This window comes from Amycolatopsis sp. NPDC043889 (assembly GCF_056435645.1).
Genome location: NZ_JBWKEC010000042.1, coordinates 1 through 54,670 on the forward strand (window position 1 = coordinate 1; position 54,670 = coordinate 54,670).

General features: G+C 69.1%; 52 protein-coding genes, 1 pseudogene and 1 riboswitch. Of the genes and pseudogenes, 24 read left to right on the forward strand and 29 right to left on the reverse strand.

Annotation, left to right across the window (positions count from 1 at the left end; genetic code table 11):
- Positions 1-170 precede the first annotated feature (170 nt).
- The 4 genes from AC0685_RS39840 to AC0685_RS39855 all read left to right on the forward strand — a co-directional run bounded on the left by AC0685_RS39840 (position 171) and on the right by AC0685_RS39855 (position 5,181).
- Entirely contained in the window at positions 171-452 is a 282-nt protein-coding gene (locus tag AC0685_RS39840) for a GlsB/YeaQ/YmgE family stress response membrane protein (RefSeq protein ID WP_478230236.1), read from the forward strand.
- A 477-nt stretch (positions 453-929) separates the two neighbouring features.
- Complete coding sequence (locus AC0685_RS39845; RefSeq protein WP_007033423.1) at positions 930-1,658, forward strand: phosphatidylserine decarboxylase; 729 nt, start codon at positions 930-932, stop codon at positions 1,656-1,658.
- Positions 1,659-1,661: 3 nt separating this feature from the next.
- Positions 1,662-2,633, forward strand: a complete 972-nt coding sequence (gene pssA / locus AC0685_RS39850) for a CDP-diacylglycerol--serine O-phosphatidyltransferase (RefSeq protein ID WP_378443732.1) — start codon at positions 1,662-1,664, stop codon at positions 2,631-2,633.
- A gap of 268 nt (positions 2,634-2,901) precedes the next feature.
- Positions 2,902-5,181 (forward strand): AAA family ATPase, encoded by a 2,280-nt coding sequence (locus AC0685_RS39855; protein WP_478230238.1) that lies wholly within the window; start codon positions 2,902-2,904, stop codon positions 5,179-5,181.
- A 54-nt stretch (positions 5,182-5,235) separates the two neighbouring features.
- On the opposite strand, the gene AC0685_RS39860 is transcribed toward AC0685_RS39855, so the two are convergent.
- Together AC0685_RS39860 and AC0685_RS39865 are read right to left on the reverse strand one after the other, a co-directional pair.
- On the reverse strand, positions 5,236-5,880 hold the full coding sequence (locus AC0685_RS39860) for a LytR C-terminal domain-containing protein (protein WP_478230239.1): 645 nt from the start codon (positions 5,878-5,880) through the stop codon (positions 5,236-5,238).
- A complete protein-coding gene (locus AC0685_RS39865) occupies positions 5,877-6,188 on the reverse strand; it encodes a DUF3263 domain-containing protein (protein WP_005160574.1) in 312 nt (103 codons plus the stop codon). The genes AC0685_RS39860 and AC0685_RS39865 overlap by 4 nt, the downstream gene beginning before the upstream one ends.
- 158 nt (positions 6,189-6,346) lie before the next feature.
- On the opposite strand from AC0685_RS39865, the gene AC0685_RS39870 reads away from it, so the two are divergent.
- The gene (locus AC0685_RS39870; RefSeq protein WP_478230240.1) at positions 6,347-6,919 is read left to right on the forward strand and encodes a peptide deformylase; all 573 of its coding nucleotides are present in this window, start codon (positions 6,347-6,349) and stop codon (positions 6,917-6,919) included.
- Between the two features lie 88 nt (positions 6,920-7,007).
- On the opposite strand, the gene AC0685_RS39875 is transcribed toward AC0685_RS39870, so the two are convergent.
- Positions 7,008-9,176 (reverse strand): glycoside hydrolase family 15 protein, encoded by a 2,169-nt coding sequence (locus AC0685_RS39875; RefSeq protein WP_478230241.1) that lies wholly within the window; start codon positions 9,174-9,176, stop codon positions 7,008-7,010.
- 168 nt (positions 9,177-9,344) lie between these two features.
- Here AC0685_RS39875 and AC0685_RS39880 point away from each other — a divergent pair.
- From AC0685_RS39880 to thiD (AC0685_RS39890), 3 genes and pseudogenes are all read left to right on the forward strand, one after another.
- A pseudogene (locus AC0685_RS39880) lies at positions 9,345-9,790 on the forward strand (LysE family translocator).
- 160 nt (positions 9,791-9,950) lie between these two features.
- The gene (thiC, locus tag AC0685_RS39885) at positions 9,951-11,594 is read left to right on the forward strand and encodes a phosphomethylpyrimidine synthase ThiC (protein ID WP_478230242.1); all 1,644 of its coding nucleotides are present in this window, start codon (positions 9,951-9,953) and stop codon (positions 11,592-11,594) included.
- Positions 11,591-12,406, forward strand: a complete 816-nt coding sequence (gene thiD / locus AC0685_RS39890) for a bifunctional hydroxymethylpyrimidine kinase/phosphomethylpyrimidine kinase (protein WP_478230243.1) — start codon at positions 11,591-11,593, stop codon at positions 12,404-12,406. The genes thiC and thiD (AC0685_RS39890) overlap by 4 nt, the downstream gene beginning before the upstream one ends.
- A 55-nt stretch (positions 12,407-12,461) precedes the next feature.
- On the opposite strand, the gene AC0685_RS39895 is transcribed toward thiD (AC0685_RS39890), so the two are convergent.
- A complete protein-coding gene (locus AC0685_RS39895; RefSeq protein WP_478230244.1) occupies positions 12,462-12,842 on the reverse strand; it encodes a winged helix-turn-helix transcriptional regulator in 381 nt (126 codons plus the stop codon).
- A 76-nt stretch (positions 12,843-12,918) separates the two neighbouring features.
- Between AC0685_RS39895 and AC0685_RS39900 the strand changes: the two genes are divergently transcribed.
- Genes AC0685_RS39900 through AC0685_RS39910 form a run of 3 tightly spaced genes read left to right on the forward strand, consistent with a single transcriptional unit; the run spans position 12,919 to position 15,529 of the window.
- Positions 12,919-13,842, forward strand: a complete 924-nt coding sequence (locus tag AC0685_RS39900; protein ID WP_478230245.1) for an NADP-dependent oxidoreductase — start codon at positions 12,919-12,921, stop codon at positions 13,840-13,842.
- Between the two features lie 23 nt (positions 13,843-13,865).
- Complete coding sequence (gene thiD / locus AC0685_RS39905; RefSeq protein ID WP_478230246.1) at positions 13,866-14,696, forward strand: bifunctional hydroxymethylpyrimidine kinase/phosphomethylpyrimidine kinase; 831 nt, start codon at positions 13,866-13,868, stop codon at positions 14,694-14,696.
- A 26-nt stretch (positions 14,697-14,722) separates the two neighbouring features.
- The gene (locus AC0685_RS39910; RefSeq protein WP_340686441.1) at positions 14,723-15,529 is read left to right on the forward strand and encodes an ion transporter; all 807 of its coding nucleotides are present in this window, start codon (positions 14,723-14,725) and stop codon (positions 15,527-15,529) included.
- Here the strand turns inward: AC0685_RS39910 and AC0685_RS39915 are convergent.
- The 4 genes from AC0685_RS39915 to thiO all read right to left on the reverse strand — a co-directional run bounded on the left by AC0685_RS39915 (position 15,507) and on the right by thiO (position 18,084).
- Positions 15,507-15,941 (reverse strand): MarR family winged helix-turn-helix transcriptional regulator, encoded by a 435-nt coding sequence (locus AC0685_RS39915; protein WP_340686440.1) that lies wholly within the window; start codon positions 15,939-15,941, stop codon positions 15,507-15,509. The genes AC0685_RS39910 and AC0685_RS39915 overlap by 23 nt on opposite strands.
- A 109-nt stretch (positions 15,942-16,050) precedes the next feature.
- Positions 16,051-16,809, reverse strand: a complete 759-nt coding sequence (thiG, locus tag AC0685_RS39920; RefSeq protein WP_340686439.1) for a thiazole synthase — start codon at positions 16,807-16,809, stop codon at positions 16,051-16,053.
- 1 nt (position 16,810) lies between these two features.
- Positions 16,811-17,011, reverse strand: coding sequence for a sulfur carrier protein ThiS (gene thiS, locus AC0685_RS39925; RefSeq protein ID WP_007033436.1), 201 nt, complete (start codon positions 17,009-17,011; stop codon positions 16,811-16,813).
- Positions 17,011-18,084 (reverse strand): glycine oxidase ThiO, encoded by a 1,074-nt coding sequence (gene thiO, locus AC0685_RS39930; protein ID WP_478230247.1) that lies wholly within the window; start codon positions 18,082-18,084, stop codon positions 17,011-17,013. The genes thiS and thiO overlap by 1 nt, the downstream gene beginning before the upstream one ends.
- Positions 18,078-18,185: riboswitch (TPP riboswitch) on the reverse strand. (Overlaps the previous gene by 7 nt.)
- Before the next feature lie 30 nt (positions 18,186-18,215).
- Here thiO and thiE point away from each other — a divergent pair.
- Entirely contained in the window at positions 18,216-18,881 is a 666-nt protein-coding gene (gene thiE, locus AC0685_RS39935) for a thiamine phosphate synthase (protein ID WP_478230248.1), read from the forward strand.
- 87 nt (positions 18,882-18,968) lie between these two features.
- On the opposite strand, the gene AC0685_RS39940 is transcribed toward thiE, so the two are convergent.
- Complete coding sequence (locus AC0685_RS39940) at positions 18,969-19,676, reverse strand: hypothetical protein (RefSeq protein WP_478230249.1); 708 nt, start codon at positions 19,674-19,676, stop codon at positions 18,969-18,971.
- Between the two features lie 149 nt (positions 19,677-19,825).
- Here AC0685_RS39940 and AC0685_RS39945 point away from each other — a divergent pair, with 149 nt between their 5' ends.
- A complete protein-coding gene (locus tag AC0685_RS39945) occupies positions 19,826-20,764 on the forward strand; it encodes a threonine ammonia-lyase (RefSeq protein WP_478230250.1) in 939 nt (312 codons plus the stop codon).
- 104 nt (positions 20,765-20,868) lie between these two features.
- Here the strand turns inward: AC0685_RS39945 and AC0685_RS39950 are convergent, their stop codons facing one another.
- Together AC0685_RS39950 and AC0685_RS39955 are read right to left on the reverse strand one after the other, a co-directional pair.
- The gene (locus tag AC0685_RS39950) at positions 20,869-22,371 is read right to left on the reverse strand and encodes an MFS transporter (protein WP_478230251.1); all 1,503 of its coding nucleotides are present in this window, start codon (positions 22,369-22,371) and stop codon (positions 20,869-20,871) included.
- Between the two features lie 91 nt (positions 22,372-22,462).
- Complete coding sequence (locus tag AC0685_RS39955; RefSeq protein ID WP_005160527.1) at positions 22,463-23,218, reverse strand: GntR family transcriptional regulator; 756 nt, start codon at positions 23,216-23,218, stop codon at positions 22,463-22,465.
- Between the two features lie 140 nt (positions 23,219-23,358).
- On the opposite strand from AC0685_RS39955, the gene AC0685_RS39960 reads away from it, so the two are divergent.
- Positions 23,359-24,402 carry an SIS domain-containing protein gene (locus AC0685_RS39960; RefSeq protein WP_126730325.1) on the forward strand — a complete coding sequence of 348 codons (1,044 nt, stop codon included), beginning with the start codon at positions 23,359-23,361 and terminating at the stop codon, positions 24,400-24,402.
- Positions 24,399-25,373 (forward strand): N-acetylglucosamine kinase, encoded by a 975-nt coding sequence (locus AC0685_RS39965; protein ID WP_478230252.1) that lies wholly within the window; start codon positions 24,399-24,401, stop codon positions 25,371-25,373. The genes AC0685_RS39960 and AC0685_RS39965 overlap by 4 nt, the downstream gene beginning before the upstream one ends.
- A gap of 84 nt (positions 25,374-25,457) precedes the next feature.
- Here AC0685_RS39965 and AC0685_RS39970 read toward each other — a convergent pair whose 3' ends face one another.
- A complete protein-coding gene (locus tag AC0685_RS39970) occupies positions 25,458-26,141 on the reverse strand; it encodes a DUF3159 domain-containing protein (protein ID WP_478230253.1) in 684 nt (227 codons plus the stop codon).
- 273 nt (positions 26,142-26,414) lie between these two features.
- Here AC0685_RS39970 and AC0685_RS39975 point away from each other — a divergent pair, with 273 nt between their 5' ends.
- The 6 genes from AC0685_RS39975 (at position 26,415) to AC0685_RS40000 (ending at position 30,939) form a co-directional block, all read left to right on the forward strand.
- On the forward strand, positions 26,415-27,254 hold the full coding sequence (locus AC0685_RS39975; protein WP_478230254.1) for an SGNH/GDSL hydrolase family protein: 840 nt from the start codon (positions 26,415-26,417) through the stop codon (positions 27,252-27,254).
- A gap of 259 nt (positions 27,255-27,513) precedes the next feature.
- Positions 27,514-28,230 carry an OmpA family protein gene (locus AC0685_RS39980; protein WP_478230255.1) on the forward strand — a complete coding sequence of 239 codons (717 nt, stop codon included), beginning with the start codon at positions 27,514-27,516 and terminating at the stop codon, positions 28,228-28,230.
- A gap of 7 nt (positions 28,231-28,237) precedes the next feature.
- Positions 28,238-28,678, forward strand: a complete 441-nt coding sequence (locus AC0685_RS39985) for a hypothetical protein (RefSeq protein WP_478230256.1) — start codon at positions 28,238-28,240, stop codon at positions 28,676-28,678.
- Between the two features lie 91 nt (positions 28,679-28,769).
- A complete protein-coding gene (locus AC0685_RS39990; protein WP_037335500.1) occupies positions 28,770-29,246 on the forward strand; it encodes a DUF6932 family protein in 477 nt (158 codons plus the stop codon).
- Positions 29,243-30,127, forward strand: a complete 885-nt coding sequence (locus tag AC0685_RS39995; protein WP_007033450.1) for a hypothetical protein — start codon at positions 29,243-29,245, stop codon at positions 30,125-30,127. The genes AC0685_RS39990 and AC0685_RS39995 overlap by 4 nt, the downstream gene beginning before the upstream one ends.
- A 161-nt stretch (positions 30,128-30,288) precedes the next feature.
- Entirely contained in the window at positions 30,289-30,939 is a 651-nt protein-coding gene (locus AC0685_RS40000; protein ID WP_478230257.1) for a DUF4190 domain-containing protein, read from the forward strand.
- A gap of 278 nt (positions 30,940-31,217) precedes the next feature.
- Here the strand turns inward: AC0685_RS40000 and AC0685_RS40005 are convergent, their stop codons facing one another.
- The 8 genes from AC0685_RS40005 to AC0685_RS40040 form a co-directional block, all read right to left on the reverse strand.
- Positions 31,218-34,007, reverse strand: coding sequence for an AfsR/SARP family transcriptional regulator (locus tag AC0685_RS40005; protein ID WP_478230258.1), 2,790 nt, complete (start codon positions 34,005-34,007; stop codon positions 31,218-31,220).
- 633 nt (positions 34,008-34,640) lie between these two features.
- A complete protein-coding gene (gene thpD, locus AC0685_RS40010) occupies positions 34,641-35,540 on the reverse strand; it encodes an ectoine hydroxylase (protein ID WP_478230259.1) in 900 nt (299 codons plus the stop codon).
- A gap of 24 nt (positions 35,541-35,564) precedes the next feature.
- The gene (locus AC0685_RS40015; protein ID WP_007033454.1) at positions 35,565-35,954 is read right to left on the reverse strand and encodes an ectoine synthase; all 390 of its coding nucleotides are present in this window, start codon (positions 35,952-35,954) and stop codon (positions 35,565-35,567) included.
- A gap of 44 nt (positions 35,955-35,998) precedes the next feature.
- The gene (ectB, locus tag AC0685_RS40020; protein WP_478230260.1) at positions 35,999-37,249 is read right to left on the reverse strand and encodes a diaminobutyrate--2-oxoglutarate transaminase; all 1,251 of its coding nucleotides are present in this window, start codon (positions 37,247-37,249) and stop codon (positions 35,999-36,001) included.
- Positions 37,250-37,287: 38 nt separating this feature from the next.
- The gene (ectA, locus tag AC0685_RS40025) at positions 37,288-37,779 is read right to left on the reverse strand and encodes a diaminobutyrate acetyltransferase (RefSeq protein ID WP_478230261.1); all 492 of its coding nucleotides are present in this window, start codon (positions 37,777-37,779) and stop codon (positions 37,288-37,290) included.
- Between the two features lie 223 nt (positions 37,780-38,002).
- Entirely contained in the window at positions 38,003-40,975 is a 2,973-nt protein-coding gene (locus tag AC0685_RS40030; protein WP_478230262.1) for a patatin-like protein, read from the reverse strand.
- A 153-nt stretch (positions 40,976-41,128) separates the two neighbouring features.
- A complete protein-coding gene (locus AC0685_RS40035) occupies positions 41,129-42,373 on the reverse strand; it encodes a DUF445 domain-containing protein (protein ID WP_478230263.1) in 1,245 nt (414 codons plus the stop codon).
- Positions 42,374-42,380: 7 nt separating this feature from the next.
- Positions 42,381-43,163 carry an Abi-alpha family protein gene (locus tag AC0685_RS40040; RefSeq protein WP_478230264.1) on the reverse strand — a complete coding sequence of 261 codons (783 nt, stop codon included), beginning with the start codon at positions 43,161-43,163 and terminating at the stop codon, positions 42,381-42,383.
- A gap of 80 nt (positions 43,164-43,243) precedes the next feature.
- Between AC0685_RS40040 and AC0685_RS40045 the strand changes: the two genes are divergently transcribed.
- The gene (locus AC0685_RS40045) at positions 43,244-44,113 is read left to right on the forward strand and encodes a maleylpyruvate isomerase family mycothiol-dependent enzyme (RefSeq protein WP_478230265.1); all 870 of its coding nucleotides are present in this window, start codon (positions 43,244-43,246) and stop codon (positions 44,111-44,113) included.
- On the opposite strand, the gene AC0685_RS40050 is transcribed toward AC0685_RS40045, so the two are convergent.
- The gene (locus tag AC0685_RS40050) at positions 44,076-44,474 is read right to left on the reverse strand and encodes a pyridoxamine 5'-phosphate oxidase family protein (protein ID WP_478230266.1); all 399 of its coding nucleotides are present in this window, start codon (positions 44,472-44,474) and stop codon (positions 44,076-44,078) included. The two genes, AC0685_RS40045 and AC0685_RS40050, sit on opposite strands and share 38 nt — an antisense overlap.
- Positions 44,475-44,556: 82 nt before the next feature.
- On the opposite strand from AC0685_RS40050, the gene AC0685_RS40055 reads away from it, so the two are divergent.
- Positions 44,557-45,486: an AraC family transcriptional regulator gene (locus AC0685_RS40055; RefSeq protein ID WP_478230267.1), complete on the forward strand. Its 930-nt coding sequence runs from the start codon at positions 44,557-44,559 to the stop codon at positions 45,484-45,486.
- On the opposite strand, the gene AC0685_RS40060 is transcribed toward AC0685_RS40055, so the two are convergent.
- Genes AC0685_RS40060 through AC0685_RS40075 form a run of 4 tightly spaced genes read right to left on the reverse strand, consistent with a single transcriptional unit; the run spans position 45,474 to position 48,615 of the window.
- Positions 45,474-45,830 carry a LapA family protein gene (locus AC0685_RS40060; RefSeq protein WP_478230268.1) on the reverse strand — a complete coding sequence of 119 codons (357 nt, stop codon included), beginning with the start codon at positions 45,828-45,830 and terminating at the stop codon, positions 45,474-45,476. The genes AC0685_RS40055 and AC0685_RS40060 overlap by 13 nt on opposite strands.
- Positions 45,831-45,868: 38 nt before the next feature.
- A complete protein-coding gene (locus tag AC0685_RS40065) occupies positions 45,869-47,017 on the reverse strand; it encodes a dipeptidase (RefSeq protein WP_478230269.1) in 1,149 nt (382 codons plus the stop codon).
- A 9-nt stretch (positions 47,018-47,026) separates the two neighbouring features.
- Positions 47,027-47,659, reverse strand: coding sequence for an alpha/beta hydrolase (locus AC0685_RS40070; protein ID WP_478230270.1), 633 nt, complete (start codon positions 47,657-47,659; stop codon positions 47,027-47,029).
- On the reverse strand, positions 47,656-48,615 hold the full coding sequence (locus AC0685_RS40075) for a ring-cleaving dioxygenase (protein WP_478230271.1): 960 nt from the start codon (positions 48,613-48,615) through the stop codon (positions 47,656-47,658). Before AC0685_RS40075 ends, AC0685_RS40070 begins: the two co-directional genes overlap by 4 nt.
- Positions 48,616-48,712: 97 nt before the next feature.
- On the opposite strand from AC0685_RS40075, the gene AC0685_RS40080 reads away from it, so the two are divergent.
- Positions 48,713-49,174, forward strand: a complete 462-nt coding sequence (locus AC0685_RS40080) for a MarR family winged helix-turn-helix transcriptional regulator (RefSeq protein ID WP_478230272.1) — start codon at positions 48,713-48,715, stop codon at positions 49,172-49,174.
- Between the two features lie 64 nt (positions 49,175-49,238).
- Here AC0685_RS40080 and AC0685_RS40085 read toward each other — a convergent pair whose 3' ends face one another.
- The 4 genes from AC0685_RS40085 to AC0685_RS40100 are packed head-to-tail and all read right to left on the reverse strand — an operon-like array spanning position 49,239 to position 54,348.
- Positions 49,239-50,837 carry a benzoate-CoA ligase family protein gene (locus tag AC0685_RS40085; RefSeq protein WP_478230273.1) on the reverse strand — a complete coding sequence of 533 codons (1,599 nt, stop codon included), beginning with the start codon at positions 50,835-50,837 and terminating at the stop codon, positions 49,239-49,241.
- A gap of 19 nt (positions 50,838-50,856) precedes the next feature.
- Positions 50,857-52,278: a benzoyl-CoA 2,3-epoxidase subunit BoxB gene (gene boxB, locus AC0685_RS40090; RefSeq protein ID WP_478230274.1), complete on the reverse strand. Its 1,422-nt coding sequence runs from the start codon at positions 52,276-52,278 to the stop codon at positions 50,857-50,859.
- Positions 52,279-52,285: 7 nt separating this feature from the next.
- A complete protein-coding gene (gene boxC, locus AC0685_RS40095; RefSeq protein WP_478230275.1) occupies positions 52,286-53,878 on the reverse strand; it encodes a 2,3-epoxybenzoyl-CoA dihydrolase in 1,593 nt (530 codons plus the stop codon).
- A 32-nt stretch (positions 53,879-53,910) separates the two neighbouring features.
- Positions 53,911-54,348 carry a hypothetical protein gene (locus AC0685_RS40100; protein ID WP_478230276.1) on the reverse strand — a complete coding sequence of 146 codons (438 nt, stop codon included), beginning with the start codon at positions 54,346-54,348 and terminating at the stop codon, positions 53,911-53,913.
- Positions 54,349-54,670 lie beyond the last annotated feature (322 nt).

The following is a 54,670-nucleotide window of genomic DNA, read 5'->3' on the forward strand; positions in this document are numbered from 1 at the left end:
CAGGGTTTCCACGACCCTTTTTGCAAAAAATGAGTTGAGGTTCCGGGGGGCCTGGCGCAGGGTTGTTGGGGGGGGGGGTTTGGGGGGAAAACACGACCCCCCCCCCACGACCACCGCGGGCGGGCGGCGCCACCGGGGCCACCTCGGGCAGTCCACGTAACCTCGATGGCATGGGTTTCTTCTCGTGGATCGTGTTCGGCGCCATCGCCGGATGGCTGGCCAATGTCGTGGTCGGCGGCCCGGACCGGCGGGGCGGCTGCCTGTTCAGCATCCTGATCGGCGTACTGGGCGCGGCGCTCGGCGGCTTCGTCTACCGCATCGCCACCGGCACCGAGCGGACCTTCGAGTTCGACTTCCCCAGCTTCGGCGTCGCCATCCTCGGTTCGATCGTGCTGCTCGCCCTGCTGCGGCTGGTGCGCGGTTCCGGGCGGAGCGATTCCTCTCGCCGATGACCGATGGAGTGACCGTTGGTAACGGTTTTCTCGCGACCGGCGATCACGGGCGTCCGGCGAACTAAAGTGGGAGTTTCGCTCAGTTCCAGTGGCCGCGTCCGGTCGCATGTGCCGTCGGGGGGCATATGCGACCGGACGCGCGTGCCTCGGCGATGACCGAGGCGGCGCGGACGGGATCGATGAGCGGAGGCATCGGCGCCGCCGAAATGTCCCTCTTCCAGGCGCGGAACAGCTCGGCGAGTCGCTCGCCTGCGGGGTCCGGACTGGCGGGCATTCGCGGGTCCTCAAGGTCGGCTATCGGCATCAACTACCTAGAGTTATCGCGTATTTCCACCTTCCGTTACCGGGATGTGGCCCCTCCCACCCGGCCCGGGGAAACCCTTCCGGGGGAGGCCACGGCTCGTCTCCGGACAGGGCGGTAGCGTGGTGGCTCTTCCTGTCCCGACCCCCCGACACGAACTGCGGTGAACCCGACCAATGAGCGGCAACCGGCCGGAAGCCACTGGTAATCCCCTCGCGCACGCCGTGAAGCTCGCCCGCGAGACCGTCCCGCCGATGCACCCGGCCGGCAGGCCGTTCGTGTTCGGCGGCCTCGCCGCGACGCTGGTGCTGCGGAGGTTCTCCAAGCGCCTGGGCGTCGTCGGCGCGCTCGCGACGGCCGCCACGGCCGCGTTCTTCCGTGAGCCGAAGCGCGTCCCGCCCGCCCAGTCCGGCCTCGCGGTCGCGTCGGCGGACGGTCTGGTCTCGTTGATCGAGGAGGCCGTGCCGCCGCCCGAGCTGGGCCTGCCCGCCGAACCGCGGATGCGGGTGAGCGTGTTCCTGTCGGTGTTCGACGTGCACGTCCAGCGGGTCCCGGCGTCGGGCGTGATCGAGCGGGTCGCGTACCGGCCAGGGAAGTTCCTGTCCGCGGACCTGGACAAGGCGAGCGAGGACAACGAGCGCAACTCCGTGCTCATGCGCACCGAAGACGGCCACGAGCTCGTCGTGGTGCAGATCGCCGGGCTGGTGGCCCGGCGCATCCTCTGTGAGATCCGCGAGGGTGACAAGGTCGGCGTCGGCGCGACGTACGGCATCATCCGCTTCGGCTCGCGAGTCGACCTGTACCTGCCGCCGGGCAGCAAGGTTCTCGTCTCGAAGGGCCAGCGCACGATCGGCGGCGAGACGCCGATCGCCGAGCTGCCCACGGCGCCGCACCCGGAAGGCTGATCCATGGTCCGCGTGACCACTCCCGGCGTGCGGCTGCTGCCGAACGCCATCACGGTGCTCGCCCTGTGCGCCGGCCTGTCGTCGGTGCAGTTCGCGCTGATCGGCAACTATCCGATGGCGATCGCGTCGATCGGGATCGCCGCGGTGCTCGACAGTCTCGACGGCCGGATCGCGCGGCTGCTGGACGCGACGTCGAAGATGGGGCAGGAGCTCGACTCGCTGTCCGACGGGATCTCGTTCGGTGTCGCGCCCGCGCTGGTGCTGTACGTCTGGCATGCGGAGGGCGAGCGGATCGGCTGGGTCGCTTCGCTGATCTTCGCGGTCTGCATGATCCTGCGGCTGGCGCGGTTCAACACGCTGATCGAGGACACCGAGCAGCCGCCGTACGCGGGCGAGTTCTTCGTCGGGGTGCCCGCGCCCGCCGGTGGTCTGCTGGCGATGCTGCCGCTGATCCTGGAACTGCAGTTCGGGCAGGGCTGGTGGTCGCACCAGTACGTGGTGTGGGTGTGGACGATCGCCGTCGCCGCGTTGCTGATCAGCCGGATCCCGACGCTGTCGCTGAAGACGGTGAAGGCGCCGCCCAAGGCGATCGCGCCGCTGCTGGTCGGGGTGGGCCTGCTGGCCGCCGCGATCATCCAGTTCCCGCTGGTGGCGCTGGCGATCGCGCTGGTGCTGTACCTGGCGCACATCCCGTACTCGGTGTACCGGCAACGGTGGCTGGCGAACCATCCCGAGGCGTGGATGGCGCCGCCGCGGGAACGGCGCGCGATCCGGCGGCGCTCGAGCCGCCGCCGTCTTGGCCTGCGCCCGCCGCTGCGCCGGGTGGTGGCAGGCGCCGCTCAGCGGGTCCGGCTCCAGCGGGGCGAACAGCACGTCGCGCGTACTCCGCGCACCATCAGCACCGACAAGGACCGCGACAACGGCCGAGGCCCGCGTCGCCGCTCGTGGCGCCGGATCGGCCTCCGGAAACGCTGACCCGCGCCACCCCAGCCCCCCACCCGTCCCTGGGGGACGGCCCCGCGCCCAGCGTATCGGGGCTGTCCGACGGGAACTGGGGAAACGGGGTCAGGGACCGGAGTTGTCCACAAGTGGGTGACGCTGTGGACAACTTGGGGACAGACGGCTCAAGTACATGAAGGCCCCCTTCCTCTTGCGTCTAGCGCAAGGAAGGGGGCCTTCATGTACTCGGGCGGCTCACCGCGCGGCGACGTCTGGGCGGCGCGAGGCTGGATAGGGTGGCGGGGTGAGCGCACCCCAGATCACGCTGACCGTCCGGCACACCCCGTCCGCCCTGGACTCCCGCCGCGGCGTCGTCCGGCTGCACCCCGAAGTCCTCGACGCACTCGGCCTGATGGCCTGGGACGCCGTCCGTGTCACCGGCGCGCGGGTCAGCTCGGCGCTGGCCGCCCCGTCGGACGCGGAGGGGATCCCGGGGGTGATCCTCCTCGACGACGTCACGATGTCGAACCTCGGCGTGACCGAGGGCTCGGAGGTCGTCGTCGCGCCGGCGGAGGTGTCGGCCGCGAAGACGGTCACCGTGGCGGGTTCGCGTATCGCGAGCGTGTCGCTCTCCCCGCACACCCTGCGGCTCGCCCTGATCGGCAAGGTCCTGACCGTCGGCGACGCCGTTTCCCTGCTCCCCCAGGATCTCGCGCCCGCGCCGGGTTCCGACGTCTCCGCGGTCCGCGGCCAGCTGTCCCGCGCCATCGGCATGACGTGGACGAACGAGCTGCTCACCGTCACCGCCACCGAGCCGTCGGGGCCGGTCGCCGTCGGACCGTCCACTGTGGTCAGCTGGCGTGACGGCGCCCGCACCGGTGAGCCCGCGCCCGCCGCCGCTCCGGCCCGCGCCGGGACGACGCTGGTGCGCAGCACTCCTGCCACGCCATACGAGGATTTCATCGACGCCGAGATCGTCGAAGACGAGCGGATCGACGAGGCGGCCGAGGAATCCGTGCCGCCGTTGTCGGATCTCGCCGGCTCCGAAGCGGCCGCGCGCAAGCTCGCCGAATGGTTCGACCTGGCCTTCCACCGCCCGGAGCTGCTGGCGAAACTCGGGACGTCGGCGCATCTCGGGGTCCTGTTGTCCGGGCCGGAAGGCGTCGGGAAGGCGACACTGGTCCGCGCCGTGGCGCAGGCCGAGAAGGTGCGGGTGGTGTCGCTCGCGGCGCCGAACATCGCCGTCCTCGAACCGAACGTCGCCGCGGCGCGCCTGCGTGAGGCGATCGAGCAGGCCACCCACGACGAAGACCCCGCTGTCCTGCTGATCACCGACATCGACGCGCTGCTGCCCGCGTCCCAGCCGCCGCCGCTCGCGACGGTCGTCCTCGACGACCTGCGCAAAGCCTTGCGCACCAAGGGTTTCGCCGTCGTCGCCACCACCGGGCGGGCCGAGTCCACCGATCCGCGGCTGCGGGCCGCAGACCTGCTCGACCGCGAACTCGGCCTGCCGCTCCCGGACTCGAAGACCCGAACGGAACTGCTGCGCGTGCTTCTGCGCGAGGCCCCGCTGGAGTCCGGCGTCGACGTCGGCCCGATCGCCGAGCGCACTCCCGGCTTCGTGGCCGCGGACCTCATCGCGCTCCGCCGCGACGCCGCCCTCCGCGCCGCGCTGCGGCAACGCGAAGCCGACGAACCCCGGATCTCCCAGCAGGACCTGCTCGACGCGCTGACCACCGTCCGTCCCATTTCGATGTCCACTTCGGACAACCTGGCGACCGGCGGGCTGACGCTGGACGACGTCGGGAACATGACCGACGTCAAGCAGTCGCTCACCGAGGCGGTGCTGTGGCCGCTGCGCTACCCGGACTCGTTCGCCCGCCTCGGCGTCGATCCGCCGCGCGGCGTGCTCCTGTACGGGCCGCCCGGCGGCGGCAAGACATTCCTGGTCCGCGCGCTCGCGGGCACCGGCGCGCTGAACGTCTTCGCGGTCAAGGGCGCCGAACTGATGGACAAATGGGTCGGCGAGTCCGAACGCGCCGTGCGGGAACTGTTCCGCCGCGCCGCCGAGGCCGCGCCGTCGCTGATCTTCCTCGACGAGATCGACGCGCTCGCCCCGCGCCGCGGCCAGTCCTCGGATTCCGGCGTGTCGGACCGCGTCGTCGCGGCCCTGCTGACCGAATTGGACGGTGTCGAGCCGATGCGCGAGGTCGTCGTCCTCGGTGCGACGAACCGGCCGGAACTGGTCGACCCGGCCCTCCTGCGGCCCGGACGGCTGGAGCGCCGCGTCTACGTCCCGCCGCCGGACGCGCACGCGCGCGAAGCGATCCTGGCCGCCAGCGCCAAGAACACGCCGCTCGCGTCCGATGTGGACCTCGCGGCCTATGCGGCCACTTTGGACGGTTATTCGGCGGCGGACTGCGCGGCGCTGATCCGGGAGGCCGCGCTGACCGCGATGCGCGAATCGCTGGAGGCCAAGGAGGTCACCGCCGAGCATCTGGCGAAGGCGGCCAAGGCCGTGCGGCCGTCGCTCGACCCGGCTCAGCTCGCGGCGCTGGAGGCGTACGCGCAGACCCAGGTCTGAAGTACGTGAAAGGGCCCTCTTCCTCGCGAGGGAGAGGGCCCTTTCACGGATCGGCTAGGAGCCGTCCTTGTCGTTGGTCTTGTAGTCCTTGGTGAGGATGACGATCACGCCCGGGCCGATGTTTTCGATCTCCTTGAACCTGGGCTCGGCGCGGAAACCGAACTCCAGCGCCAGCGCCTTCGCGGCCGCTTCCTCGTCGGTGCCCGGCCGGTAGTACGCCACGGTCTCGGGGAGCCTGCCCGGGTAGCCCTTGACCTCGGAGACGTTCCAGCCGGAGGCGCGGAAGTCCTTCGCGGCCTGCTCGGCGAGGCCCTGGATCGTGCTGTTGTTGTAGACGCGCACCGTCACCCACTTGTGCGACGCCTGCTGATCACCGCCGGGCTGTCCCGGCCCGGGCTGGCCGGGCTGACCCGTCTGCCCTGGCTGGCTCGCAGGCGGCGCGGAACTCGCGGGCGCGCTCGACGGAGGCGCCGACGACGCGGGCGGCGTGCCGGCGGAGGGCGAACCCGGCGCCGGGGACGAAGGCTGCGTCGCGCCGTCCGAGGACGTGGGCGTGCTGCCGGGCGGCGTCGCGGTGTCCGAGTCACCGCCGCCGCTGGTCAGGGTGATGCCGCCGATCACGGCGGCGATCACGGCGACACCGACCAAGGCCAGTCCGGCGGCCTTCATCGGCCGGGACAGACCCGAAAACAGACTCATGAGAGATCGATCCCCAGTCGCCGGGCCGCGCGATTGCGCTGCCGGGCCGCTCGCGTCTTTCGCAGGCGCTTCACCAGCATCGGATCGGCCTGCATGGCTTCGGTCTTCTCGAGCAGCCGGTTCAGCAACTGGTAGTAGCGCGTCGACGACATAGAGAAGCGTTCGCGGATGGCCTGTTCCTTCGCGCCGGCGTACTTCCACCACTGCCGTTCGAACGCGAGCATGTCGAGCTCGCGCTCGCTGAGGCCGTTCACGGTCTCCGACGGGGACGGCTGGTCGGGCTCAGCCATCGACTCCGCGGCGTCCATCCGACTCCTCGCAATCAGGTCAGTGCTCGGCGGGCGTGAAACCACAGGCTTGTCATTCCGCGGCGCCATTAGACCACGGATGCGGCGCCCGGCCTCGGTAACGACGTCGGCGCGTCATGGGTAAGGGTGTACCAGAAGGGTCCGACTAAACTGCGCGCGTGACCGTCCATCCCATCGTGATCGCCGGCGAGCCCGTGCTGCACAACCCGACTCGGGAGATCACCGAGTTCGACGCCAAGCTGCGCACGCTCATCGACGACATGTTCGAGACCATGTACGCCGCCGAAGGGGTGGGCCTCGCGGCCAACCAGATCGGCCTCGACCTGCGCGTGTTCGTCTACGACTGCCCCGACGACGAGGGCACGCGCCACAAGGGCGCCGTGGTGAACCCGAAGCTCGAGACGTCGGAGATCCCGGAGACGATGCCGGATCCGGACGACGACTGGGAAGGCTGCCTGTCGGCGCCCGGCGAGTCGTACCCGACCGGCCGCGCTTCGTGGGCGAAGGTCACCGGCTTCGACGTCGACGGCAATCCGATCGAGGTCGAAGGCACCGGTTACTTCGCGCGCTGCCTGCAGCACGAGACCGATCACCTGGACGGCTTCATCTACCTCGACCGGCTCGTCGGGCGCCACGCCCGTGCGGCGAAGAAGATGCTCAAGGCGAACAAATGGGGCGTTCCGGGCAACACATGGCTGCCGGAAGCGCGGCCCGAGTCCGCCGACGACTGACCCTCTCGCAGCTGCCCCGCGTGCTATGAAAGGTCCTTTCCTTGCAAATTTTGCAAGGAAAGGACCTTTCATAGCGTTCACGGGAGGGTCAGCAGCCCAGGAAGTGGCACCGCACCACCCGCGGCTGTTCGATCACCTTCCCCGCCTCCACCGACCACGCGAGCCGGAGGTACTGCGCATGCGTCCAGGCCAGCGGCGTCGCGGACGCGGTCGGGGTGCCCGCCGGGAAGCCGGGCTGCCCCGAGGGCTCGTTCTCGTCCCAGACCTGCTCCGGCATCGTGTCCCCGGAGCTGCTGACGCGCCCCAGGTCGCGAAGGCGCTTCGCGGCCGTACCACGGTCACCATTGGCGAGGTCGTACTCGCCGCGTTCACCCGCCAGCAGCGGCCAGAGTCGCCCGAAAGTGGTCCGGCTTTCCGCCGGGAAGGTGTAGTCCCACGGTGACCCGTCGGCCTTCTCGCCGTAGCCGTCCTTCGTATACCTGTGCCAGAACTGACCCGTCGGGGTGGTGAAGGCGATGTCGGCATCGGTGACCTTGACGCTGTTCCTGATCACCGGATCGTCGGCGCGGTAGATGCCCAGCCTCACCAGTTCGAGGAATCCCGCGTCGGTCACGGCACGCTGGTCCATGGTCACGCTGGAGTTGCCCAGGTTGTACTTCGTGCCGTTGTTCGCGCTGCCGTCCTTGGTCAGCCGGACGAAGTACGGGTCCTTCGACAGCGGGCCGTTCGTGGTCACCGTCCACTGGGCGAGCTTCGCCTTGAACGCGTCGGCGGTGTCGAGGTAGCGCTTCGCGTCGGCGGCGGCGCCGTTCGCCTTGGCGATGTCGGCCGCGCAGACCAGCCCGGCGATCACCGCGGCGATCGTCGAAGGCGAGTAGCCGTCCTGTTCTTCCCAGCGTTCCTGCTGGCTGTACGGCGACGCGTGCCCGTTTTCCGCCTTGTAGGACAACAGGAATTCCGCCGCCTTGCGCACACCCTGCCACGTCTTGGCGTCGGTGCGGCCGAGCTGCTGGGCGAGCACGATCGGCAGCGCGGTCTCGTCGAGCTGGATGGACGTCCAGTACGGCGTGCCGTCGACGTGGCTGTTCTGCGGCAGATGCCCGTCCGGCAGCTGCTGCGTCCCGAACATGTAGTCGATCGACCGGTTGGCGGCGTCGCGGTCGCCGGCGGCGAGCAGACCGGTCGCGATCTGGTAGAGGTCCCGCGGCCAGACCAGGTGATAGGTACCCGACGGCGACCATTCCGGGTCGTTGTTCCCGAACCGCCACGGCATACTCGGCGACGCGATGAGCGCCCCTTGGTGGATCTTGTCCTCGCTCGCCGCGAGCATGAGCACGGACGCCTGGTAGAGGTCCCGTTCCTGCTTGGTCTTGAGCGACGACGGCGCGTCCTTCACCTGGCGGAGGTACTGCTTCCAGCCGCGGTCGTACGCGCGGGCGGTGTCGGAAAATCCGCGCCGTAGCGAGGCTTTCGCGTTGGCGAGCGCGTCGGCGTCCTTGGCGCCCATGCCGAGCGAAAGCGTGAAGTCCCGCGAGCGGACACCGTCGGCGGACGTCTGCCCGGTGATCAGCACGTTTCCCTTGGCCGCGGTCGCGTAATCCTTGAGGGTGAAGGATTTCGTCAGCTGCGTGATGCCGTCGGAGGAACCCGAATAGCCCACGGAACTCCGCGAGAACGCCGGTTCCGCCGCCAGCGCGGCCGCGGTCTTCGCGTCGGACGCGACCCCGTTCACCCCATCGGTGCGTGCGGAGTCGTCGGATCCTTCGTTCGTGAGATCGGGATCCGCGACCGCGTACACCTGGTACGGGCGGCCGGTCAGCGAAACGAAGTCGACGTCGATCAGCACGCTCGTGCGCGCCGGGTCGGTGACGTAGGTCTTGCGGAGCTTCCAGCGGCGCTGGTCGTCGGTGATCGCCTGTTCGTAGGTGAGGCCGTCGGTACGGCGCACCCGCTGCGCCTTGGCCGACGAATCGACCGTCGCGAAGCTCGTCCCGTCGGTGACGACGAGGTCGAGCGCGCGAACGCCCGGCGTGGACAGATCCGGGTAGTAGACCTCGGACATCCGGCCGCCCTGGAGGGTGAACCAGACGTTGCTCGCCCGTTCGCGGGCGGTGCCGAAGCCGGTCTTGTCCGCCGGGAGCCAGCTCGGATGGGCGCCGGGCGCTCCGGGCGCCTCACCGCCCTGTGCCGCGGCCACCGCCGGGACCAGCCCCGCGATCAGCACGCCTGCCAGTGCCGGGAGCATGAGTTTTCGCATATCAACCCCAGACTTCTGTAACGGTGCAGAACCTCCGGGATTCTGTCGTGAATCCCCGGCGCGCACATGCTCCAAACCGGTGAACCGCTAACGCCGTCGACATGTCGGCCCAGAGCATCGCGTTGCCGCCTTCCTCATGGCGATGCGATCCCCGGCCCGGCGACGGTGATGCTCATCAAGCGGTCGGCGAAGGGCTCACGCCGGAACGCGTTCGCCACCGTCGCGGGTATCGAGGCGGGCGTCGCGTTCTGGGGACTCGCCGCGGTCTTCGGCCTGACCGCGCTCCTCATCGCCTCCCAGGTCGCCTACGACGTCATGCGCATCGCGGGCGCGGCTTCCGCTCCGGCTTCCTGATCAACGTGAGCAACCCGAAGGCGGGCGTGCTCGCGATCTCGTTCCTCCCCCAGTTCGTCCCCTCCGACGCCGGGCCGTGGCCGCTGCTGCTGGGCGTCGCGGTGTGGATCGCCGTCGACATCGTCTGGTCTTCGTCGCTCGCCCTGCTGGTCACACGCCTGGGTGAGTGGCTGCGCCGCGATCGCGTCAAGCTGTGGCTGGAGCGCACGTCCGGCGGTGTCCTGGTCGGCTTCGGAGTGACCGTCGCCTTGGAGGGTTGATTGTCCGCGCCCCGGCGTGGCATGGTCGGGGCACAACCAAACAACCGCGGGAGCTCGCGCCATGGCGGGCTGAGAGGGCGGCTGGTGTCTTTCCAGAGGACCCGGCGCCGCCGACCGCATGAACCTGACCGGGTAATGCCGGCGTAGGGAGTGAACGTCGTTGACGACGCTTGAGAATGCCCAGGGCATCACGCCGACCGTGACCACCGGGCCGATCACCGGTTCCCGGAAGGTCTATCACCAGACGGAATCCGGTCTCCGGGTCCCCGCGCGGCGGATCGATCTTTCGAACGGCGAGCATTTCGACGTTTACGACACCTCCGGCCCGTACACCGACGACGACGCGCAGATCGATGTCCACAGTGGACTTCATCGGCTGCGCGCCGGCTGGGCCGACGGTCGTGAGCACAACACCCAGCTCGGCTGGGCGAAACAGGGCGTCATCACCCGCGAGATGGAGTACGTCGCGGCACGCGAGCGCTGCTCGCCGGAATTCGTGCGGGACGAGGTCGCGCGCGGCCGGGCGGTGATCCCCGCCAACCGCAAGCACCCGGAGACCGAGCCGATGATCATCGGCAAGAAGTTCCTGGTGAAGATCAACGCCAACATGGGCAACTCGGCCGTCTGGTCCTCCGTGGAGGAGGAGGTCGACAAGATGGTGTGGGCCACCCGCTGGGGCGCCGACACGATCATGGACCTCTCCACCGGCAAGCGGATCCACGAGACGCGCGAGTGGATCATCCGCAACTCGCCGGTGCCGGTCGGCACCGTGCCGATCTACCAGGCACTGGAAAAGGTCAACGGGGAGCCGGAAAAGCTGTCGTGGGAGGTCTACCGCGACACGATCATCGAGCAGTGCGAGCAGGGCGTCGACTACGTCACCGTGCACGCCGGGGTACTGCTGCGCTACATCCCGCTGACCGCGCGCCGGGTCACCGGCATCGTCTCGCGCGGCGGCTCGATCATGGCGGCGTGGTGCCTCGCGCACCACAAGGAATCGTTCCTGTACACCAATTTCGCCGAACTCTGCGAGATCCTGCGCGAGTACGACGTCACGTTCTCGCTCGGTGACGGCCTGCGGCCCGGCTCGATCGCCGACGCCAACGACCGCGCGCAGTTCGCCGAACTGGAGACGCTGGGCGAGCTCACCCACATCGCCCGCGAGCACGACGTCCAGGTGATGATCGAAGGCCCCGGCCACGTGCCGATGCACAAGATCAAGGAGAACGTCGAACTCGAGGAGAAGCTGACCGGCGAGGCGCCGTTCTACACCCTCGGCCCGCTCGCGACCGACATCGCGCCGGCGTACGACCACATCACCTCGGCCATCGGCGCGGCGCAGATCGGCTGGTACGGCACGGCGATGCTCTGCTACGTCACGCCGAAGGAGCACCTCGGCCTGCCGAACCGCGACGACGTGAAGACCGGCGTCATCACCTACAAGATCGCCGCACACGCCGCCGACCTCGCCAAGGGGCACCAGTACGCGCAGGAGTGGGACGACGAGCTTTCCAAGGCCCGCTTCGAATTCCGCTGGAACGACCAGTTCAACCTGTCGCTGGACCCCGACACCGCCCGCGCGTACCACGACGAGACGCTGCCCGCGGAGCCGGCGAAGACGGCGCACTTCTGCTCGATGTGCGGGCCGAAGTTCTGCTCGATGCGCATCACCCAGGACGTCCGCAAGTACGCCGAGGAACACGGACTGTCCACTGTGGAGGCCATCGAGGCGGGCATGGAGGAGAAGTCGCACGAATTCGCCGAGCAGGGCAACAAGGTGTACCTGCCGGTGGTCAATCAGTGACAGCCACGCCCAGGACGGCCCTCACCATCGCCGGATCGGATTCCGGTGGTGGTGCGGGCATCCAGGCAGACCTGCGCACCTTCTTCGCCAACGGGGTGCACGGGATGGTCGCGCTCACCGCGGTCACCGTGCAGAACTCGCTGGGTGTGCAGGGGTTCAGCGAGATCCCGGTCGACGTCGTCACCGGGCAGATCAAGGCCGTCGCCACGGACATGGGCGTCGACGCGGCGAAGACCGGCATGCTCGCGACGGCCGAGATCATCAACGCCGTCGCGAAGACCCTCGACGAAGTCCACATCGGACGCTCGTCGGACACGCCGTTCGTCGTCGACCCCGTCGCCGCTTCGATGACCGGGCACGCGTTGCTGCGCGAGGAGGCGCTGGAGGCGATCCGCACCGAACTCTTCCCGCGCGCCACGCTGATCACGCCGAACCTGGACGAGGTGCGGCTGCTGACCGGCGTTTCCGTGACCGGGCCATCGACTCAGCGCGAGGCGGCGGAGGCGTTGCTGGAGTTCGGGTCCGAGTGGGTGCTGGTGAAGGGCGGGCATCTCGACGCGGCTCAGGACTGTGTGGACCTGTTGTCCGACGGTGAGTCCTGGGTGGAGCTGAGCGGGCCCCGCTTCGATACCCGGAACACGCACGGCGGCGGCGACACGATGGCTTCGGCGATCACGTCTTCGCTGGCGAAGGGGGCGGACGTGCCGACCGCCGTCGCCGAGGGGAAGCGGTTCATCGAGCGCTGTGTGGCGGAGTCGTATCCGCTGGGGGCCGGGGTAGGGCCGGTGTCGCCGTTCTGGAGGCTGCGGTAGGTGCTGGGCTCGTGAGTGGTAATGACGGTTAGAACCGTCCTTGCCACTCACGAGGTCAGCTGACGGGCTCCATCACCCGCGAGTCGTACTCCTTCCGCGATTCGAGGATCCCGTCGAAGTTGGCGACGGACCATTCGCTGACCGCCATGAGCAGCGTGCCCGCGCTCGCGCCGCGTTCGGTCAGCGCGTACTCGACGGTCGGCGGCGTGGTCGGGAAGACCGTGCGCGTGACCAGGCCGTCGCGTTCGAAGGCACGCAGATTCTGCGTCAGCATCTTCTGGCTGATCCCGCCGACGGCGCGGCGCAACTCACCGAACCGGTGCGGCCGCCGCGACAGCGCGCCGAGCACGAGCGCGGTCCACTTGTTGGCGAGCAGATCGAGGACGTCTCGACACGGGCAGTTCCGCAGGTAGATGTCCCACGGGGATTCCGGCACTTCACTATAAGTGCCTTCTAGCGAAAAGAGACCAAGCGCCCGAGCATGGAAAGCACCGACAACGGAGGAGCTTTCCATGCGCGTCGTGACCCAGCAGCGGCTTGGTGGCCCGGAAGTGCTGGAGGTGACCGAAACCGATCGGCCGTCCCCCGCCCCGACGGAGGTGCTCGTGCGGGTGCGCGCGGCCGGCGTCAACCCGGTCGACTGGAAAACCCGGGCCTACGGCGTCTTCATGGGCGAGCCACCGTTCGTCCTCGGCTGGGACGTCTCCGGGGTGGTGGAGGAGCTCGGCGTCGGCACCACGCGTTTCGCCGTCGGCGACGAGGTCCTCGGCTTCCCGTGGTTCCCTCGGCAGGCCGGCGGCTACGGCGAATACGTGGCGGCGCCCGCCCGCCAGTTCGTGCGCAAACCCGCGAACCTCACCCACGAGCAGGCCGCCGGACTGCCGCTCGCCGGGCTCACCGCCTGGCAGGGCCTCGTGGACATCGCCGACGTCCGGCCGGGGCAGCGTGTGCTGATCGACGCGGCCGCGGGCGGGGTCGGGTACCTCGCCGTCCAGGTGGCGAAGGCACGTGGCGCGTACGTCCTCGGCACGGCGAGCGCCGGGAAACACGACTTTCTCCGCGAGCTCGGCGTCGACGAGCCGATCGACTACCGCGACGAGAGCGCGACCGTGTCCGATGTGGACGTCGTGTTCGGGCTGGTCGGCGAGCAGAGCGACCTGCGCTGGCTCGACGCGGTGAAACCGGGCGGCCTGCTGATCGCGGTGCCCGGCGGCCCGAGCGAGGCTGTCGTGACGAAGGCGGAGAAGCTCGGCGTGCGGACGTCGGGGATGCTCGCCGAACCCGACGAGATCGGTCTACTGGCGCTGACCGGCCTCGTCGAGAAGGGTGAACTGCGCGTCCACGTCGACCAGACCTTCCCTCTCGAGGACGTCGCGAAGGCGCACGAAGCCGGCGAAGGTGGCAGGGTCACCGGGAAGCTCGTCCTGTCCCTCTGAGAACGCGCGTGGAAAATGAACCCATGAGCGAGAACCCGAGCCCGCCGTCGGCGCTGACCATCGCGGGGTCCGACTCCGGCGGCGCCGCCGGCCTTCAGGCGGATCTGCGCACGTTCCTCACCTGTGGCGTGCACGGTCTGGTCGCGGTCACCGCCGTGACCGTCCAGAACACCCTCGGCGTGCACGACCGCACGGACATCCCGGCGCGGATCGTCGCGGGCCAGATCGAGGCCGTCGCGGCCGACATGGGCGTCAACGCGGCCAAGACCGGCATGCTCGCCTCGGCCGAGATCATCCACGCCGTCGCCGCGGCGTGCGACAAGGCCGAGATCGGCCGCGACAGCAAGGTGCCGTTCGTGGTCGACCCGGTCGCGGCGTCGATGCACGGTCATCCGCTGTTCGACGAGGCCGGGCTGGTCGCGCTGCGGGACGAGCTCCTGCCGCGCGCGACCGTCCTCACGCCGAACCTCGACGAGGTCCGCCTGCTGACCGGGATGACCGTGACCACCCGTGAACAGATGCACCAGGCGGCCGTCGTGCTGCACCGGCTCGGGCCGAAGTACGTGCTCGTGAAGAGCGGCCACCTCGTCTCCGACCCCGAATGCGTCGACGTGCTCTTCGACGGTTCCACGTTCGTCGAACTGCCGGGCGAGCGGTTCGCGACCCAGCACACGCACGGCGCCGGGGACACCATGGCGTCGGCGCTGACGGCCGGTCTCGCGAAGGGGATGTCCGTCGTGGAGGCCGCCCGCTACGGCAAGTGGTTCGTTTCACACGCGGTCGAAAACGCCTACCCGATGGGTGCGAAGGTCGGTCCGGTTTCGGCGTTCTGGCGGCTTGCGCCCGGGCACTGAGCACCCGTCCGGTTACGATCTGCGCCGTGACCGGACGCGAAACGGTGGCCAGGGTCGTCGAAGACCGCCGCTTCCAGAACTTCATCATCGCGGTGATCGTCTTCAACGCCGTCACGCTCGGCCTGGAGACCTCCACGAGAATGCTCGCGGAGTACGGGAGCCTGCTGCACACGGTCGACTACATCGCGCTCGGGATCTTCGTCCTCGAACTGGGCGCGAAGCTCTACGCCTATCGCGGGAAGTTCTTCCGCGACCCGTGGAACATCTTCGACCTGGTCGTCGTCGGGATCGCGGTGATCCCGACGACCGGCCCGTTCGCGGTGCTGCGGGCGTTGCGGGTCCTGCGCGTGCTGCGGCTGATCTCGGTCGTGCCGTCGATGCGGAAGGTCGTCACCGGCCTGCTCGCGTCGATCCCCGGGATGGCTTCGATCGCCGCGCTCCTCGCGCTGATCATCTTCGTCGCGGGCGTGATGGCGACGAAGCTGTTCGGCGCGATCTCGCCGGAGAACTTCGGCGACCTCGGCACGTCGCTGTTCACGCTGTTCCAGGTGATGACCGGCGAGGCATGGCCGGACATCGCCAAGGAGGTCATGAAGGAAGCACCCATGGCCTGGGTGTTCTTCGTGGTCTACATCCTCGTGTCCAGCTTCGCGGTGCTGAACCTCTTCATCGCCGTGGTGGTCAGCGGGATGGAGGACGAGCTTCGCCAGGACATCCGCGAGGAAGAGGCGAAGCAGGCCGAAACGCAGGCCCAGGCCAACAAGGAGATCCTTGACGAGCTCCGCGCCCTTCGCGCCGAAGTCGCGGAACTCAGCGCTCTTCGTCCGCGATGAGCGCTTCGAGCGCCGGAAGGGCCGCCGCCAAGGCCGCCTGGTGCTCCGGGCTCAGCCGTTCGAGGCGTTTGCCCAGTTCGTTCACGCGCGTCGACCGGACGCCGGAAACCAGCCTCTCGCCCTCTTCGGTGGCCTCCGCGAGCCAGGCACGCCTGTCGATCGGGTCCGATTCACGGCTGACGTAGCCCGCTTCGACCAGCGAAGCGACGATCCTCGACATGGTGGCCGCGGCGACGCCTTCCTTCGCCGCGAGGTCACCCAGCCGGAGCTGGCCGTAGTGCACGAGCGTGGCGAGCGCCGAGATCGCGCCGTGGCCTGGCCCGGGCACGCCCGCCTGGCGCAGTGACCGGGACAGCCTGCCCACCGCCAGGAACAACCTGCCCGAAACGTCCTGGACCGCTGACGTGGTCACCACTGGCTCCTCTGGGTACACGGCGGCGGGTGCGCCTCCGGAAAGTGCCGTCAACCATACGGGCTTCCGGTGCGAACTCGCCGTGAAGGCCGTGAACCGTACAAAAGGGTTACCGGGGCGGGCTCGACGCGTGCGCCCAGAACCGCTGCGGGATCCGCCCCGCGCCGGCGGCCAGCCGCCCCGCGGTGACGGCGGCCCGCATCGCCGACGCCATCCGTTCGGGGTCCGCGGCCCTGGTCACGGCGGTGGAAAGCAGGACGGCGTCGCAGCCGAGCTCCATCGCCAGCGTCGCGTCGGAAGCCGTGCCGATCCCGGCGTCGAGGATCACCGGGACCCCCGCGCGCGACACGATCAGCTCGATGTTGTGCGGGTTCCGGATGCCGAGACCGGTGCCGATGGGCGCGCCGAGCGGCATCACCGCCGCGCAGCCCGCCTCCTCCAGCCGCAGCGCCAGCACCGGGTCGTCGTTGGTGTACACGAGCACGGTGAAGCCGTCCGCGGCGAGCTGTTCGGCCGCTTCGAGGGTCTCGAACGGGTCCGGCAGCAGTGTGCGGTCGTCGGCGTGGACCTCCAGCTTGATGAGGTCGGTCTCGAGCGCTTCGCGGGCGAGCTGCGCGGTGAGGACCGCTTCGGCGGCCGTCCGGCAGCCGGCGGTGTTGGGCAGCAGGCGGATGCCGAGGCGGCGAAGCAGTTCGAGGACGCCGGAGCCCCCTTCGGCGTCGGCCTTGCGCATCGCGACGGTGGTCAGTTCCGTGCCGGACGCCACCAGCGCGCGTTCCAGCACGGCGAGGTTGCCCGCGCCGCCGGTGCCGATGATCAACCGCGACGAGAGCTTGTGCTCGCCGATGACGAGGTGGTCGCCGTCCATTTCAGCCTCCTTGCACAGCGGTGAGGATGTCGACGCTGGCGCCCTTGCGCACCACCGCTTCCGGCCATTCGCCGCGCCGGACGACCACGCCGTCCACCGCGACCGCGACCCCCTGTGTCGCCGTGCCCAGCGCCTCCAGCACGCCCTCGACCGTGGTCCCGTCGGGGAATTCGCGCCACTGGCCGTTGACCTGGATCTCCATCACACCCGCTCCTCGCTTCGCCGCGACGGCGTGGCCGCCGCGACCTCGTCCGGCAACGGCACTCCGTCCAGCCAGGCGACCGCGGCGTCCGCGGTGACCGGGGCCATCAGGAGACCGTTGCGATGGTGACCTGTCGCGGCGAAGACACCTTCGCCCAGCTCACCGATGAAGGGCATCGTGTCGACACTCGCCGCGCGAAGCCCGGCGGCGGTCTCGACGAGTTCGTATTCGGTGAGGCCCGGGAAGACGCGCTCCGCGCCTTCGAGCAGCTCACGAACGCCTCGGACGGTGACGGTCTCGTCGAAACCGGCCTCGTACTGGGTCGCGCCGAGTACGAGCTGACCGTCGTCGCGCGGGACGAGGTAGATCGGGCGGCCTTCGACCATCGCGCGGACCGTGCGTTTCGGTGGTGGCAGGCAACCCCGTCGCGGCCGGAGGCGGAGGATCTCGCCCTTGAGCGGGCGGACGGCGCCGTCGAGCGCGGGATGCAGCCGCCCGGTCCAGGCTCCCGCGGCGAGGACGACGTCGCCGTCGAGGCTTTCGAGGTCGGTGACCGTCTCGTGGCGGAACTCGACGCCGTGCGCGCCGCAGGCGTGGCGGAGCGCGTGCAGCAGCCTTCTGTTGTCCACGGCCAGATCTCCGGGCACGAGGAGTCCACTTCGGACGGACCCGGCGAGCCCGGGTTCGGCGCGGCGGACCTCGCGGCCGGTCAGCCGCTCGACCTCGCGGCCTAGCTCGGCGAGGTACGCGGCGAGCATTTCGAGGTTGCCCGCGTCGGCGCTGTCCAGCGCGACGACGAGCGTGCCGTGCGGCGAAAGACCCGGGTCCACACCCTCTTCCGCCAGGTCACGGGCGAAATCGGGCCAGCGCCGCAGCGACGCTTCGCCGAGCTTGAGGACGTCTTCCTCGCCGGGCCATGCCTCGGTGACAGGCGCGAGCATGCCGCCTGCGAGCCACGACGCGCCGCGCCCCGGCTCGGGGTCGTACACGGTGACGCGATGGCCGCGTGCGGACGCGCGCCAAGCGACCGAGAGGCCGATGACCCCGCCGCCGACAACCGAAAGTTCTCTCATGAGATCACGCTCCCTGCGCCGGCATGACCCGGATCAGGTTCCACGGTCGGAGCGGTCCCGGCTCCCTCTCAGCCCGTCCTCGGGCTCCCGTGCGGACCACCCCACCGTAGCGCGCGAGTACCGTCGCCGCCATGCCCACCCTGTCTGGTTCGCTGATCCGCGCCCGGCTCGCGGACGCCCGCCTGTACCTCTGCACCGACGCCCGGTCCGGCCGCGGCGATCTCGCCGAATTCGCCGACGCCGCACTGGCCGGCGGGGTCGACATCATCCAGCTGAGGGACAAGACCGGCGGTGCGCCGATCGAGGCGAAACACGAGATCGCCGCACTGGAAGTGCTGGCGGAGGCGTGCGAGAAGCACGACAAGCTGCTGGCGGTGAACGACCGCGCGGACGTCGCGCTCGCCGTCGGCGCGCACGTGCTGCACCTTGGCCAGGACGACATCCCGGTGTCGCTCGCCCGTCGCGTGCTCGGGGACGACGTGGTGATCGGCCGGTCCACCCATTCGGCCGAACAGGCCACGGCCGCCGCCGGGGAGGCCGGCGTGGACTACTTCTGCACCGGCCCGTGCTGGCCGACCCCGACGAAACCGGGCCGCTCCGCCCCGGGGCTCGACCTGGTGCGCTCGACGGCCGCGTCCGGGACGACGCGGCCGTGGTTCGCGATCGGCGGCATCGACGCCGAGCGGCTGCCCGAGGTGCTGGACGCGGGGGCGTCGCGGATCGTCGTCGTCCGCGCGATCACCGAGGCCGAAGACCCCGAAGCGGCCGCCCGGACCCTCCGCTCCACCCTCCCCTGACTCCCCCGACCCACGCATTTCGTCCTCTGAATGCGGTAGTTGGCAGCGCGAACTACCGCATTCAGAGGACGAAATGCGGGAAGGGGATCAGGGCACGGAGGTGTTCGAGGCGGGAGCGGACGGCGTCGTCGGGGGCGCCTGGGAGGTCGAAGGCGTCGTGGACTGCGTCGTCGGAGGCGCCTGCGTGGTCGTGGGGGCCGTCGGGGTCGTCGACGGGGTCGGCGTGGTCGACGGCGTCTTCTCGGGCTGGTTCTCCCGCGTCTCCGAAGGCGTCGTCGCCGGCGGGGTGTCGTGCTTGTCCTGCCGCTCCTGGGGCTGCCCGCCGCCGATGATCTTCCCTATGGTCGTCCCGGTCCCACCACCGAAGGTCTTCCCGGTCGCCCCCTCGAAGCCGGTGATCGCGACGAGCGCCACCGCGAACGCCGCCACGCTGACTCCGGCGATCACCGCCCAGCGCGGTTTGAACTTCCGCGCGGACGGCTCGTCCTCCTTCGCCGGGGTGAGCCGGACCGTCTCCTGCTCCGCCGGGTCGAGCACCTTGCGGCGCCCGGGAACGGTCAGCACCACTCGCGCCTTCAGTGCCGCGTCCTTCGTCCGTTGCAGCGAACGCAGGTATAGTTCGCCGCCGAGCGTCGTGATCACGCTCGCCAGCCCGGCACCCGCCACCGTCCCGGCCACGCCGAGCGTGGAACCCAGCAGCGCCGCGGTGATCGCGGCCATCGCGGCCGCCGTCACCTGGATGATCCGGCCTTGCTTTTCCGTCTTTTCGGTTTTCTCCGTGGTCTCCTTGGTCATGATCCCGTTCTGCTGCTAGTCGGTCCTCACCGGTCCTAACGACTAAGGCGCACGGGATGCTCCCTTCGTTGTCCGCACGTGAGCAGCGCCACGTCGTCTGTCCATAAAGGACTGTCCACGGCTCACAACTCCTTGACATAATCGAACGTATGGACCTGGTATCGATCGAGGAAATCCGCGACGCGGCGAGCCGTGTCAAAGGCGTCGCGGTGCGCACCCCGTTACTGGAACAACGGTGGGCGCCGTTGTGGCTCAAACCGGAAAGCCTTCAGCCGATCGGCGCTTTCAAGGTGCGCGGCGCGTACAATGCGATCGCCGCGTTGAACGAAGATCAGCGCGCCCGCGGCGTCGTCGCGTTTTCCAGTGGCAACCACGCGCAAGCGGTCGCGTACTCGGCGAAGCGATTCGGGATTCCCGCGGTGATCCTCGTTCCGGACGTCGCCCCGCGCGCCAAGGTCGAAGCCACCAAGGCGCTCGGCGCCGAGGTCATCGAGGTCCCGATCGACGCACAGGAATCCTCCGCGCTCGCCGTCGCCGACGAACGAGGGCTCGCCATGATCCCGCCGTTCGACCACCGCGACGTCATCGCCGGGCAGGGCACCGTCGGCCTGGAGATCGCCGAAGACCTGCCGGACGCCGGCGTCGTGCTCGTGCCGCTCAGCGGCGGCGGGCTGGCCTCGGGCGTCGGCACGGCGATCAAGGAACTGCTGCCGGACGCGAAGGTCATCGGCGTCGAGCCGGAACTGGCCGGCGACACCGCCGAGGGCCTTCGCGCGGGCAGGCGGATCGAGTGGCCGATGGACCTGCGGGCCCGCACCAGCGCCGACGGCCTGCGCGCCCAGCCGTCGGACCTGACCTTCGCCCACCTCCAGTCGGTGCTCGACGACGTCATCACCGTTTCGGAGGAGGAGATCCGGGAGGCCGTCCGGACGCTGGCGCACCGGGCCCGCCTGGTCACCGAGCCGAGCGGCGCCACCGCGACCGCCGCGTTCCTTTCCCACCGGGACGCGCTGCCGCCGGGCAAGGTCGTTTCGGTCGTTTCGGGCGGCAACCTGGACCCGGCGACGCTGGCCGACCTGCTCGCGTAACTCGCGTGCGTAAAGCCGGATCTCGCGTGCGTGAAGCCGGATCTCGCGTGATTGGGGCCGGATCTCGCGAGTTCCGCCTTCAAGCCCGCGAGTTCCGGCTCCGATCACGTGTGTCCGGCGGGACGGACGTGCGTCGGCGGCGAGTCGACCCCGCAGTGGAGGCATTCACCCGGATGCGGTGACTTGTCGGTGTCATCGGCAGGTGTGTCGAGGACACCGTTGTGGATGCCGAGCGCGATCAGCCCACCGCCGATCGCCAGGGCCGCGCACACCAGCAACGCCGTCCGCCAGCCCGCCGTCAGCGCCACCGGATCGGTGTAGGCGGCACCGGACAGTCCGGCGACGGCGGGCAGCACGGCGATCGCGAGCAGGCCACCCGACCGGGCGATGGCGTTGTTGACCCCGGAGGCGACGCCGGCGTATCGGTCCGGAGCGGCGGCCAGCACCGTCGCGGTCACCGGTGCGACGACCGTCGCCAGCCCGGCGCCGAACACGACGACGGCGGGCAGCACCGACCCCAGGTACGAAGATCCCGGCCCGACACGCATCAGCAGGAGCATGCCCACGCCGATCAGGATCGGGCCGGCGACCAGTTGCGTACGCGGACCGATCTTCTGCGCGAGCGCGCCGGACCGGCCGGAGAACAGCAGCATGATGACGGTGATCGGCAGCCCGGCGAGCCCGGCCGCGGTCGGCGAGTAGCCCAGCGACACCTGCAACTGCATGACCATCAGCATCATCACACCGCCGAGCGCCGCGTAGACGACGAAGGTCAGCGCGTTGGCGAGGCTGAACGTCCGGTCGCGGAACAGTTTCGGCGGCACCAGCGGGTCGGCCGAGCGGTGCTGGATCACCAGGAACGACCCCAGCCCCGCGACGCCGAGCACGATGGCGACCAGGACGACGACGTCACCGATACCGCGTCCGGGCGCCTCGACCAGCGCGCCGGTCAGCCCGGCCAGCCCGATCGCGCCGACGGCGGCCGCGAGGAAGTCGGGATGCCCGGTCGCCTCCTCGTCACGGGACTCGGGTACGTAGCGCCGGGCGAGCAGGACGCAGACGGCGGCGAGCGGCAGGTTGATCAGGAACGCCAGCCGCCACGACCACACCTGCACGAGGACGCCGCCGAGCAGCGGGCCGATCGCCGCCGCGATGCCGCCGAGCCCGGACCAGGCACCGATCGCGCGGGCCCGGTCGTCGTGGGCGAAGGACGCTTGAAGGATCGCCAGCGAGCCGGGCGTGAGCAAAGCTCCCCCGATCCCCTGGAGGATCCGGGTCGCGACGAGCAACTCGGTGGTCGTCGCGGCGGCGCACAGCCCGGAGGCGACACCGAACCAGACGACGCCGACGATGAACATGCGGCGGCGGCCGTAGCGGTCGCCGAGGGATCCGGCGACGAGGATCAACGCGGCGAGCGCGAGCAGATAGCCGTCGAGGATCCATTGAAGGCCCGCGACGGACGCATCGAGTTCTTTGCCGATCCTCGGTAGCGCGACGTTGATGATCGTCCCGTCGAGCATCGCCATGCCCGAGCCCACGATCGTCGTCGCGAGCACGCCGCGCGCCACCGGCGTCCCCCACCGAATCCCCGCCGCCGTGTCAGTCATGGGACGACTGAATCACGACGGCAGGGAGCGGGCCACCGCGAAATCGGCATGAATTCCGGGAAAGCGATCTTTCCCGGAATTACCTGACTCGTCAGGGAAGTAGCGTGGTGACGAATTTGTAACGGTCACCCCGGTAGATCGCGCGCGCGAACTCGACCGGTTTTCCGTCGGTGGCGAAGGAATGCCTCGAAAGGAGCAACATCGGCATTCCGACGTCGGCGCCGAGCATCTCCGCTTCATGCGGCCCGGCGAGGGCGGTCTCGATCGTTTCCTCCGCCCTTTCGAGCTCGACGCCGTAGTGCTCCCTCAGCACGGCGTACAGGGACCCACCTGCGGAAACATGTTTGCGCAAACCGCGGAAGCGGCCGAGCGGGAGATGCGTGGTCTCGAGGGCCATCGGCTGCGAATCAGCCAGCCGGAGACGGCGAAGGCGAAGGATCTTCGCGCCGACACGGATTCCGAGCAGCTTCGCCAGATCGGCTTCGACGGGCAGTTCGTCGATCTCCAGCAGCTTGGACGACGGCTTGAGCCCCTGCTTGCGCATGTCCTCGGTGTAGGACGACAACTGCAGGCGCTGCGCGAGTTTCGGCTCGGCGGCGAAGGTGCCCTTGCCCTGCACACGGTGGAGCCTGCCCTCGGCGGTGAGGTCGGCGAGCGCCTGCCGGACGGTGGTGCGCGAAACGGTGAATTCCCCCGCCAGCGCCCGTTCCGTCGGAATCGGCGAGCCGGGCGGCAACGCGTCGAGCAGATCGAGCAGATGCTGTTTCAGCGCCCAGTACTTGGGTTCGCGCTGCCCGCGCATCCCTGCCGTAGCGCCCGCCTCACTCGCGGTGGTTGTCTCCAACATGACCGACTCCCTAAGCCTTCCCACTCAAACGCGCACCGTCCCCGCTAGGAAACGTACCCTTCACCACAAACGTCCATTCGGGCTAGCATTGGTCTAGACCTACTCGGGGGACGAAGTACGTCCCGGTGGAAGGGAACGAGATGACCGAACAGCGCCCCGGCGAGCACATGGCCGCGGAGATCTCCCAGCAACCCGCCATTCTGGCAGGAATCGTGGAGCGACAGGCCGAAATCGCCGAGGTGGCCGAAGCCATCTCCAAGCGCCCGCCCAGGTTCGCACTCCTCGCCGCCCGGGGCTCCAGCGACCACGCCGCCCTGTATGCGAAGTACCTGATCGAAGTACTCCTCGGTCTCCCCTGCGGTCTCGTCTCACCCTCCACCGCGACTCTGTACGGCGCCCGTCCCGATCTGCGGGACGTTCTCTTCATCACAGTAAGCCAAAGCGGTGGATCCCCGGATCTCATCGAGGTCACCGAAACCGCGCGTCGCCAGGGAGCGCTGACCGTCTCGGTCACCAACACCCCGGAGTCGCCGCTTCGCGCCGCCGCCGAACTCGGCGTCGACATCGGCGCGGGACTGGAAAAGGCGGTGGCCGCCACCAAGACCTACTCGGCCACCTTGCTTTCGCTTTACCTTCTGATCGACGCGGTCCGCGGCGGCAAGGGCGCGGACGCGGAGAAGCTGGGCGAGCTCGCACAGCAGACCCTCGACGGCTCCGAAGAAGGCGTGCAGCGCGCGGTGGACCGCTACCGCTTCGTCGACCGGGTGCTCACCACGGGCCGCGGTTACTCCTACGCCACGGCGCTGGAAGGTTCGTTGAAGCTGGCCGAAACCAGCTACCTCGCGGCCCGCGCGTACAGCGGCGCGGACCTGTTGCACGGTCCGGTCGCCGCGGTCGACGGTGAAACCGCCGTGCTCGCCGTGACGAGCCAGGGACACGGAGTGGGCGCGATGCAGGAGGTCCTCGAAGCCGTCGGCAAACGCGGCGCGGACGTGCTCGCGGTCGGCTCCGCTTCGGCCGACGTGCCCGCGGCGCTGCGGATCGGTGTCGCGCCGTCCGCCGAAGAGGTCGCTCCGATCCTGGAGATCCTGCCCATCCAGCGGATCGCGCTCGGCCTTTCGCTGGCGCGCGGCGGTGACCCGGACAGCCCGCGCGGGCTGCTCAAGGTGACCAAGACCCGGTGACCCACGTCATCGGTGTGGACGCCGGAGGCACGTCGACGCGAGCGATCGCCGTCGACGCCTCCGGCGCCGTCCTCGGTACCGGGCGCGCGGGCGGGGCGAATCCCAATTCCCATCCGCCGTCGAAAGCCGCGGCGCGGATCGCGAGCGCGATCACCGGCGCGCTCGGCGGGCTGGATCCGGCCGCGACCGCGGCGTGCGTCGTCGGCATGGCGGGTGTCAGCAAGCTGAGCGATCCGGCGATCGCGGAGATCTTCGAAGCCGCCTGGAGGGACACGGGAATCAGTCCGGTGCGGACGGTCCCCGATCCCGAGGTCGCCTACGCGTCGGCGACTTCCGCGCCGGACGGTTCGGTGCTCGTGGCGGGCACCGGGTCGATCGCCGGCCGGATCCGCGGCAGGCGCATGGTGTCCACCGTCGGCGGCTACGGCTGGTTGCTCGGTGACGAAGGTTCGGCGTACTGGCTCGGCCGTGAAGCCGTTCGCTCCACTTTGGATGTTCTCGGCCGCGGCGGCGAACCCGGTCCGCTCGCGCGCGCCGTGCTCACCGAAGCGCTCGGACCGTCCGCAGTGGACCCGGCGAGCGACCGGGCGCCGCTGTGGCGCGCGCTCATCACGAGCGCCAACGCCGAAGCGCCGATCCGGCTCGCCAGGTTCGCCCCGTTCGTCAGCGAGGCCTACCGCGAAGGCGATCGGGCGGCGGACGAGATCACCACCCGCGCGGCCACCTTGTTGGTGACGAACGTCATGGCCGCCCGGGATCCCGGGGAGGACACGCCGGTCGTCCTGGTGGGCGGGGTGTTGTCGCCGGAGGGGCCGGTGGGGGCGAAGGTCCGCGCCGAACTCGCCGGCATCGAGGTCCTGACCAGCACCGACGGGGTACTCGGAGCCGCTTGGCTGGCCGCCGTCGACGCCTACGGAGAAGGGGCACCGCGGCCGGTCCCACCCTGGAAAAACACCAAAAACGCGCCCTAAAAGACCAAACCATCGACTCCGGGGCCGAACTCCGGGTACCGTAGGACCCGGCCCCCGGACCCTCCCCCCTCGCCGGGGGCCGCCTTATGTCCTGGGCAGCCCATCGGGCGCGGAATCCGAGGGATCCCCGTTCTCCTCCACCACCCGCAGGCCCGGATGTTCCGGAGGCAGCGTGCGGTACAGCACCCAGCCGCTCACGGCGACCGTCACCGCGACCAGCGGCCAGGACAGCACTGTCCTGGCGATGCCGAGCGCGACCACCTGCCCGCTCCACCACAGCGAGCCGTACACGACGACGCGCAGCGTGTACTGGAGGAAGACCCACACCCAGCTCGCCCGCGAGTACGCGCGCAGCAGCGCGGGATCACGGCGCCATCGGGTCTTCTGCCCGATGACGAGCCCCACCACGACGCCGAGCAACGGCCACCGGACCACGATGCTGGCCGCCCACAGCAGCGCGCTGGCCACATTGGACAGCAGCTGGATGAGGAAGAAGTCTTCGGCGCGGCCGGTGTGCAGGGCGATCAGCGCGGCGGCGATCACCGCGGCGAGGCTCACCACGACCGCGCGGGCCTTGTCGCCGCGCGCGACCCGGTACCCGCCGAGCAGCACCGCCACCCCGATGGCCACCCCGGCGCCCCAGGCGATCGACTGGCCGGCGATCAGCCAGCCGAGGACGAAGGCCGCGGGCGGGATGCTCGCGTCGATGGCGCCTCGCCGCCCGCCGAGGATCTGGGCGAGCGACTCGCGCGAGGGTCGTGAGGTCACCCTTACAGCCTGCCGGATCTATGAGCCCGAACACCCGGGCGGGGAGATGTTCGCCACATACCGTGTCCGGTTTACGCCCTCTTGAGGGGAATCTACGCAGCCCAGGAGTGTACATCCCGGTAATGGAGATGCATGGACGTCCGACAAAATAAGAGACTGTGTCAACGGGCTGAACCACGGGTTTCGGTCAGATGGGATGGCAGGGGCGCTCTCAGCTGTTAGTTGTGGTGTACAAGTACCAACCGGGGGCACACGGACGGAAGGGGACCCAACGTGTACGGATTCGACAGCTACGTGGCGATCGGTGACAGCTTCACCGAAGGACTCAACGACGACTTGCCCGACGGCAGCTTCAGGGGCTGGGCGGACAGGCTCGCGGAGATCCTCGCCGAAGGCAGGCCCGACTTCCAGTACGCGAACCTCGCCCTCCGCGGGAAGATGCTCGACGAGATCCTCGAAGAGCAGCTCCCGATCGCCCTCGCGGTGAAGCCCGACCTGGTCACCCTGTGCGCGGGCGGCAACGACATCATCGTGCCCGGCGCGGACGTGGACGCCGTCGCCGCGCGGCTGGAGGCGGGGGTCGCCAAGCTGCGCGAGGCCGGGATCCCGGTGCTCATCTTCAACGGGCCGGACACCAAGTACCTGTCCGTGATGCACGTCCTGCGGGGGAAGGTCGGCATCTACAACGCGCATCTGTGGGCGATCGCCGACCGGCACGGCGCCAAGATGGTCGACATGTGGGCGATGGCCCCGCTGCACGACCGCCGCGCCTGGAGCGACGACCGGCTGCACTTCACCCCCGAGGCCCACCGGCGGATCGCGCTGCGCGCGGCCGAGGTCCTCGGTGTCCCGGTCGCCGACGACTGGCGTGAGCCGTGGCCGGCGTCCGAGGAGCCGAGCACCTGGATCACTTCGCGCCGTTCGGACCTCGAGTGGACGAAGGTGCACCTGCTGCCGTGGATCCGCCGTCAGCTCAAGGGCGAGTCCATGGGCGACGGCCTGTCCCCGAAGCGCCCCGAGCTCGCGCCGCTGCTCCCGCTGGAGCAGATCGAGTCGACGGGCGTCTCCCTCCCGGCCAAGGACATGCGGGAGATCCACCACCACGCGAGCTGAACCGCGGACCGGTCCTCTTCCCCTAGCGCGTGAAGGCCCCCTTCCTCGGCTGCCCCAAGGGGAAGGGGGCCTTCACGCGCATCAGGGCCATCGATCGATGTCACCCAGAAGGGTCATGTGCCGACCATTCGGGGTCCGGCGGCCGGCCACGGGCCGCACTGACGTCGCAGGCCAGACGGGTGCGCGGCGCCCCGCGGAGAGCGCGGGACGTGCCGGAAGCCGGTTCGCCAACCGGTCGGAGGCGGCTTACAGTCCCTCCATGCCCGGTACCCGCTGGAGCCGCTTGCTGCCTACAGCGCTGCTGGTCACGCTCGCCTTGACGGCGATCACCGTCTGGTCGGCCTCGGACGACATCGAGGCCGAGCTGACCGCGCGCGCCAAGAACGCGCTCGCCGACGTCGGCGTCTCCGGCGGCCAGGTGAGCTTCTCCGGCCGCGACGCGAACCTCACCGGCTTCCCGCCGGACAAGGCCGCGCAGGCGATGGACGCCATCCAGCGGATCGACGGGGTCCGAACGGTCGAGATCTCCGGCGACACCGCCCCGCCCGCCGGCCCGGTGACGACCAGCGGCGAGCCGTCGAGCCAGCCTCCCCCGAGCCCGTCGCCCAGTCCCACGCCGACGTCGGCCAAGCCGGTGGACAAGGCCGGATTCCAGGCCGAGATCGACCGCCTGCTGGCGGCCACGCCCATCACGTTCGAACCGGACACCACCGAACTCACCGCGGACGGTGAACGCGGCGCGCTGGAGATCGCGAAGCTGCTCACGGACGCGCCCCGCGAGCTGAGGTTCCGGATCACCGGGCAGGTCGCGACCGGTTCGGACCGGAAGCTCTCGCTGAACCGGGCGCTGACGGTGGAGCGGCTGCTAGAGCGCAACGGGGTCAAACGCGACCAGGCGTACTCCACCCAGCGCAGGAACTCCGACGGCGCGAACGGCGAGGGCCGCCGCGTCGACATCACGGCAGAACAGAGGTGATGGCCTGATGCTCTGGCTCTTCGGGCAGATCTGGCTCTGGCTGCTCATCTCGTTCGCTCTCGGCTGCGGTGTCACCTGGCTGCTGATGCGCGGCGAACGACGTGAGCGACCGGCCGCGGAACCGGTGGCCCGCGAGCCGGAACGCACGGCACCGGTGCCTGCCGAGCCGGACCCCGAACCCCTGCCCGAGCTGCTCTCCACCGAACGGACGCAGTTCCTCCCGCCCGCGCGGATCCAGGACGACGAGGAGCCGTACGACCAGGAGGCGGAAGGCCACCGCGAGGGCCAGTTGACGCCGGAACCGGTGCGGGGCTACCACCCGGGGCCGCCGGAACCGGCCGCCCGGAACGGCGAGGGCGGCCACGAACCCGAACCCGTCTGGCCGAGCGACGAGGACTGGCCGCCCGCCGGGCACGCGCCCGAGCACCGGCCGGGGCAGGGCGGCTGACACTCGCCTGGTAAATTCGGCTACGCACTGTGAGCGGGACGCCGGGTACGTTTCTTCGATCGGGAGCTCCGGCACACGAAGGAGGCTCCGATTGGCGCTCCCCTATTGGACGCCGCACAACCTGCTGCCTCCTGGCCGCCATCCCGCCGATCTGGCCGACGTCTACGAGCGGCTGGTCTTCGACGCGCCGCACCAGAACGACCGTGAAATCCTGTTCAGCGCGCTGAACAGTTACCTCGGCGTCGCCCGGCGGATCATGCCGACCGGCCGCGCGTGGATCGGCGGCGATCTGACCGCCAGGACCCCGCACGCGCCGCTCGGGCTCGACGTGGTGCTGATCCCGGACGAATGGGGCGCGCTCAAACGGCTCGACGACGCGGGGCGCTCTGCGCTGTACGGGCTGCTGACCTTGCGCGGGGTCATCGTCGGCCAGCCCGCCATGTACCTGGACCAGGTCCAGCCCGTCGGCGGCATGCTCGACGGGTTCCTCTGCCGCCCCGGCGACGAGGAGATCTGGGAGGAAGTGTGGGCATCGGGTGGCAGGGGAATTCCGGAAGTGATCTGGTGAGGAACGAATTCCGGCGTATCGCCGACGAGATCCCCGGCGGCACCTGGCTCGACGACCTCGCCCGAGCGTCGGCGATGGCCGCGTACGCCAAGTTCGAGCGGACGTCGCGTTCGCCGCTGCTTCGCGTTTCCGTGCTCGGCGAGTCGCATCTGGACGCGTACACCTTCTCCGACATCAGCCGCGCGCTGCAGGACGCGACGGCGAAGATCGGGCACATCATCCGCAACCCGTCGGGCGAGGTGACCTTCGTCCAGCCCGCGGACCGGGAGAAGGCCCCGCTGATCCAGCGTGGACAGGCGGGCAACGCGATCTTCTTCGGCTTCCCGGAACCGGCGCTCGACGACGCGCTCATCCACGACGGGATCGAGTCGCTGTCCGAACGCGCGGTCAAGGAACTGTGCGACTTCCTGCCCGCCAACGGTTCCGACGACGGCGCGCTGGACGCGGTGCTGCTGCAGCGCGACACCGTCCGCAACGCGGTCAGCGACATCGTCAACGCGGTCAGCAAACACGCCGGGATCGGCATGGCGCTGACCCCGACCGCGGGCGACGAGCTGACCCGCAGCATGACCACCGAGCAGGCGAGGATCCTTTCCGGGAGCCTGCGCGAGTCACGTGAAGCCGTCGGCTACGAGACGGTCAGCGGCAGGCTGGACGGCGTCCGCACGCGGCGCCGGATCTTCTATCTCGAACGCGAATCGGGCGGCACGATCCAGGGCGCGGTCGCGCCGGATCTGCTCGACGAGATCAAGGAGAACCTGGACCGGCCGGTGACCGCGCGGCTGCGCGTCGTGCGGACCACGACCATCGACGGCCGCCGCGGCCGCCCGGTGCACGAACTGCTGGAGATCACCCCGGAAGTCAGCCTGTTCGATCAGTGATCGGGTTTCCGACATTCGGCGATGCCACAATTCTCGTCAGAAAATATCGGTGACCGCTTGATCATCGTTGAATGATGACTTTTTCCAGCAGGTAACAATTTCGGCCATTGCCCCGAACGATGGGTTAACGTCTTCGGACGGAAGCCTCCGAAAGGGCATGTATGCCGACCGATCCACCTCTCCCGCACCCGCCCGCCACCCGCTACGGCTCTGGGTTCGCCGCGCACGGAACACGGCACCGCAAACCCAAGAACGGCGTGGTCATCGCAGGTTTCCTGGTCGGCATGGCGGCACTCGGGGTCGCCTTCGTCCCGGTCGCCGGGATCGCCGCATGGCCGCTCGCCGTGATCGGATTGATTCTTTCCGTGATCGGTTTGACCAAAATCAAGAAGGGCGAGGCGGACAAGAAGGGAATGGGGATCGCGGGGCTCGCGCTTTCGATCACCGGACTGCTGGCCGCCGGCGGGTTACTGGTCTACACCAGTTTCTTCGCAACCGGCGAGTCGGGGCTGCACGTCCCGGCGGTCGCCGGCGACAAGAACACCGTCGAGTTCGTCGTCAGCGCCTCCGGCGGCGCTACCATCCGGTACGGCTCGCTCAACGACCAGCGGACCGAGACGACCCCGGCCAGCACCGACGAATGGCGCGGCACGGCGTCGTTCAACTCGGGCGACTACCTGCTCACCGTCACCGCGGACACCCGGAACTCGTCGGTCAGCAACCAGATCGCCTGCACGATCCTGGTCAACGGCAAGAAGGTGGCGGAGAACAAGGGCCAGACCATCGCCCTGTGCACGGCGGGCACCGGCTGACCCCACGCGTTTCGTCCTCTGAATGCGGTAGTTGCACACGCAAGGACCGCATTCAGAGGACGAAACGCGGTGGTGCCGCCTGGCGGCCGGCCGGTATCGCCCCCACCTCCACCGGCCGGACCGCCACGAGCCGCTCCTGGCGGCTCTTCAGACGGCCCCGGAACGGGCCCGCCCGAGCGCCGATCACTACCGATGCCCCTCCCCTAGGGCTCGATCGACACTGAATCGGACCCTACGCGCGTGCGCGGCGAGGCCACTAAGAATCCGCTAAGGATCACTCACGGAGTTTCGCCGAGGTCCGTGAGTTCGGCACGGACCAGTGCGGCGAGCTTGGGATTGGCGTCCGCGAGGATTTTCAGCGCGAGCGCGAATTGTTCGCGGGCACCGTCCACATCCGACCCGGACCGCAGCACCCGGCCCAGCGTCAGCCGCAGGACGCCCTCCTGGAGGACGAACCGTCTGCTGATCGTCAGGTCCACGGCTTCCCACACGTACCGCTCGGCCGCCGCGAGTTCGCCGATCCGCATGCTCAATTCGGCCAGGTTGTTCAGCGAGACGACGACGTAGCTTTCGTCGCCGAGGGTCCGGTCGATCTCCAGCGAGGCGACCTGGTGCCCGATCGCCTCGATGAACCGCCCGGCCCGCTTTTCGGCCTCGGCGCAGTTGTTGAGCGCCTGCCCGCGCAATTCGAGATCACCGGTCCGCTCGGTCTCCTCGACCGCCCGCCGCAACGTCCTGATCGCCTCGTCGTGCCGCCCCAGCAGGGTCAGCGCGGAGCCGAGATGGATGTTCGCGGAGTTCATCAGCCGGTCGTCGCCGATCGCGGTCGCGAGTTCGAGCGCGCGTTCGGCGTCGGCGAGGCAGCCTTGCGGCAGCTCGAAGGTGAGGGCGATGGCGCAACGGGAGATCAGCATCCAGCACCGGCCGAGGACGTCGCCGGATCGCTCGGCGGCCTCCAGCCCGATCCCGACCAGCCGCGTCCACTCGTCCAGCAGCGGGTACACCGCTCGATAGGTGTGCGCGACCCTGGCCAGCTGCCAGACGTCGTCGTGGCGTCCGGCGGCGCGGGCGGCTTCGAGGACCTCGATCAGGTTCTCCCATTCCGCGGTGAACCAGTCCTGCGCCTCGTCGAAGGAACCGATCGGCGGCGTCTGCGCGTCGGTCAGCACCCCGGTGAAGTCGAGCGGGTCGACGATCCGCAGCATCTTGCGCCGGGCCCGGTCGGCGACGGCCTGATAGAACCGCACCGAGCGCGACAGGACGGCTTCCCGGTCGGCTTCGTCGAGTTCGTTCTCCGCCAGTTCACGGAGGAACAGGCGGACGAGGTCGTGCGGGACGAAGGAGTCGCGGCCGGTTTCGGCGAGCAGGTTGTGCGCGGCGAGCACCCGCAGATGCCGCCGCGCCTCGGCGACGGTGATCCCGCCGATCGCGGCCGTCAGATGCGAACCGGCCGAAACGCACTGGACCACGCCGAGCCGCAGGAACGTGTCCGCGACCTCGGGCGGCAGCCCCCGGAAGGAGACGTCGAACGCCGCGCGGACGCCGTCGTCCGGGCCCTCGACGTCGAGCGCGGCCAGCCTGGTCCGTTCGTTGCCCAGTTCGTCGACCAGATCCTGCGCTGACCACTGCGTGCTGGCGGCGAGCCGGGCACCCGCGATCCGCAGCGCCAGCGGGAGATAACCGCAGAGCCGGGCGAGCGCGTGGTTGAGGTCGTAGCCGGCGGGCCCGGCGAGTTCCTCGATCAACCGGACGGCGTCGCCGGGCGCGAGGGTGCCGAGCACCCGCAGCTTGGCGGCGTTGGACACGGCGAGCCCGTCGAGCCGGGAGCGGCTGGTCACCAGCGTCATCGACCGCGAACCGGGCGGCAGCAACGGCCGGACCTGCTCGGCGCTTCGGGCGTTGTCGAGGATGACCAGCATCCGGCGTCCGGCGATCATCGAGCGGTAGAGAGCGACGCGTTCGTGGACCTGTTCCGGGACGCCCTCGGCAGGCACGCCGAGCCCGAGCAGGAACTGGGTGAGCAGGTCGGCGGGCTCCAGCGGCGGATGATGCGGGTCGAAACCCCGTAGCGAGGCGAAAAGGATGCCGTCGGGGAAGCGGCGGCCCGCGCGATGCGCCCACCACACCACCAGGCTGCTCTTGCCGATCCCGGCCGTCCCGGTGACCACGCCGACCGCGGTCTCGCCCGCTTCGGCGCGCTCGGCGAGTTCGTCGAGCCAGGCCAGATCGGCCTCGCGTCCGGCGAGGTTCGGCACCGCGGGCGGCAACTGCTGGACGGGCGCCGCCTCGGCCTTCGGTTCCGCGGCGACCTTGACCGGCAGGTCGTCGTTGAGGACGCGTTCATGCAGCCAGCGCAGTTCCGCTCCGGGCTCGACGCCGAGGGTGCGCAGGGTCGCCCGGGACACCGTGCGGTAGAGCTCGAGCGCGTCGCCCCGGCGGCCGGCGTGGTAGAGCGCGCGCATCAGCTGACCGGCCGTGCGCTCGGCGAGCGGGTTCGCGCGGACCAGCGGGCTGAGCTCGACGATCAGTTCCGCGTGCCTGCCCAGTTCGAGGTCCGCGTCGACTCTGGCGCCGTGGACGGCGAGCCGCAGGTCCTCCAGTTCGGGAGCGCGGACCGACCCCGGCACCCCGGCGAGCGCGGGCCCCTGCCAGAGCGCGAGGGCCTCGGTGAGCAGTTCGGCCGCCTTCTCCGGCTCCTCCGCGGAAGCCCGCTCCAGCAGGGATCGGGCGCGGTGGACGTCGATCCGCTCGGGTTCGACGGTGAGCTGGTAGCCGGGCGGCGCGGTGAGGATCCGGGCACCGTGCGGATGATCGCCCTGGATGCCCCGGAGCACGCGCCGCAGATGCGAAACGTTGCCGTGGACGATCGTGCGGGCCGTGGCAGGCGGGTCGTGCCCCCAGAGCGCGTCGATGATCTCGTCGAGCGCGACGACCTTGTTGACCTTCAGCGCCAGCAGCGCGAGCAGACCACGGACGCCCGGGCCGCCGACGGGGACCGGCCGATCGCCGTCGAGGAGGCGCACGGGACCAAGGAGTTGGAAGCGGGCAGGGGAGCCGCTTTCGCCCATGACAAGCCCCCTCCTCCGATCTCTCCCCTTACCGGAGTAGCCAACCTACCGCGCCAAGACGCCGCCAACCAGGACACTCAAGGTCGTGAAGGCCTCCTTCCCTACTTTCAGGGTAGGGAAGGAGGCCTTCACGACCTCGGCGATACGGACAAAGCGCGCTAAGCGGGCGGGTAGTGTCCACTGTGGACTTCGGCTGCCGGGTGACCGGCGCTCACTGCGTGTCCTGAGCCACGCAGCCGCGGCAGGTAGCGCGTGAAGGCCGCCTTCCCACGGCTCAGCCGAGGAAACTCGACCTCCCCAAGTACATGAAGACCCCCTTCATGTACTTCCGGCTCGCGAACAGGCACCAAACACGCATCACCACGAAAAAGAAAAAGGCTCCGTGCCATCAGTCCCGATCTGATGGCACGGAGCCGGGAGATATCCGATTTGGGCCGCCTGGGGGCGCGACCCACACCGGACATCGGCGTCCACGTCCGTCCGGGTGGGCTCACCCCGAGCGAAGAACCCGTTCGGCCGTCGACAACACCTACGTGAGCGAGCCCACTGGCCCGCTCACGTGGCGACAACGTAACAGGGCGCACACCGACGGCTACAAGCACCCCGTCATGGCCTTCGCGACCTGCGGTTTCGTCAGCGCGACAGCGGGGTCGAGTCACGGCCGGCGATGAACGCCGGACGCGGTTCGATCGCGGCGAACGGCTCCCGCAGCGCGTTCTCGACGCTGTTGAACACCAGGAAGATGTTCGATCGCGGGTACGGCGTGATGTTGTTCGACGAACCGTGCATCACATTCGAATCGAACCAGAGCGCCGAACCGGCCTGCCCGGTGAATTGGTCGATTCCGTATTCGGCGGCGAGCGCGGTGATGTCTTCTTCGCTCGGGACGCCGACCCGCTGCTCTTTCAGTGAACTCTTGTAGTTGTTCTCGGGGGTTTCCCCGGCACACTGCACGAAGGTCCGCTGCGAACCCGGCATCACCATCAGCCCGCCGTTGAACGGGTAGTTGTCGGTGAGCGCGATGGAGCAGCTGACCGCGCGAGGTACCGGCATGCCGTCCTCGGCGTGCCAGGTCTCGAAGTCCGAGTGCCAGTAGAACCCGGTGCCCTTGAAGCCGGGCATGTAGTTCACGCGGCTCTGGTGGATGTAGACCTCGGAGCCGAGGATCTGCCGGGCCCGGTCGAGCACGCGCGGGTCGCGGACGAGTTCCGCGATCAGCTCGCTGGTCTCGTGGACGTCGAAGATGGAGCGGACCTCACCGGTCTTGGCCTCGGTGATCACGCGCTCGTCGTCGCGGTGGTCCCCCGACGACATCCTGACGAGTTCCTGCCAGTAGGCCTGGACCTCACCAGGCGACAACAACTGGTCGACGACGGTGAAACCACGCGTTTCGTGGTTCGCGAGCGTGGCCGCGTCCAAGGGACCGTCGGCCTCGGTGCCCCAGACGGTGGGGTGCGTCCTGGGCAGGTGTTCGGGCTTACCCGTGATGCGGGTCGGGTAACTGTCGTCGACTCGGGTGTCGGTCAGCGTCAATGCAGTCGCCTCCTCGAGCGATTTCTAGGGTTCGGTGACGAGCGGGTACACGCCGTTTTCGTCGTGGACCTCACGGCCGGTGATGGGCGGGTTGAACACGCAGACGCACTTGATCTCGGTCTTGGGCCGGACCTGGTGCTTGTCGTGGTCGTTGAGCAGGTACAACGTGCCCGGCTTCAGCTGGAAGACCTCGCCGGTCGCGGTGTTTTCGAGCTCGCCCTCACCGGAGGTGATGAACACCGCTTCGATGTGGTTCGCGTACCAGAAGTCGTTGACCGTCCCGGCGTACAGCGTGGTCTCGTGCACCGAGAAACCGACGCCCTCCTTGGCCAGCACGATGCGCTTGCTGCGCCAGTTCGGGGTCTTGATGTCGGCGTCGGTGTCGGTGACCTCGTCGAGTGTTCTGACAAGCAAAGGAAAACTCCTTCTCGTTCCTGGTCGAGGGCGGTCGGTTCAGGTCAGTTGAGGACGGTGGCGACGGCTTCGTCGATGATCGACAGACCCTTCGTGAGCTCGTCGTCGGTCAGCGTGAGCGGCGGGAGGACCTTCATGACCTCGCCGTCGGGGCCGGAGGTCTCCATCAGCAGCCCGCGCTCGAACGCGGCGGCGCAGACCTTGCCCGCGAGGTCGCCGTCGGCGAACTCGATGCCCCGGGCCAGGCCGCGGCCCTTCGCGAACAGGTTCGCGTCCGGGTACGCCTCGACGATGCCCTGGAAGGCGGCGGCGATGCGCTCACCCTTGGCCTTGGTGGACTTCTCCAGCTCGTCGTCGCTCCAGTAGACGCGCAGCGCCTCGGTCGCGGTGACGAACGCCGGGCTGATACCGCGGAAGGTGCCGTTGTGCTCGCCCGGCTCCCAGACGTCGAGGCCCGGGCGGATCAGCGTCAGCGCCATCGGGATGCCGTAGCCGCCGATGGACTTCGAGAGGCACACGATGTCGGGCTTGATGCCCGCGTCCTCGAAGCTGAAGAACGGGCCGGTGCGGCCGCAGCCCATCTGGACGTCGTCGAGGATCAGCAGGATGCCGTGCTTCTTGCACAGGTCGTCCAGCGCCTTGAGCCACTCGACGCGCGCGGCGTTGATGCCGCCCTCGCCCTGCACGCCCTCGACGATCACGGCGGCGGGCTCGTTCAGGCCGCTGCCGGAGTCTTCGAGCAGCTTCTCGAAGTAGAGGAAGTCCGGGATGGAGCCGTCGAAGTAGTTGTCGTACGGCATCGGGGTGGCGTGCACCAGCGGGACACCCGCGCCGCCGCGCTTCATCGAGTTACCGGTCACCGAGAGGGCGCCCAGCGTCATCCCGTGGAAGGCGTTGGTGAAGTTGATGACCGACTCCTTGCCGGTCACCTTGCGGGCGAGCTTCAGCGCGGCCTCGACCGCGTTCGCGCCACCGGGACCGGGGAAGACGACCTTGTAGTCGAGATCCCGCGGGCGGAGGATCTTCTCCTGGAACGTCTGCAGGAAGTCGCGCTTGGCCACGGTGAACATGTCGAGTGCGTGCGTCACGCCGTCACGCGCGATGTAGTCGATCAGAGCCCGCTTCAGCGCCGGGTTGTTGTGCCCGTAGTTGAGCGCGCCGGCGCCGGCGAAGAAGTCGAGATAGGCCTTGCCGTCTTCGTCGTACAGGTAGCTCCCCTGGGCCCTGTCGAACACGACGGGCCAGCCACGGCTGTAACTGCGTACTTCGGATTCGAGTTCCTCGAAAATGCTCATCACGTTTTCTTTCTCCCTGAGATCCCCGGATTTACGTTCTATTGACTGCTGAGCGGACCGATGCGGTACAGGTCCTCCTGCTCATGCGTTCCTTCCTCGGCCGGGAAATCCGTCGTGGAGAACAGATCCTGGCGTTCCACGGTGGCGTCCCACCGCTTGGCGAACGAGGCGAACAACCGGATCGAAGCCTCGTTGTCCGGCGTGATCGTCGTTTCGAGGTACCGGACGCCCTGGGCGGTCAACTGGCCGAACAGCTCGTCGAGCAGAGCTCCGGCCAGGCCTTTTCCTCGCTGGGACGCGTCGACGGCGACCTGCCAGACGAAGCCGGTGTCCTGCTTCCGGTACCCGATCACGAAGCCGACCGGCGTGCCGTCGACTTTCGCGACGACCGAGGTGTCGGCGAAATCGTGGCACCACAGCAAATAGGCGTAAGGCGTGTTGAGATCCAGCTTCTTGGAATCGCGGGCGATTCTCCAGAGCGCGGCACCGTCTGCCTTGGTCGGATTTTCGATCAAGTGCTTTCCGGACATGTCCAAGAAACGTACCGGAGGATTCGGGCGCGGTCAGATCAGCGCGGCGGCGGCAACGCGGCTACCTGCAACAACCTTGAAACGCACGTGACAAAGGTAACGGTAACGTTTGAAGCGCAGCACTTGTGGGTAAGGCCGCCTCGCTGCGGTCTCACTGCACGTGACGATACCAACCGTTACCGCTTCGTCGCAGGGTCAGGGCGCTATTCGGCGCCCGATTCCGCTATTCACGACGCCGCTTGCGACCCGCGAGCGAGCCGAGCGGCGTCCAGATGGCGGGCAGCACGAGCAGCAGGCAGACGACCAGCCACCAGACCGGCGCCTCGCCACGCCGCCAGCCCGCGACGACGTCGCCGAGCCAGCCGAACAGCGGGTCGCGCACCGGTGGCAGGAAGGCGGCGAACAGCAAGGTCGCCACCACGAGCACGCCGAGCACCGTGAGCATCATCCGCCACGTCTTGCGCAAGGTCATCAGGCTCACCACCAGGAACACGATGGCGCCCGCGGCCACCGGCACGCCGACCCATTGCAGGACCGGGCCGCCCTGTCCACCGAGGACGAAACCGGCCAGCACGGTGATCAGCGCGGCGAGCACGTTCCACGGCGACGGCAGGGTGGCCGCCCCGCGGGTGATCCACCACGCGCTGCGCCCGGCGGCCTTGGCGAAGGTCGCGGCGGGCTGGACCGACTTCGGCACCCGCGTCGCCCCCGCGGCCGCGTTGAGCCCGGCCGCACCGGCCTTGACCAGCGTCTTCGTCAGGAGCATCGTCCCGCGTTCGTGTTCGAACCGTTCGCCGGAGACCTGGCACGCCTGGAACGCGCGCTGGGTCTGTTCGTCGGTTTCGGGCTCGTTCTCGATCATACGCCGGAACCGTTCCGACGGTTTCCCGTTGCCCTTGGCCGTTTTCGCGTCGTGTCCACAGTGGAGGCCGACACACGGCAGTTCTTCGCGCGCGATCTCCAGTTGCCGGACCCTGGCGAGCACCATCGCCGTCACCGGCATGCTGATCGGGAGACCGGCTTCTCCTTCCACATCGGCCAGTTCACCGTCGAGGCCGAGGAAAGCCAGCTCCCCGGCCAATTGCGCGCGCAGGGCGTCCGCTTCCTCTTGCGACAGGCCGTCTTCCGTGCCCGGCTGCCGCCAGCCGATCTCCTTGAAGGTGTCCCGTACCCGTGCCCGGAACGCCTCCCGCCCGACGACGTCGCGCAGCAGGCGCAGGCGTTTCGGGTCCAGCAGGCATTGCACCAGCCAGCCCGCGCCGTCGACCCTGCCCCACATCCAGTCGTTCGCGCGCCAGGACGCCTTGTAGAACGCGCCGAAGTAGTCGGCCTGCATGCCGGTGAGCTTGTCCCACGAACGGCGTCGTTTCATGTCCAGCAGCGTCCGCGAATCCGCGCTCACCTGGACGAGATCGACCCGCTGGTCGACCGACGGTGCCTGCGCGAGCAGCCCCCGCGTCGCGATGTGCAGGCGCACCAGCCGCGAGGTGACGATGGGATCGCCCGCACTCTTGTCGTCGGACGTGAGCCCGGTCCACGCCAGCAGCGTGCTGACCGTGTCGGCGGCTTCGGTGTCGGGTTTCGCCTGCGCCAGCGGCAAAAGGACCGGGGTGGCCTGCCGGAGGGCGGCGACGACGAGCGGCCACGCCTCCTTCAATGTGTCCGCGCGGCCGAGCGCGGCCCATTCCTTGGCGAGGCCTTCGATCCAAGCCGCCAGCGTGACGTCGGCCGTCGGCGGATCCTGTTCGGCGACCCAGCCCGCGAGCCGCTTCCCCCGCGCCGCCTTGTGCCGCGCTTCGTGCAGCAGCACGCGGCAACGGTTGAGCTGCACCGCGTGCTCCGGCGACGGATCGAGCCGGAAGCCCGCGTTCACCAGTTGCAGCCCGGTGGCGACCGAATCGTCGAGCGCGGTGGTGCGGAAGGCGACGAGATCCGCGAGTTCGCAGGTGTCCTTCGGCGGCTCGGCGGGGAGGCCGTCCCGCAGCCCGGCCGCCGCGGCCGCGCGCAGCTGCGCCGCCGTGCCGGACGCCCACTGGCGACCCTGATCCTCCACATCGGACAGTGAGAGCCTGCGGGTCGCCTCGCGGACCAGCGCGGTGGCGTCCTCCTGCACGCGCCGGTCGCGGTAGTCGTTCATCAGCCGCTGGTCGACCAGCGAGTCCGGGCCGCCGCGAACCCCCATCGCGGCAAGGGAAACCCGGGTCCCCCTTGTCCGGACGACTGCGTCGTTGTGCCTGGTCAGGTCCTCCAGCTCGGCGCTGATCGTCTGGCTCAGCACGGTGCCGACGACCTTGCTCATCGCGGTACCCAGCAGCGGCGGCCGCTCCGGATCGACCACGACCCGCTCGGCCTCGCGTTCCGCCGTCGGCACCACGTACAGCAGCAGCCGCCGGACGTCCGAATGCGACTGCCGCTCGAAGATCTCCCGCAGCGCCGGGCGCAACGGTTTGTTCAGCAGCACCCCGCCGTCGGTGAGCCAGTGCGAGCGCGTGACGTCGGTGTACTTCGTCATGTCCGGATGCAGCGGTCCGGTCTTCTCGCCGATCGGCATCCGGGAAAGTTCAAAGGCACCGGGGAACGACGCGGTGGACCTTGCGGCGAGCGCGAGCGGGCCGACCACCTCGTCCGTCCACAAAGGACCATCGAAGCGGAACAAGAGCCGGTGTTCGGTGTCCCGCACCAGATTGCCGAGCGCGTCGTCGAACCTGGTCGTCTCGCCGTCGATCATCGTGCCGGTGAGCAGCACCGTGATGTCGGGACAGTCGGGTTTCACCGTCGCCTTGTCGGTGATCCGGTGCAGCGCGTCCTTGAGATCGCCGAGCAGCACCTTGTCGCCGTCGAGCAGCGAACGCGGTTCCTTCTCGCCGGGATCGCGGATCAGGTTGTCGAGCGATCCCGTGCTGATCCACGTGTCGCGCAGCACCTGCGGGCTCGACCGGAACGCCTCGGCCAGCCCGAGGCACGCCGCGTTGATACCGCCCGCGCTCGTGCCGGTGAGCACGTCGAGCGAGACGGTGGCGTTGAGCAGATCGAGCAAGGCCCGGTACGGGCTTTTCGATTCCGGCGTTCTCGACGCCTGGAGCAGATGCGAGGTCTCGGTGGCGACCCCGCCCATCCAGACCGCGAGACTCGCCCCGCCCACCATGGTCATCGCCAGCCGGATCTCCTGCGGCCACGGACTCCCCGCGTCGGCCATGTGCGCCCTCCCCCAAGGCTCAGTGCAGGAGGCACTCTAGACCGGACGGAGGGCCCGGTGTACCGCCGATGAGGCAGCCATCCGCGCATTTAGTCCTCTGGATGCGGTCCTTGCGCGTGCAACTACCGCATCCAGAGGACTAAATGCGGGTCGTCAGGCGGCGAAGTGCTCCAGCAGGAGGACCTGCGCCTCACCGACGGCGAAACCCAGGACGGCACCGGTCGCGATCAGGATCCATTCGTCCTGCTGGAACGCCGGCCGCAGCAGTCCCTCGAACTCGCGCGGCGACAGCTCCTTCATCTTCGTCACCAGCACGTTCCGGATGTCCATCGCGTCCGTCGCGTAGTCCTCGATGTACCGCATGGTGTCCGGCAGTTCGTCCATGATCTTCTCGGCGATGTTCAGCTTCATGTCCTGATACCGCTTGCTGCCGACGGCGAACACCACCAGCGGTTTCCCGACGCCGATACGCCGCCCGAGCTGTTCGTCGAGCTGGCGCTGGATGAGCCCGAGCACGCGGTCCGACAGCGGGCCGTGCAGAACCGCCTCGATCACGTTGTGCGGGGTGATGATCTCCTTGGCGATCAGCGCGCCGTACGCCTCCGCGACCTCGCCGCGCCGTTTCAGGAACAGGCCCTGCCAGCGCACGCCGAAGTACCGGCGTTCCTCGATCGGATAGAAGATCATCCGCAGCGCGAGCCAGTCGGTGAACCAGCCGGTGAAAAGCCCGAACAGGGGCATGATCAGCGGGAACTTGAACAGCACCCACGCGACCATCTGGATCACGCCGATGAGCCCGCCGAAGAAGATGCCGGAGCGGGCGATGAACTTGAACTCCTTGTCGCCGGCCTCCTGGAAGATCCGGTTCAGCAGCCGTTTGTCCTTGACCAGTGCGGTGACCACCATGCCCTTGAGGTCGAATACACTGTCCACATCGGACTTGATCAGCTCCAGCACGGCCGCGACCATCCGCGGCGTCTCGGCCTGGACGCGCTGGATCACCAGCCGCTGCATCCCCACCGGCAGGGATTCCCACAGCCCCGGCTGATAGTGGGCGGCGACGTCGCGCACGATGTCCTCGACCGCCGCCTGGAGCGGTTTTTCGATCTCCTTGGCGATTCTCTGCGGATCGAGCCTGGCGACGACCTCGGCCGGTTTGATCAGCTGCTCGGTCATCGTGTCGCAGGCGATGCTCGCCATCCGCGCGGCGCGTTTGGGCACGATGCCCTGCCAGCCGAGGAACGGTTTGATGCCGACGAACTCGACCGGCTGGAACATCATCCGGATCGCGACGAGTTTGGTGGTGTAGCCGATCAGGGCGGCCACGATCGGGATGGAGACGTAGAGCGGCCAGTGCTCGCCGAAATCGGCGAGGATCCCGTCGAGGAACGCACCCATGCCGAAGTCAGCCGGCGCTCGGGTCGCAGGCCTGCCAGAACTGGGCGCCGAGCCGGGAAATATGGACCGTGCGCTTCACGAACTTGGCCCGCTTGACCGACTTCTCCGCCTCGCGGACGGTCTCGTCGGTCAGCAGGATCTCGTACTGCGTCTCCAGCGCGGGCACCTCTTCGTCCAGCTCGATCAGGCCGAGCCCGATCAGCCTGGTGAGGTAGCCGGGCACCTGGTCCGGCAGTGACACCCCGGCGGCCTTGCCGACGGTGGAAGCGTTGCGGAGCACGAACCGTCCGGCCGCGCCGAGGCTGGTCCGCTCGGCGACGTCGACGGCGGGGAACGGCGAGCCGTCGGAAAGCGCGGAAAGGATGCGGGCCTCGTCCGGCGTGAGCTGCCGCAGGATGATCGCGTACAGGTATTCGCGGGCCCGCTCGCGGCCGAAGCCGATCGAGTGGTTGAGCAGTTCGGCCATCGCCGCGCGGAGCGGTTCGAGCTGGGCGCGGGTGTGCACGAGGGTGATGGTCGCCTCGACCGGCCGCGAACCGTTGGTGTCGGGCCGGTTCATCGCGGACGCGGCGGTGAGCGCGGCGTGGTACGGGTCGTCGACCTCGTCGAGACGGCGGCGCAGCTCCGAAAGCAGCTGCCGCTCGCCCTGTTTGACGATCTGTTCCGCGATTTCGACCCCGGGGAGTTTGCGGGTGAACTCGAAGCCCGTGCGGGCGGCCCAGCCCGCCAGCTGTCCCGCGCGTTTGGCGAAAGCGGCCAGGTCTTCACCGGCGGGTCGATCGTTGCTCACGGGCACTCCCCTCACGTTCGCGCTGATGCTACCTGCGAGTAGGCCGAATGGCCGAGAATGTGATGGACCTGGGTGTTTGGATGGTCACCATGAGCTTCACGCGCTGGGGTCCGCCGATCGACGTCCTCCCGCTGTTCGCGCGGGAGGAGCAGGCTCTGCTCGACGTGCTCACCGGTCTGGACGCGGAGCAGTGGGCCGCGCCGACGGTGTGCACGGGCTGGACGGTGCACGATCTCGCGGCCCACATCCTGGGCGACAAACTCGGCAGGCTGTCCCGAGACCGCGACGACTACCGGGCGACGGCACCGCGCGAGGGCGAACGCTTCGGGGACTTCATCGACCGGATCAACGACGAATGGGTGGTCGCGTGCCGTCGGCTGTCCCCCGAGGTGCTGTTCGCGATGCTGGTGGACAGCACCTCGCAGATCGCCGAGATGTGGGGCCGCGCCGACCTCGACGCCGTCGGCGAGCCGGTGAGCTGGGCCGGGGACGAACCGGCGCCGGTCTGGCTCGACGTCGCCCGCGAGTACACCGAGTTCTGGGTGCACCAGCAGCAGATCCGCGAGGCCGTGGGCGCGCGGACGCTGGACGAGCCGGAGTTCCGCGGGCCGGTGATCGATACCTTCATGCGGGCGCTGCCGTACACCCTGCGTGACGTCGACGCCCGCGCCGGCAGGCAGGTCGCCTACACCGTCACCGGCCAGGGTGGCGGGAAGTGGACGGCGCGGCGGACCGCCGACGGCTGGGAACTCGACCGGGTCGCGCCGACGTCACGCGCGCCGCTGGCCTCGGTGACGACGGACGCGGACACCTTCTGGCGGCTGTGTACCCGGAACCCCGCGGACCGCGCCCGGGTCACCGCCGAGGGCGACGAAAACGTTTGCGCCACCCTGCTCGGGATGACCTCGATCATCACATCAGGTAACGGCTCACCTTCTCCGGCCGGATGACGAGCCGCACGAGATCGAGGGTCTGGATCCCGGCGAGCTCGCCCGCGTGGGCCGGGTCTTCGAGGTCCCAGTAGCGCTCGGCGAGCCGCGCGGCCAGTTCGTGCGCCCCGCCGGGCTCCACCGTGACGCCGCCGGAGACCGAGACCCAGCGCTCGCGTTCGCCCACCGGGGCGGCCACGATGATCGACGCGCGGGGATCGTCGTCCAGCCGCCGGACCTTGGGCGACTCGCGGGGCGTGAACAGCTGGATCGTGCCGTCGTCGGCAGCCTCGAACCACACCGGCCGGACCGGGCCGCCGGCCACGGTCAGGAATCCGTGCAGGGGGCGGCGGAGGAATTCGAGGTCGTCGGAGGTCAGCATGAACTCGATTCAACCCGGCAGACTTGGACGCGCCCATAGGTGAAAGGCCGGATCGCCTGTCCATTCGTCTAACCTCGGCAAGGTGGACGTCTTCAGTGACCTGATCCGCGGCGTGCGGTCCCAGGGCTCCTTGTTCGGCAGTTCGACCCTGTCCCCGCCGTGGAACCTGCACTTCGTGGACGGCGCGCCGCTGACCCTGTGCGCCGTGCTCACCGGCGCGGGCTGGGTCGTCCCGGAGGACGGCCCGCCCGAGCCGCTTCGCGCGGGCGAGTCGGTCATCGTACGCGGCCCCGCGACGTTCACCTTCGTCGACGAAGTCGGCACTCCGGCCGAACCGATCGCGTGCGGCGAGCACTGCGCGACGCCCGAACAGGGCGGGACCCGGCACCGGCTCGGCTGGGTCGACGACCCGGGTGGCGAGACGACGTTGATCGTCGGCGCGTACCCGGTGCGCGGCGAGATCGGCCGCCCGCTGCTGGACGCGCTGCCCGTCGTGCTGCGCGTGGACGCCGGTGGCGCGGGCGACCCCGTGCTGGAGCACCTCGCCGCCGAGGTCGCCGTCGACGCGCCGGGTCAGCAGGTGGTCCTCGACCGGCTGCTGGACTGGATGCTCGTCTGTTCGCTGCGCGAGTGGTTCGACCGGCCGGGCGGCGAACCCCCGGCGTGGTGGGCCGCGCAGCGGGATCCGGTGGTCGGCGACGCCCTGCGCCTGCTGCACGCGGAACCGGCGGCACCGTGGACCGTCGGCACGCTGGCCGGGCGGACCGGGGTCTCGCGGTCGACGCTGGCCAAACGGTTCGCCGACCTGGTCGGCGAACCGCCGCTGGCCTATCTCACCCGCTGGCGCATGACCCTCGCGGCGGATCTCCTCGCCGGACCGGAGCACGCGACCATTTCCGACATCGCCCGCACCGTCGGCTATTCCGACGCGTTCGGGTTCAGCGCGGCGTTCAAACGCGTGCGGGGCGTCAGCCCGAGCGAGTTCCGCCGCGGGGTCCCTCAGCGCAGCTGATGCCGCGACTTCTTGGCCTGCTTGCGCAACTGCAGGATCCGGGCGCCGCCGACGAGCGCGACCAGCGCGCCACCGGCGATCACGGAGAACAGCATCGCGACCGCCAGCGGCATGCTCCCGGACATGCCCAGGAAGTGCACGGTGGCCGTGTCCTGGTTCTGCAGGATGAACACGAGCAGGAACACCAGCACGATCAACGCCACGATGACGGCGATCCATGTGCCGCTCACCCGCGTCCGTTTGAGCTTCGGGCCGGCTTCGAATTTACCGCTGTGGCGTGCGCCGCCCGCGGTTTCGGACGGCTTGACGGGAACCTCGGCGGCGCCCTCCTCCGGCTGCGTCATGCAGGACAGTGTCCGCCGAAGCGGGCTTGATCGCGCTCTCAAGCGTCCGAACGGGTGACCTCGTCCGCCGCACGCAGCACCCGCAAGGTGTTCTTCCCGGCCAGTTTCGCGCAGTCCTCTTCGCTCCAGCCGCGTTCCAGCAGCGCGGCGAACAGCACCGGGTACTTCGAAACGTCTTCGAGGCCTTCGGGCAGCGTCGCGACTCCGTCGTAATCGCCGCCGAGCCCGATGTGGTCGACGCCCGCCACTTCGCGCGCGTGCTCGATGTGCGCGACGACGTCGTCGATGCCCGCCTTCGGCTTCTCGGGGCCGCCTCGTTCGGCGGTGAACTTCGTGCGCTGGTCGATGTTCCGGTAGTCCTTGCCCGCGGCTTCCATGTCCTGGCGCAGCCGGTCGTCCCACTCGGCGACCTTCGGCGAGATGAAGCCCGGCACGAACGTCACCATCGCGACGCCGTCCTTGGCCGCCAAGGTTTCCAAGACATCGTCGGGGATGTTGCGAGGATGGTCGTTGACCGCGGTGCAGGAGGAGTGGCTGAAGATCACCGGCGCGGAACTGACCTCGAGCGCGGCGCGCATCGTGCTCGGCGCGACGTGCGAGAGGTCGACCAGCATGCCGATCTTGTTCATCTCGCGGACGACGTCGCGGCCGAACTCGGTGAGCCCGCCGTGCTCGGGTTCGTCGGTGCCGGAGTCGGCCCAGGTGGTGTTGTAGTTGTGGGTGAGCGTCATGTAGCGGACGCCGAGGCGGCGCAGGATCCTCAGCACGCCAAGGGATTCGGCGATGCTGTGGCCGCCCTCGGCGCCCAGCAGCGACGCGATCTTGCCGTCGCGGAAAGCGGTTTCGGCCTCGTCGGCGGTGTCCACGAGGGCCAGGCGATCGGGGTAGCGCTCGGCCATCTGGTGCACGATCTCGATCTGTTCGAGCACCGCCGTCACCGCGCTGTGGCCCTCGAACTGGCAAGGCACGTAGACGGACCAGAACTGCATCCCGAGCCTGCCTTCGGCGAGCTTCGGGAAGTCGGTGTGCAGATGCGGCTGACGGACCGTGAGATCCGTGCCGGTCACGGCCTCGACCGGGTCCGGCCCGGTCGTGACCCGCAGCTCCCATGGCAGATCGTTGTGCCCGTCCGCGAGGAGGACCCTGTCGAGCAGGGCCTGGGCGCGGACGAGGTCCCCGTTAGTCATCGGACGATGCTACGTTCGCGTCCTTTGCTCTCCCCGCTGTGGGTTGAGCCACCCCGCGGCCGCTACCGAACCGTTGCCGGTCACCTGGTGCCCGCCGGGATGGCGATGGGCGACGACGTCCGCGCCGCGCTCGCGCAGGTCACGGACGAGCGTCTCCGCCGAGGGCAGCGGCGCCATCGGATCGTGCTCGCCGTTCGACAGGAAGACCCGGGTTCCGGACAGATCGTTCCGCGGCGGGGAAGGAACAGGCGACATCGCCGCGAACAGCACGGCCTCCCTGACGGCGTCCGGGCGGAGCAGGGTCACCGCGGCGGCGATGTTGGCGCCGTTGGAGAACCCGATGGCCACCAGCCGCCGGTCACCGAGGCCGTACTCCTCACGCGAGGCGAGCACGAAGTCGGCCAGCTGGTTCGCGCGGAAGACGACGTCCTCGTGGTCGAAAACGCCTTCCGCCAGCCTGCGGAACCAGCGTGCCGCACCGTGTTCCGACACCGGCCCGGCGGGCGCGAGCAGCGCCGACGCCGGGCTCAGCTGCCGGGCGAGCGGCACGAGATCGTCCGGGCCGCCGCCGGTGCCGTGCAGGAGCAGCAGCACCGGCTCGTCGGGCGCCCCTTCGACGTACTTGTGCTCCAAGGTGCTCATCGCGGGTTGTTCTCGCTCGGCAGGTCCAGCTTCGGCAGCATGGCCTCGATGTCCTCGCGTTTGGGTTCCAGCCATGGCGGCAGTTTCAGCGCGCGGCCGAGCTCCAGCAGCGGCTCGTCGATCGCGAAACCGGGTTCGTCGGTCGCGACCTCGAGCAGCGTGCCGCCCGGCTCGCGGAAGTAGATCGAGCGGAAGTACTGACGGTCCAAAATGGACGTCACGTTCACGCCGTCGCCGATCAGCTCGTCGCGCCAGGCGGCCTGGGTGTCCTCGTCCGGCGCGCGCCAGGCGACGTGGTGCACGGTGCCCGCCGCCACCAGCCCGCGCGGGGCGTCCGGCGTGACGAGGACGTCGACGAGCGCGCCGGGGCCGCCTTCGCCTGCGGAGAACCGCAGGCGGTTGCCGTCCTGGTGTTCGAAGGTCAGGCCGAGGCCGTCGGTCAGCATCCCGGCGGTCGCGTCCTCTTGGGACACCGACAGCGTGACGGAGTGCAGCCCGCGGATGGCGTGTTCGGCGGGGACCAGCTTCGTGTCCCACGGGTCACGCGGGTCGCCCTGCGGATGCGCGACGAGCGCGAGTTCGAGGCCGTCCGGGTCGAGGAAGGTGAGCGTCTCCTCGCCGTCGGAGTTGCGGACCTGGCCGGTCTCGACGCGGTTCTCCGCGAGGTGCCGCGTCCACCAGCCGAGTGAGGCCTCCGGCACGGAGAACGACGTCGTGGTCGCCTGGCCGGTGCCGTGACGGCCCTTCGGCGCGTCCCGCCACGGGAAGAACGTCATCAGCGAGCCGGGCTTGCCGGACTCGTCGCCGTAGTAAAGGTGGTACGTGCCGGGGTCGTCGAAGTTCACGGTGGTCTTCACCAGCCGCAGGCCGAGTGCCCGGGTGTAGAAGTCCGCGTTGCGCTGGGGGTCGCCACCGATGGCGGTGACGTGGTGCAGGCCCGAAGTCTTGATCGACATGGTGCCCTCCTCTGGAGCCGGTGGACTCAAGCTAACCCGATAACCTCTCGCGCGCAAGATATATTCCAGGAAGAGTTCTTGGTGTACCCTCGCTCGCGTGGCAGTGGTGAAATCGGAGGAACCGAACGACGACGAAGTGGTCACGTGGTGGGGCCTGGTGATCGAGGGCTACCTGGCCACGCAGAACAAGCTGATGGGCGAGATCGCCGAACGGTTCGGTCTGGCGCCGGCGTCGTTCGACATCCTGCTGCGGCTCGTGCGCTCACCCGAGCACCGGATGCCGATGACCCGGTTGGCCGTCGAGGCGGCCCTGTCGAGCGGCGGGTTCACCAAGGTCGCGGACCGGCTGGTCGCCGCGGATCTGATCTGCCGCGTGCCCAGCCCGGACGATCGCCGCGTCACGTTCGCGGCGCTCACCGACCACGGTCTCGACGTCGCCGAGAAGGCGAGGGAAGCGTGTGCCGAGATCCTGCGGCGCATCGTCCTGACCCCGCTCGGTGACGGCGCGCACGATCTGGCCGAGGCCATGCGGACCCTGCGCACCGTCAACGGCGGGTGACGCGCGGCCTGGCACCTCGTATTTAGTCCTCTGAATGCGGTACTTGCGTGTGCATGGACCGCATTCAGAGGACTAAATGCGGAGGGGCGGGGGCCCGGACCTCGTACATGTCCCGTACCAGTTCCCGGATGACGTTGCGCCGGATCTTCCCGGTCGCCGTCTTCGGCAGTTCGCCCAGCTCGACGATGCTCCGCGGCCGCTTGAAGGACGCCAGCCCGGCCCGGCAGAACTCGATCAGCTCGTCCGCGTCCAGCCTGCCGCCGGGCACACCGACCACGCACGCGACCGGTTTCTCGATGCCGTCGGCGTCGAAGGCGGCCACCACCGCGACCTCGGCGACCGCCGGATGCTGCAGCAGCCTGTCCTCGACCTCGGCGGGAGACACCCAGATCCCGCCCGGTTTCAGCATGTCGTTGAAGCGCCCGAGGCAGGTGTAGCTCCCGTCGGCGTTGCGCACGAAGCTGTCACCCGTCCGCAGCCATTCGCCCTGGAAGACCTGCTTCGTCGTCTCGTACCGCGCCCAGTACCCGGTCGCGATCGACGGCCCGGCGACGAACAGTTCACCGGGCTGCCCGTCCGGCACCGGCTCTCCCTGTTCGTCGCGCAGCGCGATGTCGTAGCCCGGCACCGGCACCCCGGTGCTGCCGGGTCGGACCTGACGCGGCCGGTTGGACAGGAAGATGTGCAACGCCTCGGTCGAGCCGATCCCGTCCAGGATCTCGACGCCGAAACGGTCACGGAACCGTTCGTACAGCACGGCGGGCAGCGGCTCCCCCGCCGAAACCGCTTGGCGCACCGAGGAGAACGTGTCGTCGGGGATGTCGCTGGCGAGCAGCGCGGCGTAGAACGTCGGGACGGCGAAGAACAACGTCGGCCGCTCCGCGCGGACCCTGGCGGCGATCAGCCCCGGGGTCGGCCTCGCGGGTTCGAGCAGTGTCGTCCCGCCCGCCGCGAGCGGGAAGAACGCCGAATTCCCCAGCCCGTAGGCGAAGAACAGCTTGGGGACGGAAAGGAACCGGTCGTTCGGGCCGATGTCCAGCACGCCGCGCGCGTACGTTTCGCAGACCGCGCGGATGCTCGCGTGGCGATGCATCGCGCCTTTCGGCTTGCCCGTCGTCCCCGACGTGTACAGCCAGAGCGCGGGCGAATCCTCCCAGGTCGGCGCCGGTTCGAAACCGGGATCGTCCACTGTGGACAGCTCGCTCCACTCGTGCGCGCGGACCCCGGACGGCAGTTCGGCCGCCTTGGCCCTGTCCAGCACGACGTCGGTGACCTCCGGCGCCAGCCCGAGCGCGACCGTCGCCTGCGCGGCGAACTCGCCCGAAACACACAGGACCCTGGCGCGGGAATCGGCGAGCAGTTTGCCCAGGTCCAGCCCGGTGACCATGGTGGACACCGGCACCGCGACCGCTCCGGCCAGCATCGCGCCGAGGATCCCGGTGAGCAGTTCGACGTCGTCGACCATGCAGAACAGGACCCGCTCCTCCGGGCGGACGCCGATCGCCTTCAGCCCCGCCGCGACCCGGCGGCTTTCGGCCGCCAGGCCCGCGTACGTGAGGTTCCGTCTCGGGGAAACGACCGCGGCCTTCGCCCCGCGCCCTTCCGCCAGATGCCGGTCGAGCAGGTAGCTCGCCGCGTTGAAACCGGTGGCAGCAGCGGACACGGGCGCACCTTCTATCGGCTCAGCTCAGGTAAACGTATTCATAGTCGAACGGTTTCCCATTGATGCCCTGACGTGGCGGTGCCACCCAGCTCGCGATCTTTCCTCGCTCGTACACCGGGCGCATCAGCGATCGGACGAAGGTCAGGTCTTCGGGAGTGGGCAGCCACTTGCGTTTGCCGGCCAGCCAGGTCCGCTCGTCGACAACGGTGCCGTCGGGCGTCACATGGTGGCCGGAGTTTATGCCGACTTCGCGATTGAATCCAGGGTGCGGGAGGACGAATCGGAAGTCGATGCCCGCCTCGTCCAGGATCCTGTTCCAGCGGTTGACGCCGGTCTGGCAGTCGGCGCGGTACTCCTCCCGCAGGTCGAGGTTCAGCAGCAGGATGGCCGGGAGTTCCTCGGTCTCCCAGGTGCCGTCGGCCCTCGGCCGGGACAGCGATCCGGCGGCGTCGGTGAGCTTGTGGTCGTCCTTGCGGCGGGCCTCCTGCCAGCGGCCTTTCAGCCCGGCGGTGTAGTAGTTCGCCGCGTTGGTCGACGTCTCGCCGCCGAACAGGTCGAGCGAGACGGTGTAGTGGAAGTTGAGGTAACGCTGGATGACTTCCAGGGGGATCCCGCCGTGCCCGGCGATGTCGAAGGTGTCGTGCTCGCGGATCAGTTCGGCAGCGCGGGTGACCACCCGGTCGACCCCCGTGGTGCCGACGAACATGTGGTGCGCCTCTTCCTTGAGCATGAATTCACAAGTGCGGGAAAGCGGGTCGAAGCCGCTTTCCTTGAGGGTGCCGAGCTGGTATTTGCCATCGCGATCGGTGAAATAGGTGAACATGTAGAACGCGAGCCAATCCGCGGTCTCCTCGTTGAAGGCGCCGAGGATCCGGGGCGCGTCCGGACTTCCGGAATTCCGGAGCAGCAATCCTTCCGCTTCGTCGCGGCCTTCGCGGCCGAAGTAGGCGTGCAGCAGATACACCATCGCCCACAGGTGGCGGCCTTCTTCGACGTTGACCTGGAAGAGGTTCCGCAGGTCGTAGAGGCTCGGCGCGGTGAGGCCCAGCAGCTTCTGCTGCTCGACCGACGCGGGTTCGGTGTCGCCCTGGATCACGATGAGCCGCTGCAGGTCGGCGCGGTATTCGCCGGGCACCTGCTGCCAGGCGGGCTCGCCCTTGTGCTCGCCGAAGCCGATCACCCGGTCCGGATCCGGCTCCGCGAGGAAGATCCCCCACCGGTAGTCGGGCACGTCGACGTGGTCGAAATGCGCCCAGCCGTCCCGGCCGACGCTGACCGCGGTCCGCAGGTAGACCCCTCGCGTCCGCAGCGCGGGGCCCATTTCGCCCCACCAGTCCAGGAATTTCGGTTGCCAGCCCTCCAGCGCCCGCTGGAGGCGCCGATCACCGGAGAGGTCGACGTTGTTGGGGATCTTGGCGTCGTAATCGATCTTGGTGGGCATGGGCTGTTCAAACCCGCTTCCTGTCGAAGACGGCCTTCTGACCGGTCCCGTAGCGACGCAGCGCGCCCTCGGGACCGGATGCGTTCGGACGGGTGAAGATCCAGTTCTGCCAGGCGGCGAGCCTGCCGAAGATCTTGCTTTCCAGCGTCTCGGGGCCGACGAACCGGTGGTTCGCCTCCATTCCGGTCAAGGCGTCCGGGCTGAGCGACGCCCGTCCTTCCAGCGCGATCCGGATCTCGTCCTCCCAGTCGAGGTCGTCCGGTGCGTCGGTGACCAGGCCGAGTTCGTTCGCCTCGGCCGGGCTCAGCGTTTTGCCGCGTACCTCCGCGAGCCTCGTGACGTGATCGGGGTCGCCGAAGAACCGGGACTCGAGGCGGGTCAGGCCGTTGCCCATCGGGAAACGACCGAAGTTGGCTTCCGACAGCGTGATCGACGCACGTTCTTCACTGTCTTCGTCATCGAGCGGCGGACCGTCCAAGATGTACTGCCGGTCCGCGGCGAGCGCGAGTTCCAGCAGGAGCCCGGCGTAGCAGCTGCCAGGCTCGACAAGGGCGATCAGGCTGCGGCTGGTGACGTCCAGCCGCTTCAGCGTCCGCTTGAAGTAGTGGACGATTTCGTTGCTCAGGCAGTCTTTCGCGTCGAACACGGCGCGTTCGTGTTCGAGGACCTTCGCCGGATCGCCTTCGGTACGGAGTACCCACGTGCCGAGTTCGGGTTCGTTGGTGCGCAAGCGAAGGATCGCGTCGTCCAGTTCGCGGGTGACGTCCAGCAGCCAGCCGTCGTCGCCATCCGGGCCCTTGACGGTGATCGTCGCGTCGGTCTTGCCGCGGGCGATGTCGACATAACGATGCTTGAGTGGCCTCAGTTCGACGCCTTCCCCGTCGAGCCGCTCGCTCGTCCGCGCGAGCTCCTTCGCCCTGGCCAGCACGGCTTCGCGGAAACCCTGCCGCGGCACGAGCTCGTCGACGAGCCGCCAGTCGACAGCGGTGCGCCCTTTCACCCCGTCGGGGCGGGTGGCGAAGACGTCGGCGAGATCCCGCCGCACGCCGCGTTTGTCGACCACCCTGGTGAGCCCGCCGGTGCCGGGCAGGACGCCGAGGAGCGGCACCTCCGGCAGCGCGACGGTCGAGGAGTTGTCGTCGACCAGCAGGATCTTTTCGCAGGCGAGCGCGATTTCGTAGCCGCCGCCGGCACAGGTGCCGTTGACCGCCGCGACGTAGATCTGCCCGGAGTGCGCGGCGGCGTCCTCCATGGCGTTGCGGGTCTCATTGGTGAACTTGCAGAAGTTCACCTTCCACTCGTGCGACGACGAGGCGAGCATGCGGATGTTCGCGCCGGCACAGAAGACGTTGTCCTTCGCGCTGGTCACGATGACCACGCGGACCTCGGGATGCTCGAACCGCAGCCGCTGTGTCGCGTCGTACAGCTCGATGTCGACGCCGAGGTCGTACGAGTTGAGCTTGAGCTCGTACCCCGGCACGAGACCGCCATCCGCGTCGACGTCGAGTTCGAGCCACGCGACGTCGCCGTCGGTGGACAGTGTCCAGTGCCGGTAGCCGCTGGGATGACGTTCGAACGTCACCGATGTGGTCCGCGTCACCCTTCCGATTGTCTACATCGCACTGATTTACGTCAATGTTGTGTAGAAAGTTGGTCAGCCGTCGTCACCCGGCTGAGCTTCGCCGCCGCCCAGACCACGAACACCCACAGCAGCAGCGCGGCCGCCGTGTCGGTGTAGATCGTGGCGAACCAGAAGGCCGGGATCCGCGGCACGGCGACCAGGAAGTGGCCGAGGCTCGCGAGACCGGAGAGCGAGTAGACCATCAGGAAGACGAGCGCCCGCCAGTAACGTCCGCGCAGGTAGTCGCGGTAGCCGAGCACGCCGAAGACGGAGAAGAGGACGTACGCGACGACGACCAAGGTGGCGGCCATGCCCACCGAGATCCCCTCGACCTGCGGATAGTCCGCCGCCCTGATCACGTTGTGCGCGTAGTGCAGCGTGGTGGACAGCAGCGCGAAGGCCAGGATCAGCCGTAACGCGGCGAGTCCCTTGTCCTGAAGAGTTTCCATGTTCGCCCCCTTGGCGACTTGATAGATCGCTCTAGCGAGAGAGAATAGACCATGGCGGGCGAGAGATGAAGGGACCTTTGCTCCCGCGGGACGGGGTGTGTGGGTTTCGGTGCGCTAGATGTCCCAAACCCACACAGTCACCGAAGGCGGCCCGATCCGCTTCGCGCGCGGGAGCAAGGCGTGACCGGGCGGACGACAGGAGGGTGTGCGGAAATAGAGACGTTGAGCCTGGATCCACCGATGTGTTTGTTAGGTGATCTTGGTGGGGTTTGTTGATCTTTTGGCTGGTTGCTGGCAGGGCGGGGTGCCGGTCGTCTCATCC

Coding starts and splice junctions, on each gene's coding strand:
- AC0685_RS39840 (WP_478230236.1), top strand. CDS start 171: ATGGGTTTCTTCTCGTGGATCGTGTTCGGCGCCATCGCCGGATGGCTG.
- AC0685_RS39845 (WP_007033423.1), top strand. CDS start 930: ATGAGCGGCAACCGGCCGGAAGCCACTGGTAATCCCCTCGCGCACGCC.
- pssA (WP_378443732.1), top strand. CDS start 1,662: ATGGTCCGCGTGACCACTCCCGGCGTGCGGCTGCTGCCGAACGCCATC.
- AC0685_RS39860 (WP_478230239.1), bottom strand. CDS start 5,880: ATGAGTCTGTTTTCGGGTCTGTCCCGGCCGATGAAGGCCGCCGGACTG.
- AC0685_RS39865 (WP_005160574.1), bottom strand. CDS start 6,188: ATGGACGCCGCGGAGTCGATGGCTGAGCCCGACCAGCCGTCCCCGTCG.
- AC0685_RS39875 (WP_478230241.1), bottom strand. CDS start 9,176: ATGCGAAAACTCATGCTCCCGGCACTGGCAGGCGTGCTGATCGCGGGG.
- AC0685_RS39900 (WP_478230245.1), top strand. CDS start 12,919: ATGCGCGTCGTGACCCAGCAGCGGCTTGGTGGCCCGGAAGTGCTGGAG.
- thiD (WP_478230246.1), top strand. CDS start 13,866: ATGAGCGAGAACCCGAGCCCGCCGTCGGCGCTGACCATCGCGGGGTCC.
- thiG (WP_340686439.1), bottom strand. CDS start 16,809: ATGGACGGCGACCACCTCGTCATCGGCGAGCACAAGCTCTCGTCGCGG.
- thiS (WP_007033436.1), bottom strand. CDS start 17,011: ATGGAGATCCAGGTCAACGGCCAGTGGCGCGAATTCCCCGACGGGACC.
- thiO (WP_478230247.1), bottom strand. CDS start 18,084: ATGAGAGAACTTTCGGTTGTCGGCGGCGGGGTCATCGGCCTCTCGGTC.
- thiE (WP_478230248.1), top strand. CDS start 18,216: ATGCCCACCCTGTCTGGTTCGCTGATCCGCGCCCGGCTCGCGGACGCC.
- AC0685_RS39940 (WP_478230249.1), bottom strand. CDS start 19,676: ATGACCAAGGAGACCACGGAGAAAACCGAAAAGACGGAAAAGCAAGGC.
- AC0685_RS39945 (WP_478230250.1), top strand. CDS start 19,826: ATGGACCTGGTATCGATCGAGGAAATCCGCGACGCGGCGAGCCGTGTC.
- AC0685_RS39950 (WP_478230251.1), bottom strand. CDS start 22,371: ATGACTGACACGGCGGCGGGGATTCGGTGGGGGACGCCGGTGGCGCGC.
- AC0685_RS39955 (WP_005160527.1), bottom strand. CDS start 23,218: ATGTTGGAGACAACCACCGCGAGTGAGGCGGGCGCTACGGCAGGGATG.
- AC0685_RS39960 (WP_126730325.1), top strand. CDS start 23,359: ATGACCGAACAGCGCCCCGGCGAGCACATGGCCGCGGAGATCTCCCAG.
- AC0685_RS39980 (WP_478230255.1), top strand. CDS start 27,514: ATGCCCGGTACCCGCTGGAGCCGCTTGCTGCCTACAGCGCTGCTGGTC.
- AC0685_RS39985 (WP_478230256.1), top strand. CDS start 28,238: ATGCTCTGGCTCTTCGGGCAGATCTGGCTCTGGCTGCTCATCTCGTTC.
- AC0685_RS40000 (WP_478230257.1), top strand. CDS start 30,289: ATGCCGACCGATCCACCTCTCCCGCACCCGCCCGCCACCCGCTACGGC.
- AC0685_RS40005 (WP_478230258.1), bottom strand. CDS start 34,007: ATGGGCGAAAGCGGCTCCCCTGCCCGCTTCCAACTCCTTGGTCCCGTG.
- ectB (WP_478230260.1), bottom strand. CDS start 37,249: ATGAGCATTTTCGAGGAACTCGAATCCGAAGTACGCAGTTACAGCCGT.
- ectA (WP_478230261.1), bottom strand. CDS start 37,779: ATGTCCGGAAAGCACTTGATCGAAAATCCGACCAAGGCAGACGGTGCC.
- AC0685_RS40030 (WP_478230262.1), bottom strand. CDS start 40,975: ATGGCCGACGCGGGGAGTCCGTGGCCGCAGGAGATCCGGCTGGCGATG.
- AC0685_RS40035 (WP_478230263.1), bottom strand. CDS start 42,373: ATGGGTGCGTTCCTCGACGGGATCCTCGCCGATTTCGGCGAGCACTGG.
- AC0685_RS40045 (WP_478230265.1), top strand. CDS start 43,244: ATGGTCACCATGAGCTTCACGCGCTGGGGTCCGCCGATCGACGTCCTC.
- AC0685_RS40050 (WP_478230266.1), bottom strand. CDS start 44,474: ATGCTGACCTCCGACGACCTCGAATTCCTCCGCCGCCCCCTGCACGGA.
- AC0685_RS40060 (WP_478230268.1), bottom strand. CDS start 45,830: ATGACGCAGCCGGAGGAGGGCGCCGCCGAGGTTCCCGTCAAGCCGTCC.
- AC0685_RS40065 (WP_478230269.1), bottom strand. CDS start 47,017: ATGACTAACGGGGACCTCGTCCGCGCCCAGGCCCTGCTCGACAGGGTC.
- AC0685_RS40070 (WP_478230270.1), bottom strand. CDS start 47,659: ATGAGCACCTTGGAGCACAAGTACGTCGAAGGGGCGCCCGACGAGCCG.
- AC0685_RS40075 (WP_478230271.1), bottom strand. CDS start 48,615: ATGTCGATCAAGACTTCGGGCCTGCACCACGTCACCGCCATCGGTGGC.
- boxB (WP_478230274.1), bottom strand. CDS start 52,278: ATGCCCACCAAGATCGATTACGACGCCAAGATCCCCAACAACGTCGAC.
- AC0685_RS40100 (WP_478230276.1), bottom strand. CDS start 54,348: ATGGAAACTCTTCAGGACAAGGGACTCGCCGCGTTACGGCTGATCCTG.